Here is a 56293-nt window from a genome sequence, read left to right on the forward strand (position 1 = left end):
TTGGGGGCGCCCCCCGTTCCGGACAGGTGAAGCAAAGCTTCAGCCACGGCCGGACCAAGAGCGTCGTGGTCGAAACGAAACGCAAGCGCGTGGTGGTTCCCACCGCCGCTCCGAAGCCTGGCACGCCCGGCGCGGGCCAATCGGCTGCGCCAACGAACTACGGTGATCCGTCGAAGCGGCCTGCTGGCATCTCCGATGCGGAAATGGAACGGCGTCTCAGCGCCCTCCGCGCTGCCAAAGCGCGTGAGGCGGAAGATGCCGTCCGCCGCGCCGAAGAGGATCGGGTCCGCGAAGAAGACCGCGCCCTGCGCCGCGCCGAGATCGAGGCGAAAGAGCGTGAGGATCGTGAACGTACCGAAGCCCTTCGCCTGAAGGCCGAGGAAGAGGAGCGCGCTGCCAAGGCCGAAGCTGCCGCCAAGGTCGCTGCGGCCGAGGCTCGCAAGGCCGATGTTCTGGGCACCCGTGCCCGCTCGACGACGCCGCCTCCGGCTGCTGCGGCCAAACCGGCCGACCGTGCCGCCCCGGCTGCGCCCGCCTCGACCGAAGATCCGCGCGGCCCTGCCGGGGCCAAGCCGGGCCTTTCGCCGCGCAAGACCGACCGCGAAAAGGACGACCGTGGCGACCGTGGTGCCAAGCGTGGCACCGGCGACGAAGGCCGTCGCTCGGGCAAGCTGACGCTCAGCGACGCAATGGCGGGTGAAGGTGGCCGCCAGCGCAGTCTGGCCGCGATGAAGCGCAAGCAGGAAAAGGCCCGCGCCAAGGCGCTGGGTCTGGGGCAGAAGGCCGAAAAGCAGGTGCGCGACGTGCAGCTGCCGGAAACCATCGTGGTCTCGGAACTTGCCAACCGGATGGCCGAACGGGCCGCCGATGTGGTCAAGAGCCTGATGAAGATGGGCATGATGGTCACGATGAACCAGGCCATCGACGCCGACACCGCCGAACTGGTGATCGAGGAGTTTGGTCACAAGGCGGTCCGCGTTTCGGACGCCGACGTGGAACAGGTCATCGACACCGTGAAGGACTCTGACGAAAGCCTGCAGCCGCGTCCCGCGATCGTCACGATCATGGGCCACGTCGACCACGGCAAGACCTCGCTTCTGGACGCTATCCGCAAGGCCAACGTGGTCTCGGGCGAGGCCGGCGGGATCACCCAGCATATCGGCGCCTACCAGGTCAAGACGCCCAACGGGCAGCTCGTCACCTTCCTCGACACCCCCGGCCACGCGGCCTTCACCTCCATGCGCTCCCGCGGGGCTCAGGTGACGGACATCGTGGTGCTGGTGGTCGCAGCCGACGACGCCGTGATGCCGCAGACGATCGAGGCGATCAACCACGCCAAGGCCGCCAAGGTCCCGATGATCGTGGCGATCAACAAGATCGACAAGCACGAGGCGAACCCGCAAAAGGTCCGCACCGACCTTCTCCAGCACGAGATCGTGGTGGAAGCGATGTCGGGCGACGTGCAGGACGTCGAGGTTTCGGCCAAGACAGGTTTGGGCCTGGACGACCTTCTGGAAGCCATCGCGCTGCAGGCCGAACTTCTGGAACTGCGTGCCAACCCGAACCGGGCGGCCTCGGGTGCGGTGATTGAAGCCAAGCTTGACGTGGGCCGCGGTCCGGTCGCGACAGTGCTGGTTCAGAACGGCACCCTGCGCAAGGGCGACATCTTCGTCGTCGGCGAGCAGTGGGGTAAAGTCCGCGCGCTGATCAACGATCAGGGCGAGACGGTGGCGGAAGCCGGTCCGTCGGTTCCCGTCGAAGTGCTGGGCCTGTCGGGCACGCCCTCGGCAGGTGACACGCTGAACGTCGTCGAGACCGAGGCGCAAGCCCGTGAAATCGCCGACTACCGGATCAAGACCGCCAAGGACAAGCGCGCCGCGGCGGGTGCTGCGACCACGCTGGAACAGCTGATGGCGAAGGCCAAGGCCGACCAGTCCGTTGCCGAGCTGCCGATCCTGATCAAGGCCGACGTCCAAGGCTCGGCCGAGGCGATCGTGCAGGCGATGGAGAAGATCGGGAACGAGGAAGTCCGCGTCCGGGTTCTCCACTCGGGCGTCGGGGCGATCACCGACACCGACGTGGCCCTGGCCGAGGCGTCCAAGGCCCCGATCATCGGCTTCAACGTCCGTGCCAACGCGACGGCCCGTGCTTCCGCGACCCAGAAGGGGGTCGAGATCCGCTATTACTCGATCATCTACGATCTGGTCGACGACATCAAAGCCGCCGCGTCGGGTCTTCTCAAGGCCGAGGTCCGCGAGACCTTCATCGGCTACGCGAAGATCCTGGAGGTCTTCAAGGTGTCGAACGTTGGCAAGGTGGCCGGTTGTCTGGTTACCGAGGGTGTCGCTCGCCGGTCGGCTGGCGTCCGTTTGCTGCGCGATAACGTGGTGATCCACGAGGGCACGCTGAAGACGCTGAAGCGATTCAAGGACGAGGTGAAGGAAGTCATCTCTGGCCAGGAATGTGGCATGGCTTTCGAGAACTACGAGGACATCCGCGCGAGCGATGTCATCGAGATCTTCGAGCGGGAAGAGGTCCAGCGCACGCTGGAGTGACCTGCACTGTCCACCGTGGACAACCCCGGCCAAGCCAGACTTGCCAAAGGGTTAGCCGCGGGCGTTCAGGAAATCTTAAGAAAAGCGCCGGGCCATTGGTCCGGCGCTTTTCTTCCGCGGGACTGCTCGTCGTACGACTTCGTCGTCTCCTCGCTCACGCGCGTTGCCAGCAAAGAGGAGGCGAAGTCCAACGATGAGCGACGGATCAGAGCCAGTCGCGCAGGATCGGGATCAGCGGCAGGTCTGCAGGGGGCATCGGGTAGTCCCGAAGCTGGTTCGGCCTGACCCAGGCGAGCTGCTGCCCCTCCAGCGACCGGACCGTTCCTTGCCATTTGCGGCAGGCGAAAAGCGGCATCAGCAGGTGAAAGTCGTCATAGGCATGACTGGCGAAGGTCAGGGGCGCGAGGCAGGACGACCAGGTGTCGATGTCGAGCTCTTCCTTCAACTCACGGATCAGCGCGGTTTCGGGCGATTCTCCAGGTTCGACCTTGCCGCCGGGGAATTCCCAGAGGCCCGCAAGCGACTTGCCCTCGGGGCGTTGGGCCAAGAGGACGCGGCCGTCGGGGTCGATCAGGGCGACGGCGGAGACGAGGACGATCTTCATGGGTGGTCCTTTGTGGACGCCCCGGGGGCCAGCCCCCGGACCCCCGGGATATTTTCAGACAGATGAAATCAGGAGCGGTAGTCGGCGTTGATCTCGATGTAGCGGGAGGTCAGGTCGCAGGTCCAAACCGACCGCTTTGCGCGGCCAAGACCAAGGTCGACGGCGAAGACCAGTTCCTGGCCCTGCATGTAGGCGGCGCCGTCGTCTTCCTGGTAATCCGGGTTCCGCCAACCGTTCCGGGCGACGAGGATGTCACCGAAGCGGATCGTCAGCTTGTCGCGGTCGGCCTGCGCACCCGACTTGCCGACGGCAGCGACGATGCGGCCCCAGTTCGGGTCCTGACCCGCAACGGCGGTCTTGACCAGCGGCGAGTTGGCGATGGCGAAGGCGACCCTGGCCGCGTCTTCGTCCGAGGCGGCCCCGGTCACGCGGACCTCGACCAGCTTGGTGGCACCCTCGCCGTCGCGGACGACTTGCAGTGCAAGGTCGCGCATGACGCCGGTCAGGGCGGTCTCGAAGGCCTTGAGCGTCGGACCCTTCAGCTCGGCGGCCGGGGACTGTCCGGTCGCAGCGATCAGAAGGGTGTCCGAGGTGGAAGTGTCGCTGTCCACGGTGATCGAGTTGAAGGTGGCGTCCACATTGCGGGACACAAGCTTCTGCAATGCCGCCGCCGAAATCTTCGCGTCGGTAAAGATGTAGACCAGCATGGTTGCCATGTCGGGCGCGATCATCCCCGAACCCTTGGCTATCCCTGCGATATGAATAACCCCGCCCTCGCCCTGCACCGTCGCAGCGGCGCCCTTGGGAAAAGTGTCGGTGGTCATGATCGCCTGCGCTGCCATGTCCACGGCGTCTTCTTTCAGAGCGGCAACCAGATCCGGGACCTTGGCGGTGATCTTCTCATGCGGCAGCGGCTCGCCGATCACGCCGGTTGACGACGAGAAGACGCGCGAGGCCGGAACACCCAGCACCTCGGCCACGGCGCCGGTGACGGCAGTAACGGCCTCATCGCCCACGCGCCCGGTGAAGGCGTTGGAATTGCCGGAGTTGACGATGATCGCCGCCCCAGCGCCTTCGGGAACCTTCATCGCAAGCTTCGCCTGGCAGTCGCGCACGCAAGCAGACCGGGTGGAGGACCTGGTGAAGACCCCGGCCATCGTGGTGCCCGGGGCGAGGCGGACCAGCATCACGTCCTTGCGGTTCTGGTAGCGCACGCCCGCTTCCACGGCAGCGAATTCGGCGCCCTTGATCGCGGGCAGCACTGGAAAACTGGCCGGGGCCAGCGGCGAGACCGGCTTCATCGCCTTCTTCGCCGCTGCGACCACATCGCCGACGGCATCCTGCACCGCCTCGGCCACCGGACCGGCGGCGGCGGTGATGCTGTCCTTCAGCTTGCGAACCTTCTTCTTGAGCGCCTTTGCTTCGGCCTTCCAGTCAGTCTTTGCCATCACCGTCCCCCCGGTTAGCGCCGCTTCAGTCGATCAACGCCGAATTCTTCAGCAGCGCCGGGTCCAGACCTTCGCCATCCCGAGTCACCGTCGCGCCCTTGGTCAGCTCTTCGATCTTCGCATTGATCGCGGCGTTTTCAACCTCGGCGGCCAGTTCGTCGCGCAGCTGGTCCAGCGTCGGCTTTTCGGCCACGCGGGTTTCCCTGACCAGGATCAGGTGGAAGCCGAAATCGGTCTGGATCGGGCCAGAGACTTCGCCAACCTTGGCGGCAACGACGGCATCCTCGAAGGGCTTCACCATCATCCCCAGGCCGAACCAGCCCAGATCGCCGCCGTTGGCGCCCGACCCGGTATCGGTCGACTTGGCCTTGGCGATTTCCGCGAAGTCCGCGCCGCCGGCAAGTTCGGCCTTGATCGCGTCGGCCTCTTCCTGGGTGGCGACCAGGATATGCGAGGCGTTGTATTCGGTCTGCGGGGCGGCATCCTTGAAGCGGGCATCATAGGCGGCCTGGAGCGCCTCATCGGTGACGGCGGCGGCAACGATGTTCTCGATCGCGATGCCGGACACAAGGCCGCGCTTGTCGTTGTCCAGGGTGACGACCACGCGGGGGCCAAGCTCGCCCACCGACTGGGCCAGGACTTCCTGCTGGATCAGCTGGTTGTAGATGCCCTTGAACAGCACGTCGTCCGGCAGCTGCTGGTATTCTGGCGGCAGCGTCTCGCGCAGCGCGATCATGTGACCAAGCGTGATGTTCACCCCGTTCACGGTCGCGACCACGGTCTCGGCGGTCTCGCCCTCGGCCAGTGCAGGGCCCGACAGCGCCGCCGTCATCGCAAGAACCGACCAGAACTTTAAGCGTTTCTTCATATTCACCTACTCCTGATCGGGTCCGCCGGCCCGCTTAAGTTGACTATGCCGGTGCTTCCCCTTACATCGCGACAGTCGCGTGGAACGGGCCCATCCGGTCATGCTCTGGACCTTCTAGGGAAGGCCGTGGGGGCGGGCAAGCCCAACGGCCACACGATGATGTCAGAGAAGCCGCCCCACGGAGAAAACATGCTGGGACTTGGATCGATTGCGCGGAAGGTGTTCGGGACCCCGAACGACCGCAAGGTAAAGTCCGTCCGCCCGGTGGTGGCGCAGATCAACGCGCTGGAGCCAGAGTTCCAGGCGCTGACCGACGACGGCATCATCGCCAAGACGCGCGAGTTTCAGAAGCGGGTGCAAGAGGGCGGCGAAAGTCTGGAGTCGATCCTGCCCGAGGCGTTCGCCAACTGCCGCGAAGGCGCTCGGCGGGCCTTGGGCCTGCGGGCCTTTGACGTGCAGCTGAAGGGCGGGATGTTCCTGCACCAGGGCAACATTTCCGAGATGAAGACGGGCGAAGGCAAGACGCTGGTCGCCACCTTTGCGGCCTATCTGAACGCGCTGACGGGTAAGGGCGTGCATGTGGTCACGGTGAACGACTACCTGGCCAAGCGCGACGCGGAATGGATGGGCAAGGTCTATGCCGCGCTGGGGATGACCACGGGTGTCGTCTATTCGCAGCAGCCCGATGCCGAGAAGAAGGCCGCCTACCGCGCCGACATCACCTATGCCACGAACAACGAGCTGGGCTTCGATTACCTGCGTGACAACATGAAAGCCTCGCTGGAGGACATGGCGCAGCGCGGCCACAACTATGCGATCGTCGACGAAGTGGACTCGATCCTGATCGACGAAGCGCGGACGCCGCTGATCATCTCGGGTCCCAGCCAGGACCGCAGCCCGCTGTACACGGCGGTGGACAAGGTGATCCCGCATCTGACGCCGGAACACTATGCGGTGGATGAAAAGACCCGCGGCGTGACCCTGACGGAAGAGGGCAACGACGTCATCGAAGACCTTCTGCGCAAGGAGGGCATCCTGCCGGAAGGGCAGAACCTCTATGCGGCGGAAAGCACCACCATCGTCCACCACGTCAACCAGGCCCTGCGGGCGCACAAGCTGTTCTTCAAGGACCAGCAGTACATCGTCCGCGACGGCGAGGTGATGCTGATCGACGAATTCACCGGCCGGATGATGAAGGGTCGCCGGTTGTCGGAAGGCCTGCACCAGGCAATCGAGGCGAAGGAAGGGGTCAAGATCAACCCCGAGAACGTGACCTACGCCAGCGTGACCTTCCAGAACTACTTCCGCCTGTACGAAAAGTTGGGCGGCATGACCGGCACCGCGGTGACCGAAGCCGAGGAATTCCGCGAGATTTACGGTCTGGGCGTGGTCGAGGTCCCGACCAACCGCCCCGTCGCCCGGATCGACGAACATGACCAGGTCTTCCGCACCGCGCGCGAAAAGTATGACGGCATCCTGGTCGCCATCAAGGAAGCCCATGCGAAGGGCCAGCCGATCCTGGTCGGCACGACGTCCATCGAGAAATCCGAACAGCTGTCCGCGCTTCTGAAGGGCGCCGACATCCCGCACAGCGTCCTGAACGCCCGCCAGCACGAGATGGAAGCCAAGATCGTCGCCGATGCCGGCAAGCTGGGCTCGGTCACCATCGCGACGAACATGGCCGGCCGCGGCACCGACATCAAGCTGGGCGGCAACGTCGAGTTCAAGGTGATGGAGGCCATCGCGGCCGACCCCGAGGGGGATCACGTCGCCATCCGCGCCCGGATCGAGGCCGAGCACACCGGCGAGGAAGAGGCCGTCAAGCAGGCAGGGGGCCTGTTTGTCCTGGGCACCGAACGCCACGAAAGCCGCCGGATCGACAACCAGCTGCGCGGTCGGTCGGGCCGTCAGGGCGACCCCGGTCGTTCGGCCTTCTTCCTGTCGCTGGAAGACGACCTTATGCGTATCTTCGGCTCGGAACGGCTGGACAAGATCCTGTCGACGCTGGGCATGAAGGAAGGCGAATCCATCGTTCACCCCTGGGTCAACAAGAGCCTGGAAAAGGCGCAGGCCAAGGTCGAAGGCCGCAACTTCGACATCCGCAAGCAACTGCTCAAGTTCGATGACGTGATGAACGACCAGCGCAAGGCGATCTTCTCGCAGCGGATGGAGATCATGCAGGCTGACCACGTCGCCGACGTCGCCGCCGACATGCGCCACCAGGTGATCGAGGACCTCGTTGACCTGGCGATGCCGCCCAAGTCCTACCCGGACGCCTGGGACACCGATGCCCTGACCACTTCGGTCCGCGACATGTTGAACCTGGACCTGCCGATTGCCGATTGGGCCGCCGAAGAAGGCGTCGACCAGGCCGTGATCCAGGAGCGCATCATCGAGGCCTCGGACAAGATGATGGCCGAGAAGACCGAGAAGTTCGGTGACTCGACCATGCAAACCATCGAGAAGCAGGTTCTGCTGCAGGCCATCGACAGCAAATGGCGTGAGCATCTCTTGCGGCTGGAGCACCTGCGCTCGGTGGTGAACTTCCGCGGTTATGCGCAGCGCGACCCGCTGAACGAATACAAGACCGAGGCCTTCCAGCTGTTCGGCAACCTCCTCAACTCGCTGCGCGAGCAGACGACGCAGCAACTGTCGCGCATCCGTCCGGTGACCAAGGAAGAGCAGGACGAAATGGTGCGTCAGATGGCCGCCGCCCAGGCCGCTGCCCAAGCTCCGACCGTGGTCGAAGCCGCTGCGGCTGCGGCACCCGCCGCAGCGCTGGCGGCAGCCCCGGCCGCTGAAGCCGCAACCCGGCTGGCCGACTTCGACGAGGCCGATCCGACGACCTGGGGCAACCCTGGGCGCAACGACATGTGTCCCTGCGGTTCGGGCGAGAAGTTCAAGCACTGCCACGGTCGCCTTGCTTAAGGCGGCCCCCGGCCGGGGTGATTCCCGGCCGATCAGGGCAGCAATCCGTAACCCTTCCCAATTAATGCCATTTCTCCGCCCCTATTCGGCTCTAACCCGGAAACGGTAACGATTCTCACCGGGGCACTGCCATGCTTTGGGGCAAAAAGGTTCTTCAGGTTTCCGCCGTCCTGGCGGTTGCATTCGGGGCCGCCCACACAGCGGAGAAACTGAAGGCCCCTGCGGCCCAGCATTCGCTTTTGCTGACCGCAGCCGATGTAGTGCGCGCGCCACGCACGCCTAGCGTTCAGTCGGAAAATCCCGCCGTCCCGCAATCCGCCTCGCTGAGCAGCCCCACCGACACGGGACTGGGTCAGGTCACTGGCATAACCACCGTCGCGGCTGCAGCACCGGGCCTGGTCGGAGAGGGATGTCAGGCGCGGCTGTCGCTTCTTCCCCTTCCCGGCGCGATGATCGAAGCAAGGCTGACCGCGCCCTGCAACCGGGGTGAACGTTTCGTGGTCCGACATTCCGGCCTGTCCTTCTCGGCGCAGACCCAGGCCGACGGGCGGGCGACGGTGATCCTTCCGGCACTGCGGTCCGATGCGATGGTTGCAGTCTACCTGCAGGATTCGCGCCTGGTCCTGGGTCGGCTCACCGTCCCGGATGCCGCAACTTACGCCCGCTATGCCATCAGCTGGGACAGCCCGGTCGAAATGGAGCTGCGGGTCACCGAAGGCGACCGTGTGCTGATCGGCAGCGCGGCTCTGTCAGGGCTGGAACAGGGTGTGATCGCGCTGGGACAGACCAATCTTCCTTCGCCGGTTCTGGCCCGGGTCTATTCGGTCCCCGGCAAAGACCTGGGCAAGGCGGACATCACCGGCGAGCTGCGGATCACGCCTGCGACCTGCGGCCGGACCCTGCGGGTCGAGACGGCACATTCCAGCGGCGGCGTCGCCTTTACCGCCGAGCATAGCATTGCCGTGCCGATGTGCGGGACCGCAGGTGACATTCTGGTGTTGAAGAATCTTGCGCCTCCCCTGAAACTCGCCGCTCCTAAGTAAGGTTCGGAACGGTCGATGGGTGTGAAGGCAGGACTCGCGGCGCTTTGCGCTGCGCTGTGTTTTTCGGGCTCGGCCTTTGCCCAGGATGTCACCCTGGTTGCCCGTGAGGGTGGGATCGTGCTGACCGGCACCTTGCGGGGTTATGACGGCGAATTCTACCGCATCGACACGGCCTATGGGGCGCTGACCGTGGATGGTCAGGGGGTGATCTGCGAAGGCCCGGCCTGCCCGGACCTGATTGCACCCAAGGCGGTGATGCGGATCGTTGGCTCGCCAGACGCCGCGGGACTCTTGCCCGCACTGTTCCTGGCCTTCGCCCAGGCGCGGGGCCTGATCTACGAGACCGGGGAGGGCGAGGGTTACCAGGCTCGCATCCTGGACCCGGAAAGCCGCAAGGATCTGGCCGAGGTTTCGTTCACACCGATGGCGCCGGATCTTGCCACAGCTGCTGTACAGGACGGGGCGGCAGACCTGAAGCTTGCCTTCCGCGCCCAGCCGGACCTGGGCAGCCACTCTGTCGCAATGGACGCGCTGGTGGTGCTGGTGGCCCCGGACAATCCCACGCCCGAGATTTCCACGATCGAGTTGGCGAAGATCCTTGGAGGAGAGGTCGGCAACTGGGCGCAGATCGGCGGGCCGGACATGCCGGTGGTGCTGCACGCCCTTGCGGGTGAAACCGACCTGCAGCGCGCGCTGGGCGAAAGGCTTGGCACCCAGGCAACGGCCGCGGTGCTGCACAACGATCTTGCAACGCTGGCCACGGCGGTGGCGAAAGACCCCTGGGCTGTCGCGATTTCGGGCCGATCTGCGATTGCTCCGGCGCGGCGGATGCCGCTCACCGACAGCTGCGGCTTCCCGCTCTTGCCGACGCCGCTGGCGATCAAGGCCGAGGATTATCCCCTGGCGCTTCCGGTGCTGCTGCTGACGCCCAAGCGCCGCTTGCCGCTACTGACGCGTGAGTTTCTGGATTTCCTGCGTACGCCCGCAGCACAGGCGGCCGTCGCGGCGGCGGGCTTCGTCGATCGTTCGGCAAGCCGCCAGCCGATGACGGCGGACGGATTGCGGCTGCTCAACGCGATCAAGGGTGCAGGCGAGGACGTGACTTTGGCCGACCTCAAGCGGCTGGCCGAGATCATGGACGGGGCGGACCGGGTGTCGCTGACCTTCCGCTTCGAGGACGGCTCCTCGACGCTGGATGCGCAGTCGCAGGACAACCTGGCCGACCTTGCCCAGTTGATCGCGGCAGGGCAGTTCCGCAACCAGAAGCTGGTGCTGGCCGGGTTCTCGGATGGCTCCGGCGCGGCGGGGGCGAATCTTGCGCTGTCAGTGGAACGCGCGGCGAAGGTCGCACAAGAGCTGGCGGCGGTGGCCCCGGACCTGTCGCCCACGGACCTGCCGGTGGTCGAAGGCTTCGGCGAGGCGCTGCCGATGGCCTGCGACGAGACGGCAATCGGCCGCCAGCTGAACCGGAGGGTGGAGCTGTGGGTCGTGCCCGACTTCGCGCCCGCCGAGGCCCCCGCTCCTTAGGCGAGATACTCGGTCAGTGTCTGCGCCGTACCGACCGCCCAAAGCCGGTTCAGCTGCCGCTCGAAGGCCTGCGCAAACCGCGCATCCTGCCCCAGATCGCCGTAGACCGCCGCCATCTCCAGCCATGCCGCCGGACGCGCCTTCGCCGCCTTGGCCCGGACGACCAGCGCGTCCCAGTCCGGGTCGTTCGGCGGGATTACCGTCCCGCTGTCCGTTTCGCCAAAGCAATACCGGCACCACATCGCGCTGACCAAGGCCAGCCCCTCGACCGATCCGCCCGCCGCCAGCGCATCGCGGATCGAGGGGACGATGAATTTCGGCTGCCGGTTCGACCCGTCCAGGCAAAGCCGCCGCTCGGTATCCGCGACCTCGGGATTGCTGAAACGCTCGACGATCAGGCGGTAGTAGTCACCCAGGTTGGTGTCGGGGACGGGCGGGATATAGGGGATGATCTCATCCATCTCGACCTTGTCGAGCAGGCCCCGGATCAGCGGGTCCGCCATCGCTTCGTGGACATACTCGATGTCCATCAATCCGCCGGGATAGGCGATGGTCGCATGTCCGCCGTTCAGGATGCGGATCTTCATCATCTCGAAATTGTGGACGTGGGGCGTCAGCGTCACCCCCGCCTTTTCGAACGCCGGACGACCTGAGGGGAAGTTGTCCTCCAGCACCCACTGCCGGAACGGCTCACAGGTCACCGGCACCGGATCGTCGCCCAGACCGAACGCCGCCGCCATTGCCCGTTCCCGCGGGCCGGTGGCGGGCGTGATCCGGTCCACCATGCCGTTCGGGAAGGCGACGTTCGCCTTGATCCAGTCGGCCAGCGCAGGGTCCTTGATCGCGGCAAGGCCCGTCACCGCAGCCATCGTCACCTGCCCGTTGCCCGGTAGGTTGTCGCAGCTCATCACCGTGAATGGCGGCACCCCCGCCGCCTTCCGAGCCTTCAGTGCCGCGATGATCGCCCCGAAGGCGGTCCGGTGCGGGTCCGCAGCATCGGCCATGATTTCGGGGTGGTCGGGATCGAACTCTCCGGTCGCCGGGTTGATGAAATAACCGCCTTCGGTCACGGTCAAGCTTACGATGCGGATCTCTGGCCGCGCCATCGCCGCGATCAGGGCCGCATTGTCGGGTTCTACTGGCAGGAAGTCGATCATCGACCCCACCCGCCGCGCCGATTTGCCCTTGGGGTCCAGCTCGATCACCGTGGACAGGCAATCCTGTGCTCGCAAGGCGTCCCGCATCCGGGCATCGCCCTCGCGCACCCCTGCGCCCAGGATTGCCCAGTCGTGGTTCAGTCCCATGCCGAAAAGGTCGTCTAGGTAGACGGCCATATGCGCCCGGTGGAAATTCCCCAGCCCGATATGGACGATGCCGGGGGTCAGCTTGGAACGATCATAGGCGGGGAGATGGACAGTCATGGCTCAGCTCATCCAGTTTCCGCCGTCGACGTTGAACGTCTGGGCGACGATGTAATCGGATTCGGACGAGGCCAGGAACACCGCCGCGCCAGTCATGTCTTCAGGACGCCCCATGCGGCCATAGGGGACGGCCTCGCCGACCTCGCGCTTCTTCTGGCCCTTGGGCTTGCCCTCGTACTTGGCGAACAAGGCATCCACCGCGTCCCACATCGGGGTATCGACGACACCTGGCGCAATGCCGTTCACGTTGATCTTGTGCCTGATCAGGTCCAGCCCCGCCGATTGCGTCAGACTGATGACGGCGGCTTTGGAGGCGCAGTAGACCCCCACCAGCGCCTCACCCCGCCGTCCGGCCTGTGACGCCATGTTGATGATCTTGCCGCCCCGGCCCTGCGCGATCATCACCTTAGCCACTGCCTGCAACGGAAACAGCGTCCCCGCGACGTTGACGGCGAAAAGCTTGTCATAGCTGGCCCGGGTAATATCCACGATAGGCGCCAGATCGAAGATGGCGGCGTTGTTCAGAAGGATATCGATCCCCCCGCCCCAATCCGCCGCCGCCTTGACGCCGGCGTCGATCGAGGCCTGGTCGGTCACGTCCATCGTGATGCCGATAGTCCGGTCGCCCAGCTGCGCCGCCGCGTCTTCAGCCCCGCCGATATCGGCAATCGCCACCCGCGCGCCTTCGCGCAAATAGGCCTCCACAAAGGCCAGCCCGATGCCCCGCGCCCCACCCGTGATCAGCGCCGTTTTGCCTGCAAGTCTCATATCGCCAGTCCATTCGTGTCAAAGCGGTGAATTTTCCCGGCCGGAGCCAGCCGGATGCGGTCGCCGTGGCGGGCATGCACTTCACCCGGCGCGCGCACGGTCATCGTGCCCAGGCCCTCGACCGCGACCTTCAGGAAGCTGTCGGACCCAAGGTGTTCCGACAGGCCCACGACACCCTCCCACGGTCCATCGCCGACCGTGATATGCTCGGGCCGGATGCCGATGGTGTGGGCGTTGTGCTTCGCGGCCTCGGCGCCTTCGATCAGGTTCATCTTCGGGCTGCCGATAAAGCTTGCGACGAAGACATTGCGCGGGAAGTTGTACAGTTCCAGCGGCGCGCCGACCTGTTCGATGCGGCCCGCGTTCAGGACGACGATCTTGTCGGCCATGGTCATGGCTTCGACCTGGTCGTGCGTCACATAGATCATCGTGGTCTGAAGGCTTTGGTGCAGTTCCGAAATCTCCTGCCGCATCCCGACGCGCAAGGCGGCGTCAAGGTTCGAGAGCGGCTCATCGAAAAGGAACGCTGCCGGTTCCCGCACGATGGCGCGCCCGATGGCAACCCGCTGGCGCTGGCCGCCCGACAGCTGGCCCGGACGGCGGTCAAGGTAGTTCGACAGGTTCAGCACCTTGGCCGCGCGTTCGACGCGCTTTTCCTGTTCCGCCTGGTCCATCCCCGCCATCTTCAGCGGAAAGGCGATGTTCTTCCGAACCGTCATGTGGGGATACAAAGCGTAGCTTTGGAACACCATCGCCAGACCCCGCTTGGCGGGCGGCAGGTTGGTCGCATCCTTGCCGTCGATGTCGATCACGCCCGAGGTGGTATCCTCCAGCCCCGCGATCAGCCGCAGAAGCGTGGATTTCCCGCAGCCCGAGGGGCCGACGAAGACGACGAACTCGCCGTTTTCGATGGTCAGGTCGATGCCGGGGATGACGTCGACCTCGCCAAAGGACTTGCGGACTTGCGTCAGTTGGATCTTGCCCATGATTTCCTCACTTCACCGCGCCAAAGGTCAGGCCACGGACGAGTTGCTTCTGGCTGAACCAGCCAAGGATCAGGATCGGCAGGATCGCCATCGCCGATGCCGCCGAAAGTTTCGCGTAGAACAGGCCCTGCGGCGCCGAGAAGCTGGCGATGAAAGCCGACAGGGGGGCTGCCTTGGTCGTGGTCAGGACGATGGTCCAGAACGCCTCGTTCCAGGCGAGGATGATGTTCAACAGCATGGTCGAGGCGATGCCGGGCAGCGCCATCGGGGTCAGGACATAGACGATCTCGTTCCAGAGACCGGCCCCGTCCATCCGGGCGGCCTCCAGGATCTCGCCGGGGATTTCCTTGAAGTAGGTGTAAAGCATCCAGATGATGATCGGCAGGTTCATCAGCATCAGGACCAGGACAAGGCCCAGCTTGGTGTCGATCAGGCCAAGCCGCTGGAAGATCAGGTACAGCGGGATCATCACCGCGACGGCGGGCATCATCTTGGTGGACAGCATCCACATCAGCAGATCCTTGGTCTTCCGCCCCGGCACGAAGGCCATCGCCCAGGCCGAGGGGATCGCGATCACCAGACCCAGCAGGGTAGATCCGACGGCGATGACGACCGAGTTCAGGAAGAACCGGGGATAGTCCGACCGCGCCCAGACATCGGCGTAGTTCTCCAGCGTCCACGAGGCCGACAGGAACTGCGGCGGCATGGCGACGGCGCTGGCTTCGGTCTTGAAGCTGGTCAGGATCATCCAGAGGACGGGGAAGAAGATGATCAGCGCGACCGACCAGGCGGCCAGGGTGGTGATCAGCTTGCGGCGGGGGGAAAGGGCGCGGGCCATGGGAACCTCAGTTGTCCAGGTTGCGGCCAAGGCCGCGCATCAGGAAATAGGCGACGATATTCGCCAGGATCACCGCGATGATCCCGCCCGCCGCCGCGCGGCCGATGTCCTTGGCGGCGATGGCCTGCTTGAAGATCATGTAAGGCAGCGTGGTCGAGGCCGAGCCGGGGCCGCCTTGCGTGGTGGTGAAGATCTCGCCGAAGATGCCCAGAAGAAAGATCGTCTGGATCAGGATCACCACGGTGATCGCCCGGGTCATGTGTGGCAGGACGATATAGCGAAAGCGGGCAAAGGCGCTGGCCCCGTCCATCTCGGCGGCTTCGATCTGCTCGGACGACAGCGATTGCAGCGCAGTCAGCAGGATCAGCGTGGCGAAGGGCAGCCATTCCCAACTGACGATGCCGATGACCGACCACATCGGATACTGTTCCAGAAACAGGATCGGCTGTGCCCCGAACCCTTGTGCCACGGCGGCGAACAAGCCGTTCTGCGGGTGCATGAACAGGTTCTCCCAGATCGACGCGGCGACCGGCGGCATGACGAAGAAGGGCGCGATCACCAGGATGCGCAGGAAGCCCTGTCCCTTGACCGGCTGGTCGATCAGAAGCGCGATCAGGATGCCCAGCACCACGGTGATGATCAGCACTCCGCCCACCAGCGCCAGCGTGTTGAACAGCGCCAGCCAGAAGTCGGGCGAATTGAAGAACCAGACGTAGTTGGTGAACCCGGTCCAGCCCGTCCGGTCCGGCGACAGAAGCCGGTAGAACCGGAAGGAATAGTACAGCGTCATCGCCAGCGGCACGATCATCCAGATCAAGAGCAGGACGACCGAAGGCGCGACCATCATGCGGGCGGCAAGGCGGCTGGAATGAGTGGACATGGGGTGGTCTCCCGAAACTCGGTTGACGTTGGGGAAATCGTGCGGCCCAGGCGGGGGCCACGCAAGCGAAGAGGCAGGGCTTCGGCTTTGAAGGGCGGCTTGCGGTCCACCACGAGGTCCGCAAGCCAAGGTCGTCCCGGAGGTGTTGGGAGGTATCCCCCGGGACGTGTCTTGTCAGTTGTAGCCGGCGGCTTTCATTTCGTCTGCGACGAAGGCCTGTGCCTCCGACAGCGCCTGGTCAGCCGACTTCGATCCAGCCAGCGCGGCCGAGAAGATCTCGCCCACGGTGGTTGCCACGCCCGCAAACTCGGGGATCGCGACGAACTGGACGCCGACATAGGGCACCGGCTGCACGGACGGAGCGGTCGGGTCAGCCGAGTTGATGCTGTCGATGGTCATCTTGGCGAAGGGCACCTTGGCGTATTCCTCGTTGGAATACAGCGAAGTCCGCGTGCCCGGAGGAACGTTGGCCCAGCCTTCCTTCGACGCGACAAGCGCCAGGTAGTCCTTGTTGGTCGCCCAGTTGATGAAGGTCTTGGCCGCGTCCTTGGCATCCGACGATGCCGGAACTGCCAGCGACCACGCCCAAAGCCAGTTGCCGCGCTTGCCCAGACCATTGTCGGGGGCCAGTGCGAAACCGACCTTGTCGGCCACGGTCGAATCCTTGCCGGTCACGAAGGACGCCGCAACCGTGGCGTCGATCCACATGCCGCACTTGCCCTGGTTGAACAGCGTCAGGTTTTCGTTGAAGCCGTTGTTCGATGCGCCGGGCGGGCCATAGTTGTTCATCAGGCCAAGGTAGAAGTCGAGCGTCGCCTTCCACTCCGGGCTGTCGAACTGCGGCACCCAGTTTTCATCGAACCAGCGCGCGCCAAAGCTGTTGGACATGGCGGTCAGGAAGGCCATGTTCTCGCCCCAGCCGGCCTTGCCGCGCAGGCAGACGCCGTAGATGCCGGCGTCCTTGTTCGTCATCGCCGCCGCGGCCTTTTCGATGTCGGCCCAGGTCGGCGCCTCGGGCATCGCCATCCCGGCGGCTTCCATCAGGTCGGTGCGGTACATCACCATCGAGGATTCGCCGTAGAAGGGCGAGGCGTAAAGGTTGCCGTCCACGGTCAGGCCGCCGCGGATCGCGGGCAGAAGGTCATCGACATCATAGTCGGCGGGCAGGTCGTTCAGGCTTTCCAGCCAGCCCTGCTTGCCCCAGATCGGAACCTCGTAGGTGCCGATGGTGATCACGTCATACTGACCGCCGCCGGTGGCGATGTCGGTCGTCACGTTCTGGCGCAGGACGTTCTCTTCCAGCGTGACCCACTCGACCTTGATGTCGGGGTGCTTGGCGTTGAAGTCGTCCATCAGGCCCTGCATGCGGACCATGTCGCCGTTGTTCACGGTGGCGACGGTGATCGTCGTCTCGGCCATCGCCACGCCCGAAAGCGCGACAAGAGCCGTTGCACCCATAAGGGCGCGAAGCGTCTTGGTCATGGTATCCTCCCTGGATAAGCGTATGAGCAAATCATCGCATGGTGGGTAAATGCTCACAGTTGACCCAGAGTCGTCAAGCCCCCTCTTCCGCCGCACCTGCACGGTTCAGGGGCGGGCCAGCAGCGCCCTTGCGCTGGGCTCGTCGGTGACGAGACCGTTGATGATCCTGGATTTTATCGCCGCGTGGATCGCCGGAACCTTGGATGCACCCGCAGCAATCCCGATCGAAGGCCGGTCCAAATTCTGCGCAACCCGAACCCCGCCGGTCCTGCGATTGGTCCCAAGGTCCAGATAGCGCCCCTCCGAATCGAAGACCCAGCCCGCCACTTCACCCGAGGCTCCGGCGGCCTGCATCTCGTCCAACTCGTCGCGGCTGACGAAACCATCGGCCAGCAGGGGCGCGTCGTTCGACATCTGGCCGACGCCCACGAAGATCACATCCGCCGCCTGCGCCAGGCTCACGACCTTCTGCACCGGGCCAAGCCGATGGAAGGCTTCGTTCTCTTCGGGCGTCGGGCTGATCACCGGGACCGGCATCGGGTAATGCGGCGCGCGGACCTTGTCGGCGATCCGCATCACCACGTCGAAAAAGCTGGCCGAGCCGTCGGGGGCGATGTTGCCGATCAGGGACACCAGCCGATGCTGCGGCGCCTCCATCTCGACCATCGCGTCCACCATCCCGCGCATCGCCCGGCCGGTCCCCAGCGCGATGACCAAGGGTTCCGGCATCCGCAGGAAGCGCTCCAGTTCCGCCGCTGCGGCCGGGGCGATTGCGCGCACCGGATCGGCCCCGGCACCAAGGCCCGGCGCGACCCGCACCCGGTCCAGCCCGAAGCGGTCGCGCAAGGCGGCCTCCAGGTCCAGGCAAGCGCCGATTCGGTGGTTCAGGCGGACATGGATCAGCCCCTCGGCCATCGCCCGGCTGACCAGCCGCTGCGCCCGCTGCCGGCTGACACCCAGTTCCGCCGCGATCTGGTCCTGCGTCATCCCGGCGACGTAATACAGCCAGCCCGCCCGTGCGGCCTCGTCCTGAAGGGAGGGTTCGTTGCTCATGCCGGTTGCCTGGTCGATTTCAGGGTCGGCGCAATCTGGAAAAATTCCGCAAAGCTGACAAGCCTGCGGTGCGGTCGCGCATCCTCGGGCTCTGCCGGAGCGTCCGCGCCCAGGTGGCTGCCCCCGACAAAGCGCCAGACCGTCATCCCCGCCGCAAGCCCGGCGCGGATGCCGGTCAGGCTGTCCTCGATCACCAGAGTCCGGTCCGGTCGTGCGCCCATACGGTCGGCGGCATAAAGGAACAGGTCCGGCGCGGGCTTGCCGCGGGCGACCAGGGTCGACGTGAAGACCCTGTCGCCGACCAACTCGCTCAGGCCCACCAGCTTCAGCGACATCTCGACCCGGCGCGGACTGGACGAGGTGGCGACGCAATAGGGCACGCCGATGCTTTCCAGCACCTCATGCACATGCGGGACGACCTTCAGGTCCTGCTGGAAAGCGGCCAAAAGCGCCTCGCGATACTGCGCCTCGAAGTCGGGCGGCAGGTCCAGGCCAAACTCGCGCCGGATCGTCTCCATCACCACGGGGTAGCTCCGGCCAAGGAAATTGCGCTCCACGTAAGCCAGGTCGATGGTCAGGCCCAGCCGTGACAGCTCGGCCACCAGCATGCGTGCGCTGATGATCTCGCTGTCGATCAGCACGCCGTCGCAGTCGAAGATGACAAGGTCGAATCCGCTCATGCGCTATCGGTAGCGCAAAGGCTGAGCTAAAGGTAGCCCGTTGAGCGAAAGCTCAGCTCGCGGCTTTTGCCGATGATCAGGTGGTCGTGCAGCGTCAGGCCAAGCGCCTCGCAGGCGTCCTTGACCTGATGGGTCATGGAAAGGTCCGCGTCCGACGGCGTCGGGTCGCCCGAGGGGTGGTTGTGCACCAGGATAAGCGCTGAGGCGTTCAGCTCCAGCGCCCGCTTGACGATTTCGCGCGGATAGACCGGAACATGGTCGACGGTGCCCTTGGCCTGTTCTTCGTCGGCGATCAGGACGTTCTTGCGGTCCAGGAACAGCACCCGGAATTGCTCCGTCTCGCGGTGGGACATCGTGGTGTGGCAGTAGTCCAGAAGGGCGTCCCAGCTGGACAGGATAGGCTTCTGCATCACCCGCGCCCGCATCATCCGTTGCGCGGCGGCCTCGACCAGCTTCAGCTCCAGCACCACCGCGGGACCGGCACCCTTGACCATCTGCAGCCGGGCGGGGGAGGCGGTGATGACGCGGTTGAAGTCCCCGAACGTGTCCAGAAGAAGCCGGGCCAGCGGCTTGACGTCCTGTCGCGGGATCGCACGAAAGAGGACAAGTTCCAGAAGCTCGTAGTCCGGCAGGGCCGTGCCCCCGGCTTGAAGGAAGCGGTCGCGCAGGCGCTGGCGGTGGTCGGAAATGTAGGAGGGCAGTCGCCCGGTCAGCGCCTTCGGTTCGGCCTCATCGGCATCCCCAGCAGGCGCGACCAAGGGTAGAAAGGGTTCGCGGAACGATTGGACCATGCGGGCAAGCCTGCCGCGACATGGTTGAGAAACGGTTAATGGCGAAGCGCAAGAGTAGGGTGGGCAATACTGCCCACCCTACGCCCGCGTCAGCCTTTCATTCCGTCCCAGAAGCCCTTGACCTTGCTGAAAAAGCTGGAACTTTCGGGGTTGTTCTCCTCGCTCAGCTTCTCGAATTCCTTAAGCAACTCCCGCTGGCGGGAAGTCAGGTTGACCGGGGTTTCCACCGCCAGCTCGATGACCATGTCCCCGGTATTGCTGGACCGCAACGCCGGCATCCCCTTCATCCGCAGGCGCATCTGCTTGCCCGACTGCGCCCCGGCCGGGACCTTCACCCGCGCCTTGCCGCCGTCGATCGTCGGCACCTCGATCTCACCGCCCAGGGCCGCTGTCGGCATCGACACCGGCACCCTGCAGAACAGGTGCACCCCATCGCGCTGGAAGAGCGCGTGCTCTTTCACCTCGATGAAGATGTAAAGGTCGCCATTCGGCCCGCCGCGCAGGCCCGCCTCGCCCTCACCGGCCAGACGGATACGAGTGCCCGTCTCCACCCCCTGCGGGATGTTGACCGACAGCTGCTTTTCGCGCTGCATCCGGCCCTGGCCGCCACAGGTCTTGCACGGGTTCTTGATGATCTGGCCCATGCCGTTGCACTGGTGACAGGTCCGCTCGATGGTGAAGAAGCCCTGCTGCGCCCGGACCTTGCCCATGCCGTTGCAGGTCGGGCAGGTGACGGGCTCCGCCCCGCCTTCTGCACCCGATCCATGACAGGTGTCACAGGTGATCGAAGTCGGCACCTGAATCGTCTTCTGGATGCCGGCATAGGCTTCCTCAAGCGAGATCCGCATGTTGTAGCGGAGGTCTGACCCGCGCTGGGCGCGAGACCGGCCACCGCCGCCGCCGCCGCCCCGACCCATGAAGTCGCCGAAGAGGTCCTCGAACACGTCCGAGAACGCCGACGCGAAATCGCCCTGCTGTCCGCCGTAGCTGCCAGGACGCGGGCCGCCGCCCATGCCGTTTTCAAAGGCGGCATGGCCGAACCGGTCATAGGCCGCCTTCTTCTGTTCGTCCTTCAGGACCTCGTAGGCCTCGTTCACTTCCTTGAACTGGGCCTCGGCCTGCGGGTTGTCGGAGTTGCGGTCGGGGTGCAGCTCTTTCGCCTTCGCCCGATAGGCCTTCTTCAGCTCGTCGGCCGAAGCGCCCTTTTTCGCCCCAAGAACATCGTAATAGTCACGCTTTGCCACGGCAAAACCCCCATGTGGAACCGGAGGGGGGCGGTCCGTTGCCAGACCGCCCCCTTTCCCGTTTCCTGCGGCTTACTTCCGCTTGTTGTTGCCCAGGTCCTCGAAGTCGGCGTCGACGATATCGTCATCGTCCACCGGCCGCGGCTCATCTTCGGACGGACCACCCTCGGTCTGCGAAGCCTTGTAGATTGCCTCGCCCAGCTTCATCGCGGCTTCCGTCAGGTTCTGGATCGCACCCTTGATCTTGCCGGGGTCTTCACCCTTAAGCGCGTCTTCCAGCGGGCTCATCGCCAACTCGATCGCCTCGACGGTCGAGGGGTCGACCTTGTCGCCATGCTCGGCCAGGCTCTTCTTGGTCGAGTGCAGCAGGCTTTCGCCCTGGTTCTTGGTCTCGACCAGTTCCTTGCGGGCCTTGTCCGCTTCGGCGTTGGCCTCGGCGTCCCGAATCATCTGTTCGATGTCGGCATCCGACAGACCACCCGAGGCCTGGATGGTGATCGCCTGCTCCTTGTTCGTGCCCTTGTCCTTGGCTTTCACCGACACGATGCCGTTGGCGTCGATGTCGAAGGTCACCTCGATCTGCGGCACGCCACGCGGGGCGGGCGGGATCTGTTCCAGGTTGAACTGGCCCAGCATCTTGTTGTCGGCGGCCATTTCCCGTTCGCCCTGGAACACGCGGATCGTCACCGCGTTCTGGTTGTCCTCGGCGGTCGAGAAGACCTGGGACTTCTTGGTCGGGATCGTCGTGTTGCGGTCGATCAGGCGGGTGAAGACGCCACCCAGGGTCTCAATGCCCAGGGACAGCGGGGTCACGTCCAGAAGGACCACATCCTTGACGTCGCCCTGCAGAACGCCGGCCTGGATGGCCGCGCCCAGCGCCACGACTTCATCCGGGTTCACGCCCTTGTGGGGTTCCTTGCCGAAGTACTTGGTCACTTCCTCGATCACGCGCGGCATGCGGGTCATACCGCCGACCAGCACGACCTCGTCGATGTCGTCCTTGGAGACGCCAGCATCCTTCAGCGCGGCCATGCAGGGCTTGATCGACTTCTTGATCAGGTCCTCGACCAGGCTTTCCAGCTTGGACCGGGTCAGCTTGACCACCAGGTGCAAGGGCTGCCCGGTGTTCTTGTCCATGCTGATGAACGGCTGGTTGATCTCGGTCTGCTGGGACGACGACAGCTCGATCTTGGCCTTTTCACTGGCCTCCTTCAGACGCTGCAGCGCCATCTTGTCCAGGGTCAGGTCGACGCCATGCTCTTTCTTGAACTCATCGGCCAGGTACTGAACGATGCGCATGTCGAAGTCTTCGCCGCCCAGGAAGGTGTCGCCGTTGGTCGACTTCACCTCGAAAAGACCGTCGTCGATTTCCAGGATGGTGATGTCGAAGGTACCGCCGCCAAGGTCATAGACGGCGATCGTGCGCGATTCCTTCTTGTCCAGGCCATAGGCAAGTGCGGCGGCCGTCGGTTCGTTGATGATGCGCAGCACCTCAAGACCGGCGATCTTGCCAGCATCCTTGGTGGCCTGACGCTGGGCGTCGTTGAAGTAGGCGGGCACCGTGATCACGGCCTGAGTGACGGTTTCACCCAGATAGGATTCCGCCGTTTCCTTCATCTTCTGCAGGATGAAGGCGGAAACCTGGCTGGGCGAATACTTCTCGCCACGCACTTCGACCCAGGCGTCGCCGTTGCCACCGTCGACGATCTTGTAGGGGACCAGCTTCTTGTCCTTCTCCACCTCGGCGTCGCCAAGGCGGCGGCCGATCAGGCGCTTGACGGCGAAAACGGTGTTGGTGGGGTTGGTCACGGCCTGGCGCTTGGCGGGTTGGCCGACCAGGCGTTCGCTTTCCGTGAAACCGACGATAGACGGCGTCGTGCGCGCGCCTTCCGAGTTCTCGATGACCCGAGGCTGCGAACCATCCATGATGGCGACGCAGGAGTTCGTGGTTCCGAGGTCAATACCGATGACTTTGGCCATATGTGTATCCCTTTACTTCAGGCGATGTTCCGGCAAGGACCCTTGCAAGCAGGCATCCCCGCCCTGGATGGAGGTCAGATCTGGCGGCCTGACACCCGTGTGAGGCGTATATAGGCAGGCGGTTTCGGGCCTGCAACTCTTGCCACGCAGGCAGACCCGTGAATCTTCTGCGATGATGCGCAAAAACCGGGCACCTTGCCGCGGCCTTAGGGTCGGGCCAGCAGACAGCATCCCGACAACCGGCGCTCGTCTGCCGGTCCGGTGCGGAAGATATCGACGACGATGCCGTAGCTGCGGTCGGACATGCCATCGGAACACTCCGCCCCGGTCAGCACGGCAAGGCCATCCGGCAGTCCGATGGCCGCCGATCGCGCCCAGGGTTCGGCGGGCCAGACACCGGTCATCGATTCAGGGGCGGGCGCCTGATCTTCCGGCGTCAGGAAACGGGTCGCGCGACTCTGCGGATCGATCTCAAGCGACCAGAAGGGTTCCGTCCCCCGGCAGATCAGCGGGGCCTGCAATGCGTTCCATGCCGGTCCGGGTTCCCGCGTCAGAAAGCGCATCGAGGCGTAGCCCGACCCCTCGCCGCCGTTGACCAGCGCCCAGTTGCCCCGGGTTGCAATCACCTCGACCCCCGTCGCATCGGGCGCGAGGCTGCCGATGATGGGCGAACCGGCGTCCGGCCGGGCGCGAATGTTCAGCACATCGTCGTCTGCGACGCCGGTGACCGCGAACAGCGCCGGAAACTCTTCGGCCTGGAGGGGGTGCGACAAGAGAAGGAAAAGGATCAGAATCCGCATCATCGCCGTTTGTTCCAACTGGCCGAGGCATGCTGCCGGGTGAAGAATTCCGCCATGAGACCGATCATCATGCAGATCAGCGCATAATAGATCGCATAGTGATAGTCGGTATAGCGCGACGTGTAGTTCAGGAAGATGAATCCTCGCGCCTGGTCGATGGTGTGAAACAGCGGGTTCCAGTCGAACCAGTCACGCCTTTCGCGCGCCAGGTTGTTGGCCAGGACCATCTTGCCCGAGGCGATCACGTTTGCCCGCGTGTAAAGCGTGACGATGATCCCCACCGCTTCGGGCTGCCAGGGCTTTGCCGACAGGAACACCATCCCGATCCCGACGCCGGCGAACCAGGACAACAGGAACATGCCCAACATCCCGACAGGCTGGTCTATGGTTATCGGGTTCCAGATCGCATGGTAGACGAAAAGAATCACCGCCGCGGAAAGCGTCTGCTGGTAAAGTGACCCCAGTGCCGCCCCCATGATCGAGATGATCGGGTTCATCGGCGCGTGCATCATCATCTGCGAGGTCGGCCCGTCCGCGCCCGACACCGCGCCGATCGCCTTGATATGCGTCATGAACATGAAGACGCCCGACATCACATACAGCATGAAATCGCCGCGCACCGCGATTCGGCGCAGGCCGAACAACCTCATCATGAAGTACATGATCAGAAGCATCAGCAATGCCTGGACCATCGACATCAACAGGCCCAGAACCGCATTGTTGTGCGTCTTGCGCAGGTTCCGCACGCCGACATGATAGATCAGCTCCAGGGTTTCGAACCCCAGGCCGATCCATGAACGCTCTTGCGGCTTGTGTCGGAACATGCGGCCCAGACTCCTTCCGGCGGCATCCTGCATCAGGAAATCTTGCCGTTCCGTTGACGCCGAAGGATAAGGGCCGCGAAATCGATGATCAATCGCCGCAGGAGACGTGATGGATTTTACCCAGGCAGTGCCGCTTTTCCGCCGACTGGCGCTGGACGCGGGCGCACGTATCCTTGAGGTCTACCACGGCCCGGACTTCGAGGTCCGCGCCAAGGGCGACGCCTCGCCAGTGACCGAAGCCGACGAGGCGGCGGATGCGGTCATCTCGGCCGGTCTGCGGGCCGCCTTCCCCGATGTGCCCCTGATCACCGAGGAACAGGCCGCCAGCCACGCGCTGACCGCCACCACCTTCTTCATCGTCGACCCCCTGGACGGCACCAAGGAGTTCGTCCAGCGGCGCGGCGACTTCACCGTCAACATCGCTTACGTGCGCGACGGTATCCCCACCCTGGGTGTCGTCTACGCCCCCGCCAAGGGGCGGCTGTTCTACACCCTGCCCGACGGCACTTCGGTCGAGGAAACCGGCCCCTTCGGCCCCGAACCCGGCCCCCAGACGCCGCTTCGGGTTTCCACCCCCGACAACGCCGCGCTGATGGTCGTCGCCTCCAAGTCCCACCGCGACCAGGCGACCGACGACTACATCGCACGCTACGCGGTCAAGGACATGACCTCGGCCGGGTCCAGCCTCAAGTTCTGCCTGGTGGCGACGGGCGAGGCCGACCTTTACCCCCGCCTTGGCCGCACGATGGAATGGGACACCGCCGCCGGGGACGCCGTCCTGCGCGGGGCAGGGGGCCATGTCGTCCGCTTCGACGACCACACACCGCTCGGCTATGGCAAGCCTGGCTGGGACAACCCGTTCTTCATCGCCTACGCGCCGGGGGTGGTGCTGAAATGAGCACCCTGATCGCCATCCCCGCCCGCTATGCCAGCACGCGCTACCCCGGCAAGCCGCTGGTCACCCTGCGCGGCCCCGACGGCGACAAGACCCTGATCCGTCGCAGCTGGGAGGCAGCGATGGCCGTCCGAGGCGCGGACCGGGTCGTCGTCGCTACGGACGACGCCCGAATCGCCGACCATGCCTCCGCCTTCGGCGCCGAAGTGGTGATGACCTCGCAGGGCGCGCGCAACGGCACCGAACGCTGCGCCGAGGTGGCCGCGCAGCTTCCCGGCTTCGACATCATCGTGAACCTTCAAGGCGACGCGCCGCTGACACCCCCCTGGTTCGTCGAAGACCTGATCGCGGGCCTTGACGCCGACCCGCAGGCCCAGATCGCCACCCCGGTTCTGCGCTGCGACGGGCAGGCGCTTGCCAGCCTGCTGGCCGACCGCAAGGCGGGCCGCGTCGGCGGCACCACGGCGGTCTTCGACACACACCACCACGGGCTATATTTCTCCAAGGAAGTCATCCCCTTCACCTCTGCCCCCTACGCGCCCGAAGCCCCCACCCCGGTCTTCCACCACGTCGGCGTCTACGCCTACCGACCCGCCGCGCTGGCAGCCTACCCCACATGGCCGCTGGGCACGCTGGAGCAGCTTGAAGGCCTGGAGCAGCTTCGGTTCCTGGAAAACGGCCATCCCGTGCTTTGCGTTCAGGTCGAGGCCCGCGGCCGCCAGTTCTGGGAACTGAACAACCCCTCTGACGTTGCGATAATCGAAAGGATGCTTTCCGCCGCACCTGGCTGATGAATCCCTGACTTGACCTGCGGCCATAGGTCCGAACGGTCATCGGGACGACGTTTTTTGGTGCGAAACCTTGCCACATCGGGCAGGTTACCAATATTGCCGCGGCTCTGCCCGCATAAGGTCAGATTCGCCAGCCAATGCATTCGGACCAAAGCTATTGATCACGACCAGACGGGGTTAGGACGAGTCATGAAACCGAAGAAGATCACCAAGGCAGTGTTTCCGGTCGCCGGTCTGGGCACGCGATTTCTGCCGGCCACCAAGTCGATCCCGAAAGAGATCATGACATTGGTCGACCGGCCGCTGATCCAGTACGCCATCGACGAAGCCCGCGCCGCCGGGATCAAGGAATTCATCTTCGTCACCTCGCGCGGCAAGTCCGCGCTTGAGGACTATTTCGACCACGCGCCGGAACTGGAATCCGAACTCCGCCGCAAGAACAAGACCGACCTTCTGGAGATCCTCAAGGACACCAACATGGATTCGGGCGCCATCGCCTATGTCCGGCAGAACCGGCCGATGGGTCTGGGCCACGCCGTCTGGTGCGCCCGTCGCCTGATCGGGAACGAACCCTTCGCCGTCCTTCTGCCCGATGACGTGATCGCCGCCGAAAAGCCCTGCCTGCAACAGATGGTCGAGGCGCATGCCGAAACCGGCGGCTGCATGGTCGCAGCGATGGAGGTCGCGCCAAAGCGGACCTCCAGCTACGGCATCCTCGACATCGCCGAGGACGACGGCCAGATCGTCAAGGTCAAGGGCATGGTCGAAAAGCCCAAGGCCGGGGACGCGCCCTCGAACCTGGCCGTGATCGGCCGCTACATCCTGACGCCGCAGGTGCTGACCAACCTGAACAAGATAAAGCAGGGCGCGGGCGGGGAAATCCAGCTGACCGACGCCATCGCACAAGAGACAAAGAAAAAGGGCGGCGTCTTCGGCCTGCGCTTCCGCGGTCAGCGTTATGACTGCGGCTCGAAGATCGGGTTCCTGCAGGCGACCGTCGCCTTCGGCCTTTCGCGGCCCGAGTTTGGCGAAGAGTTCGCCAGCTTCCTGCACGAGATGGTGGCGATGCAGAAAGCTGCGCAATAGGTCGGGGAACGGTCACGCGCCTCGCCGATCTGCCCCATGCCTGCCCCATCGGCACGCTGGGCGCGCCGCCCGGCGGCATTGCGGGCGCGCTTCTGGCCCTGAAGCTTCGGACCCGCCGCCAGCGCCTGCTGCTGCGGGCGCTGGAGCGTCGTCGCCAGCTTTCCGTGGTGCAGGACCGGACGGCGCAAATTGGGGCGGGCGACATCCTCTGCTTTCTCTGCGTCCGCAACGAAGCCGACCGCCTGCCGCATTTCCTGCGCCACCATCGCGCGCTGGGGGTCCGGCACTTCCTGGTGGTGGACAACGCCAGCACCGACGGCTCGTCGGACCTACTGCGCGACCAGCCGGATCTGTCGCTCTGGCACACCCAGGCCAGCTACAAGGCCTCGCGCTTCGGGATGGACTGGCTGACCTGGCTGATGATGCGACACGGGTCGGGCCACTGGTGCTTGACGCTGGATGCAGATGAGCTGCTGATCTACCCCTATTGGCAGACCCGTCCTCTGCCTGCCCTCACCGGATGGCTGGGCACCCAGGGCCGCGACAGCTTTGGCGCGCTGACGGTGGACATGTATCCAAAGGGTCCGGTGTCCGAAGGCAAGGTGGGGCCAGAGGACGACCCGACCGACCACCTGGGCTGGTTCGACGCCGGGAACTACCAGGTTCAGGTCCAGCCGCGGATGCGCAACCTGTGGATTCAGGGCGGCGCGCGCGCGCGGGTGTTCTTCGCCGACGCCCCCCGCCGCGCGCCGACGCTGAACAAGACCCCGCTCGTCCGCTGGCATTGGCGATATGCCTATGTGAACTCGACCCACGCGCTGCTGCCACCACGGCTGAACCAGGTCTATGCAACCGATGGTGGAGAGTTGACGTCTGGTATCATCCTGCACACGAAATTTCTTCCGGGGATTACCGAACGTTCCGTCGAGGAGAAGGCCCGAGGCGAGCATTTCGGCAACGGTTCCCAGTACTCTGCCTACTACGACCACCTCACCGCCAACCCGGTGTTGCATACGAAGGCGTCGACCCGCTACACCGGCTGGCGACAGATGGAGGCTTTGGGCCTGATGTCGCGGGGCGGCTGGATATGACGGGAACAGACTCCAGCCCTGGAGGCAGGCAATGGGCCTGATGACGCTCGCCCGGCTGCGCAGCAAGCGCCAGTACCTGCTGGTGCGCGCTTTTCGCCGCGGTCGTCAGCTGACCCCCGTCGCAGACCGTACCGCCAGCCTGCCCGCCCAGCCGATCCTCTTGTTCTCGACCGTCCGCAACGAACGTGTGCGGCTGCCGTATTTCCTGACCTACTACCGCCGCCTTGGAGTCGATCACTTCCTGATCGTCGACAACGGCTCGACCGACGGCACTCGGGACTACCTGGCCGACCAGCCTGATGTGTCGGTCTGGTCCGCCACCGCCGGCTACAAGCAGTCCCGCTTCGGCATGGACTGGATGATGCACCTCTTGCGTCGCCACGGGCATGGCCGCTGGTGCCTGACCGTGGACGTCGACGAATTCCTGGTCTACCCGTTCTGCGAGACCCGCCCCCTGCGCGCCCTCACCGACTGGCTCGACAGCGCCGAGACCGCCAGCTTTGCCGCAATGATGCTGGACATGTATCCCAAGGGCGCGATGCACGAACAGCCCTACCGCGAGGGGCAGAACCCCTTCGAGATCGCCCAGTATTTCGACAGCGGCAACTACGTCATCAGCCGTAACCCGCTGTATCGCAACCTCTGGATTCAGGGCGGCCCCCGCGCGCGCCTCTTCTTCACCGACCGCCCCAAACGCGCCCCCGCAATGAACAAGACGCCCCTGGTCAGATGGGACCGCTCCTACGCCTATGTCTCCTCGACCCACATGCTGCTGCCGCGCCGCCTGAACCTTGTCTACGACGACCAGGGTGGCGAAAGACCGTCCGGCGTTCTTCTCCACGCCAAGTTCCTGGACACCTTCGCCGCCAAGGCCGCCGAAGAACTGGCCCGAGGCGAGCATTACGCCCAAAGCGACGAATACCGCGCCTACCGCGAAGGGATCAGCCGCGAACGCGATCTTTGGTGCAATTGGAGCGAGAAATATGTCAACTGGAGACAACTGGAAATCCTGGGCCTGATGTCGAAAGGAAACTGGGCGTGACCCTCCCTGGCGTCAAAATGGGCGTGGTCATGCTGTGCCACGCAGCACTGGACCGGGCCGCGCAACTGGCCCGGCACTGGGCTGATCATGGCTGCCCGGTGGTGATCCACGTCGACGCCCGCACGCCGCAACCGCAGTTCGACGGCCTCCGCGCCGCGTTGAAGGACCTGCCCGACATCCGCTTCACGCCGCGCCTGCCCTGCGAATGGGGCACCTTTGGCATCGTCCAGGCCACCAAGGACGCCGCGACCCGGTTGCTGGCCGACTTTCCCCAGGTCAGCCACATTCTCCTCGCCTCCGGCTCTTGCCTGCCGATCAAGCCGGTCCGCGCGTTGCAGGCCCACCTTGCCCAGCACCCTGACACCGATTTCATCGAAAGTGTCACCACGGCGGATGTCGGCTGGACCATCGGTGGGCTGAACGAGGAACGCTTCACCCTGCGTTTCCCCTTCAAATGGAAGACCCAGCGCCGCCTCTTTGACGGCTACGTCAGCCTGCAACGCATCCTGCGGTTCCGCCGCCGCCTGCCCAAAGGTCTTGTCCCGCACCTTGGCAGCCAGTGGTGGTGCCTGACCCGCCCCACGCTTCAGGCCATCCTCGAACACCCCGACCGCGCCAGGATCGACCGCTACTTCAAACGGGTCTGGATCCCCGATGAAAGCTATTTTCAAAGCTTGGCGCGCTAGGTATCGACTCGCATCGAAAGTCGCTCGCTGACCCTGTCAAAGTTCGACTACCAAGGTCGGCCCTATATCTTCTACGACGATCACCTTCACCTTCTGCGCCAGGCCGACTCCTTCATCGCCCGCAAGGCCTGGCCGCAGGCTCGGCTCTTGTACCAGACCTTCCTCACCCCTGACGGCGACCGCGCCCACGCGCCCGAACCCAGCCCCGGCAAGATCAACCGCCTCTTCGCCAAGGCCGTCGAACGCCGGGTCAACGGCCGCCCCGGCCTCTACATGCAAAGCCGCTTCCCGATCCGGGCCCGCGGCGGCACCCAGTCCGCCGCACCCTACGGCGTCTTCTCCGGCTTCGCGCCGCTGTTCCCCGAGTTTCAGCCCTGGCTTGCCCGCGCGCTGGAGGCGCGGGTCCACGGCCATCTCTTCGCATTCGACCGCGTCCAGTTCGCGGGCGGAGAATCCGTCTTCAAGGGCGGGCTCTCGGACAGCCCGACCCTGCGCGACTACAATCCGCGCAGCTTCCTTGCCAACCTGATCTGGAACACCCGGGGCGAAACCCAGTGCTTCCAGTTCGGCCCAGAGGATGAACAGGACATCGCCCCGACGATCGCTTCCGATCAAAACGCCTCGATCTTCGTGATCTCGGGCGCCTTCGCCGTCCCGCTCTGGCAATCGGGCCGCAGCGCCGCCGAAGTCCGCGCCGAGGCCGCGCGCCTGCAGAAGGTGGAAAGCGACTTCATCCACCTATTGAAGGGCCCGGAAACCAAGGCCCGCACCCGCATCTGGTCGCTGACCGAGTTCATCGAGAACCCGGCCGAGCCGCTGGAGCAGCTTGTCGATCTTCTGAACCCCCGCGGCGCCCATCGGATGACGGACCTGCCACAGCTTCTGGACCTGCACGGTTTCGGGGGCTTCCTGCAGGACCTGCGCAATCAGGGTATGGCCCCGGTCCTCATGGGGGACTTCCCCTCGGACGCCGAGCTTGCGCTGCCCGCGCCCCCCTTCGCCCGGCCTCGCGTCGTCAGATGAGCCGCTTCCACGCCTTTGTCGTCTTCGCCGAAATGCGCACCGGGTCGAACCTGCTTGAGGCGAACCTGAACGCTCTGCCCGGCGTCCACAGCCACGGCGAGGTTTTCAACCGCTACATTCTGGGCAAGAAGGACCGGACCGAACTTTTCGGCATCACGATGGAGGACCGTGACCGCGACCCGCGTCCCCTTCTTCGCAAGCTTCGTGAAAACACCGAGGGCCTGCCCGGTTTCCGCTTCTTCCACGACCACGACCTGCGCATCCTGGACGACGTGCTGCCCGACCCCGGCTGCGCCAAGGTCATCCTGACCCGCAACCCTTTGGAAAGCTACGTCAGCTGGAAGATTGCGCAGGCGACCGACCAGTGGAAGCTGACCAACCCCAAGCGGCTGAAGTCCGCCAAGGTCCGCTTCGACGTGCCCGAGTTCCTCACGCACCTGCAGGACATCCAGGCCTTCCAGCTTCTGATCCTGAACGCCCTGCAGACGACGGGCCAGACCGCCTTCTACCTCGACTATGACGACCTTGGCTCGGTCGAAGTGATGAACGGCCTGGCCGCCTTTCTGGGCGTCGAAGCGCGGGTCAAGCAACTGGACGACACGCTGAAGAAGCAGAACCCCGGCCCGCTGGAGGACAAGCTGGAAAACCCCGAGGCGCTGGCCGAAGCCATCGCCGCCGTCGATGTCTTCAACCTTGGCCGCACCCCCAGCTTCGAGCCGCGCCGCGCCGCAGGGGTGCCCACGGCACTGGCATCCGAAGCGGGCCTGCTGTTCTTCCCCATCCGTTCGGGGCCGCAGACCGCAATCCGCGACTGGTTCGCCAGCCTCGGCACCGTATCTGAAGGCTTCGAGCAGAAATCGCTTCGCCAATGGAAGCGCAAGCACCCGGGCCATTGCAGCTTCACCGTGCTGCGGCATCCCTTGCTGCGCGCCTACGTCGCCTTTCGCCGCAAGATCGTGATGGGCGACGCGCAGGACCTGCGCCGCATCCTCATCAACGGCTTCCTTGCCGAGTTGCAGCCCCCCGGCGAACCCTTTGCAAGCGTCGAGGCCGAACGCGCGGCCTTCCTGATCTTCCTAAACTACTGCCGGCTTGCCGTCGGCGGCCAGACCGGCGCCCGCGTGGACCCCAGTCTGGCCAGCCAGACCGCTCTGGTGCAGGGCGTCGCCAGCTTTCAGCCGCTTGATCATCTGCTGCGCGAGGATCGTTTGGCCGAGGGCCTCGCCCATCTGGCCGCCGGGGCGGGCGTCGCGCCGCCGGTTGTGTCGGCAGACCCCGCGACGGAAGCGTTGCTCTCCATCTGGGACGAACCGCTCGAAACCGCTGCGGCCGAGGCCTACCAGCGCGACTACATGGGCTTCGGCTTCGCCCGCTGGCGCAAATGACGGCTCCTCGTTCGCCTTCGGCTTCTCGTCGCAACGCAGCGAGGAGTGACGAAGTCATCGACGAGCGATCCCTGGGCGCGGGTTAAGAAACTCCTAACGCCCGAGGCCAAGTATCTGATTTCAATGATGGATCAGCGATTGTCCACCGTGGACAGGCTCACGCCGCCTGCGGAGCCCTCGCCTCGGTCAGGATCGCATACAGCTTCGCCGGGTCCGAGTTCGCCCGCAGCTTCGTCACCACCGACGGATCCCGCATCGTCCGGCTGACCAGGGCCAAAGCCTTCAGATGGTCCACCCCGGAATCCTTTGGCGCGAAAAGGCCGAAGACCAGGTCCACCGGCTGCCGGTCGACGCTGTCATAGTCCAGCGGCTTTTCCAGCCGCAGGAAGACGCCGATGATCCCTTTCAGGTCCTCAAGCCGTGCATGGGGCAGGGCGATGCCATGCCCCACGCCGGTCGGGCCCAGCGACTCGCGTTCCTGCAGCCCGTCGATCGCCGCTGCCCCGCTCAGCCCATAGGCCTGCGACGCGATCTCACCCAGCTCCTGAAACAGCCGCTTCTTGGAGGTGAATTGCCCGACAACCCGAACGGCGCCTGGCACAAGTAGCTTGGATAGTTCCATGAGGGGGCGTTGTTCCTGCGCTAGTCCGGGCGCGTTACTTTGCGTTTCGAGGGTCGATCCAACCGATGTTCCCGTCTTCCCGACGGTACACGACGTTCACGCCCCCATGTCCTTCGTTGCGGAACACCAGCATCTTCTGACCTGCCAGCTCCATCTGCATCACGGCCTCGCCGACGGTGATCGAAGGGATCTTCGTCTCCATCTCGGCGATGACCACGGGCTGCAGGCTGTCAGGCTCAGCTTCCTCGGCGTCCTCGGTTCCGGCGAGGATATACGAGGACGCCCCGCCGAATTCAACCGGTCCCGGACGGTTCGAATGATGGTTGCGGATCCGCCGCTTGTAGCGCCGCAGCTGCTTGTCCAGCTTTTCGCGGCAGGACTCGAATGCCGCATAGATCTCGGCGGCGTGGCCTTTCGCCTGGGCGGTCAGGCCGGTGGACAGGTGGATCACCGCCTCGCAGACAAACTCATGCGCAACCCGCGAGAAAACCACGATACATTCGGTCGGGCGCTGGGCGTACTTCTCGACCACCTCGCCCATTTCGGCCTTCACATGGGTCTGAAGAGCCTCACCGACGTCGATCTGTTTCCCACTGATCTGATAGCGCATGGCCTCTCCTTTCACATGCATTCCGGTACGATCCGGGTCAGCCCGACCGAACCGATCCCCTACACAAGAGATGGAAGGAACGTTGCGTCACGCAAGGACCGCCGACTGAAGACTTCGCGGCACGACGGATCAAACCGAGGGCAAATGACGCTCGCATTGAGGGTATTTGGCGCAGCCCTGCCCCCGGTTGTCAACCGAATCGATGACGCAACTTCAGACGATGCGGAAGTTCTCGCCCAGGTACACGCGACGCACTGTTTCGTCGCGCACGACCTCGTCCGTCGTCCCGCTCATCAGCACCTTGCCGTCGTGCAGGATATAGGCCCGATCCACGATCTCCAGCGTCTCGCGGACGTTGTGGTCGGTGATCAGAACCCCGATCCCCCGGCTTTTCAGGTCATGAACCAGGTGGCGGATTTCCCCCACCGCGATCGGGTCCACCCCCGCGAAGGGCTCGTCCAGCAACAGATACTTCGGGTCGGCCGCCAGACAACGCGCAATCTCGACCCGCCGCCGTTCGCCGCCCGACAGCGCCAAAGCAGGGGTCCGCCGCAGATGGGTGATCGAAAACTCGCTCAGCAGCTCCTCCAGCCGCTCACGCCGCTTGTGCCGGTCCGGCTGCACGATCTCCAGCACGGCCAGGATGTTGTCCTCAACCGACAGGCCCCGGAAGATGCTGACTTCCTGCGGCAGATAGCCGATTCCCAGCCGTGCCCGGCGGTACATCGGCAGCGCGGTCACGTCCTTGCCGTCGATCAGCACCTGCCCGCCCTCGGGCATCACCAGGCCAGCGATGGAATAGAAACACGTCGTCTTGCCCGAACCGTTCGGGCCCAGCAGGGCCACGACCTCGCCCCGGCGCAGCGTCATCGACACATCCCGGATCACGGGGCGCTTCTTGTAGCTTTTGCGCAAGGACCGGATCTGCAACCCGGCCTGGCCGTCGGTTACCTTCAATTCAGGAGGCATCAGTTGCCCCCCGGCTGGAAGGTTGTCGTCACCCGACCCTCCATCACGCCGGTCCCGTCCTTGAGGTTGATGGTCAGCTTCTGCCCCGCCATGGCCGATCCACCTTGCGTCAGCAGCACATCGCCGGACAGCACGATCACCCCCGAGTCGATGGTATAGACCGCCTCCCGCGCCTCGGCCGCGTCGCCAAGGTTCGTGACCGTGACTCCGCCCGAAGCGATCAGGCTGGCGATGTCGTTCTGCTCGGTGCCGTAGGTGACCTTCACCTCGCCTGCGGCCAGCTTCATTTCGCCCTGAGTGACAACCACGTTGCCGCTGAAGACCGCCGTCCCGTCGGCGTTGTTCACCATAAGCTGATCCGCAGCGACCTGCACCGGAAGCGTGGTGTCCTGATCCAGCTCGCCGAAGGCGATCTCCTGCTGTGCCTGGGCGACCTGTGCCGCCAGCGCCAGGGTCAGGACCAGAAAACCAAACCGGAATGTCATGCGTCGAACCTCTGCAGCGGGGTCAGCTGCCCGGTTGGTATACCAGCCGGACGCTACCCTTGAAAACCAGAACATACGCTCCCGGGGTGCGGTTGTCCTGACTAAGCACCATACCTTCGGCCGTGATAACGCCCGCAGGTCCCGTCGCCTTCACCGGCGCCCGACTTTCCAACCCCGTCCGGTCCAGCCTGGCGGCAACTTCCGCCGTCTCCAGCCGGTAGCCGGTCGAGGTCGTCAGGGTGACCCCGCCCGACAGAACCACCTGGCGCGAGGTGTCGTCCATCCGCGCCTCGGCCGCAACCAGTCCGGTCCTTCCGCCATCCGGGGTGGCAAGGTCCAGCCGAAGCCCCGCCGCCTGCGCGGGTTGACCCTCGGCCGCAGGTTGCGCCTCATCGGCGGACAGCGTCAGCGCCGAGCCGTCCTCGGTCGTCCCGGCATAGGTCGGAGCGGTCATCCGGGGCTCGCGCGCCAGGTCCTCGACGTCGACCTCGGCATAGGGCAGGGCGGCCTCGGGGTCGATCCGGCGGGCCACCAGGAACAAGGTCGACAGGATTGCCAGCGCGGCCAACGGCAGGACGACCTTCAGCCAGACCACCACCCGCGTATGCCGGTCGACCTGTGCCATTCTCAGACGACGCCTGCCCGCAGGCAGTCGTGGACATGGAGGATGCCGATCGGGCTGCGGCTCTCGGGGGCCGTCACCAGAAGGCAGGTGATCTTGCGGTCGTTCATCAGCGCCAAGGCCTCACCCGCCAGTGCGTCGGGACCAATGGTGCGCGGGTCTGGCGTCATGACTTCGCCCGCCACATGCAGCATCAACCCTTCCAGGTGGCGTCGCAGGTCGCCGTCGGTGATGATTCCGGCCAGGTCACCTTGCCGGTTGGTCACACCCACAACGCCGTAGCCGCGCTTGGTGATCTCCAGCAGGGTCTCGCCCATCGGCAGGTCGGCGGCGACCAGCGGCGGGTCCTTGTGCATCAGGTCGCCGACCTTCAGCAGCCTCGCCCCCAGCTTGCCCCCGGGATGGAACATGCGGAAATGCTCGGGCGTGAAGGCGCGGTGTTCCATCAGCGCGATTGCCAGGGCGTCACCCAGGGCCAGCGTCATGGTGGTCGAGGTGGTGGGCACGATGCCCTTCTCGCAGGCTTCGGGCACATCGGGCAGCAAGAGGCCGACCGTCGCCTGCCGCATCAGGGTCGATCCATCCCGACTGGTGATCCCGATCATCGGGATGCCGAAGCGTTTGGCATGGGCTAGGATGTCGGCCAGTTCCGGCGTCTCGCCAGAGTTCGACAGCACGATCAGCACGTCGCCCGCAGCCACCATACCCAGGTCACCGTGGCTGGCCTCTGCCGGATGGACGAAGTGCGCCGGCGTGCCGGTCGAGGCAAAGGTCGCCGCGATCTTGCGGGCGACATGCCCCGATTTCCCCATGCCCGACACGATGACGCGCCCCTTTGCGGCCATCAGAAGGCCCACGGCTTTCGCAAAGCTGTCGTCCAGGGCGTCGGCAAGCGTCTTCAGCGCCCCGGCCTCGCGGCGGATGACGCGTTGTCCGGTCGCGAGAAAGTCAGTGGAGGAAGATGTCATTGGTGTCTTCCCAACCCATCAGGTCCAGTTCGGCCCGCGTTGGCAGGAAATCGAACAGCCGCTGTGCCAGGCCCAGCCGGTCCTCGCGGATCAGCCGTGCCTCCAGTTCCGCCTTGAGTTGGTGCAGGTACAGGACGTCCGAGGCGGCGTAATCCTTCTGTGCGTCGGTCAGGATCTCGGCCCCCCAGTCGCTGGTCTGCTGCTGCTTAGAGACATCCACGCCGACGAGGTCAGCCAGCAGATATTTCAGACCATGCCGGTCGGTGAAGGTGCGGATCAGCTTCGAGGCGATCTTGGTGCACCAGACCGGCGCGGTGGTGACGCCGAATGCCTTCTTCATCACCGCAATGTCGAAGCGGCCGAAGTGGAAAAGCTTGAGCGTGGCAGGATCGGTCAGCAGGCGTTCCAGATTCGGGGCACGGGTCTGGCCCTTTGCGATCTGCACCAGATGGGCGTCCCCGCTACCGTCGGAAAGCTGCACGACGCAAAGCCGGTCGCGGCGCGGGTCAAGGCCCATCGTCTCGGTATCAATGGCAACCACGGGGCCAAGGATCAGGCCGTCGGGAAGGTCGGACTTGTGCAGGTGAATGGCCAAGGGGGTGCTCGTTGTTCCTGAGTGCAGGTTCCCGATTACGCCTGCGGCCCCAAAGGGTCAACTGCGGCCCTCCCGACACCGCACGCGACGAGCGGTTGAATCAAGTGGGTGATCCCAGGACACCTACGTCATCCATCCCGTCGGGCGAGACGTTCAGGACGGGAGGAAAGTCCGCAACCTGGTTAAGAGGATATGAACGTCCACAAGCAAACTACTGATTCCATTGGCCCTGCCCTCCTGTCCACGCAGGACGATCCGCGTCAGTTCACGACGAACTCAGCATGCAGCGCCCCGGCCGCATTGATGCTTTTCAGGATGTCGATCATATCGTGCGGCGCCACTCCAAGGGCGTTCAGCCCGGCCACCACCTCGGCCAGATCGGTTCCGCCCCGCACCTCGGCCAGCCCCGTCCCGTCCTTCGTGATCGAGGCGTTCGACCGCGGCACCACCACTGTCTCGCCCTCGGCAAAAGGGTTCGGCTGGGACACCAGGGGGCTTTCTTCGACCCGCAACGTCAGGTTGCCCTGTGCCACCGCAACCCGGCTGATCCGCACGTCTGCCCCCATCACGATCGTCCCCGACCGCTGGTCCACCACCACCCGCGCCCGTGTCTCGGGTTCCACCAGGATCCCCTCCAGCCGCGCCAGCACATGTGCCGGAGACCGCATCCCCGTCGCGCCGATGTTGATCGCCACGGTCCCTGCGTCGGTCATCTCGGCCACCCGGGTCCCGAATTCCGAGTTCACCGCCTGCTCGATTCGGGCGGCGGTGGTGAAGTCGGCCGACTTCAACGCAAGCCGCAAAGAAGGCAGACCCGCGAAGTCGAACTCCACCTCCCGCTCCACCCGCGCGCCCGAGGGGATCACCCCGGCCGTCGGCACGCCCTGGGTCACCCGCGCCGCATCGCCTTCGGCGGTGATCCCGCCCGCGATGATCGTCCCCTGTGCCACGGCATAGATCTGCCCGTCCGCCCCGTGCAGGGGCGTCATCACAAGCGTCCCGCCCAAAAGACTTTTCGCGTCCCCAATGGCCGAGACCGTCACGTCGATCCGCCCCCCGGCCCTTGCAAAGGGCGGGAGTTGCCCGGTGACGAAGACCGCTGCCACGTTCTTCGGCCGGAACTCCTCGCCCGTTACATTGGCCCCCAGCCGTTCCAGCAGGTTCGCCATGATCTCTTCGGTGAAAGGCGCGTTCCTCAGGCCGTCGCCGGTGCCGTTCAGTCCCACCACAAGACCGTAGCCTACCAGGTCGTTGCCGCGCACTCCGTCGAACTCGACGAGATCCTTGATTCGGATCGATTCGGCACCGGCAGCGCCGACGGTCAGGAACAGGGCCAGAAGGAAGCGGATCATCGCAGGTACTCCGTAAGGCTCAGCCGCGAGACGCGGGCGGTGACGAGATAAAGGGATTCAAGCTGCGCGCGGACAGTCTCCAGCCGGGTCGCCGCTTCGTAGGGGTCGGCCGAGCCGATGTCCGACCGCAGAATTCCAAGCGTCGTCTCCTCGGCGGCATTTCGGGTGCGGGCGGTTTCGATCTGCGCCTCGACAGTCCCGATCCGGGCCGCCAGCGTGATCCGCGCGTCTTCGGTCCGGTGCAGGGTCTGGCCTGCGATCTGTGCCAGCCGTGCCCGTTCCTCGGCATTTCCGGCCAGGACCCCGCGGTCCATCAGCGCTGCCATCGCGAAGCCCGCCAGCGTGTCGCGGATCGCTGGGTCCATTGCCGTGGTCGAAAGGTCTGCTGCCTCTCCGGGGGCGATCGGGGCCGCCGAGAGCGATGCGCCGCCCTGGTAGAATGTAGCGAAACCCAGGGGGTCGGCGAACCAGCCGTTGACTGCAGCTTCGACCTGACCCGCCGTCGTTGCACCGGCTGCCGCCGTCTCCAGAGCAGCCAGAAGGTCCTCGGAGCCACCCAGCGGGACGGTGTCGGTCGCGACGCCGGAAAAGACAGCGCGACCAGAGGCTTGTGTGTTGATCAGCCCAATGGCCGAGGAAAGCCGGCCCCGTGCGTCGGCTGCCGTGGCGTTCACCTGGGCTGCTGTCGGGAAATCCCGGGACCCCATCAACGTCATCGTGATGCCTGCGGCCAGTTGCGACAGGCCCGCGATGGCGGACTGCTGCGCCGCGGTCTGGAAGGCGGCATCCGTCGTATTGGTCCTGTAAGCCGCAAGGCGGGCGAGGCTGGCGTCGACGGCAAGCAGGGGCGCGACGTCGCCACGCATCACCTTGCCGATGTCCGCGTGTCGCCCTGTCGCCACCTCTTGCGCGGCTCGCTGAACCTGCCCACGCAGGTCGGCCCCCTGGCGCGCCAGAATGTTCGTCAGACTTGCATCGCCAACCGAGATCCGGGTCATCCGCCAAGCCTTATGAGGGTGTCGATCATGTCCGCCACCGCCTGGATCACCTTGGCATTGGCGGCGTAGTTCTTCTCAAGCACCAGCAGCTCTTGCATCTCCTGGTCGGTATCGATGCCGTTCTGCGCCTCAAGGTCGGTCAGCGCAGTCAGGCGGGCTGCCGAAAAGCTTTGCTCGGACTGCGCCGAAAGCCGCATGGACGAGGCGTCCGACAGAATGTCCGAGGTCAGGACGGCAAAACTGCGGTCGCCGGCGGTGAAGCCGGCAGAAGCCAGCGGACGGGGGCCGGTCAGGGCCGCATGCAGCGCGGTCAAGAGGGTGCCATTGCCCGGCGGACCTTCGGTCGCGGCCCCAAGCCCGTCGCGCAGACGGAAAAGCGCCCCGCCCTGGGCCGGGTCGGCGGCAGGGTTCAGCCGCAGCCGCCCCGCGAGGCCGACCTCGTTCAGCGGATCGAACGTACCACCAGCATCGGTGAAGAGGCCGGCTGCTCCCGGCGCAAGGGTGGGGTCAAGGCCTGCAAAGCGTTCCAACAGGTCGCGGGCAGCAGCGTCCAGCTTTCCCTGAGCGCCGACCGCCAGTTCGTCCCGAACCGAGAACAGCGCACCAAGCGTTCCGCCCAGGATCGGGCTGGACGAACCGGCCGTGTCGTAGGGCCTCCCGTTGATGGTGATCCCCGACAGCCCACCAAGCGCCTGGGTCATTTCCGGGGTGATCGTGTGGACCGGGGTGAAGCCGATGACCGCGGCCGAGCCTTCCAGCAGGGGGGCGCCCCCGACGGTGAAAAGGGCAATCTGGTTCAGGTCGCGCGGAACCTCGCGAACCGGGACGATGGCCGAGATCTGGTCGACCAGCCGCTGCCGTTCATCCAGAAGTGCCGAGACATCGCGCCCGGCCCCGGTGAAAGAGCGCAGGTTCACGTTCAGCTCGTGCAGCTGCTGAAGCGTGGAGTTCAACTTGCCGACGTCCTCTCCGATGCGGCGGTCGGCGCTGGCGCGGGCGTTCTGAATGTCGGTCGTGGCGGCGGCAAGGCCGGCCATCAGGGACTTGGCCGTGGTGGCGACGCTGTTCAGGCGCGCCTGCGATTCCGGTCGCCCGGCCGACTCGACCAGGGCCTGGTCAAAGGCGGCAAGGCGCGCCGCCAGGGATGAGGGATTGTCGGCGGTGCCCAGCGTCTGTTCGACCCGCTTCAGGAATGCGGCCCGGACATCGCGGTCGCCGCCCCCGGCCTGGGCGATCCGCCGTTCCCCCAGGAGATGCCGGTCGACGTCGCGCGTGACGCCAAGAATCTGCACACCTTGTCCGTGCCCCGCCAGAACCGCCGCGCCCAGGCCCACCTGCCGGCGGGCATAGCCCGGAGTCGTTGCATTGGCCACGTTCGACGACAGGATCTCGGCCTGCCGCGAGGTTGCCGAAAGTCCCGACAGGGCGCCGGCAAGGGCGGAGGTGATGCTCATCGCCTATCACCGCTTGATGTTCGTGGTTTCCTGCAACATCTCGTCCACCGTCTGAATGACCTTGGCGTTGGACGAATAGGCGCGCTGGGTCTGGATCAGGCTGGTGAGTTCCGCCGCGACGTCGGTCTTCGACCCTTCGCGCGAATAGCCCTGGATCGACCCCGTCGGTCCCGAACCCGCGTCCCAAAGGAAGAACGAGCCGGAATCCGGCGATACCTGGTAGGTCTGGTTCGAGAGTGACAGAAGACCGTTGGGGTTCGGCACGTCCACCAGAGGGATCTGGAACAGGCGCCGGGTAAAGCCCGTGTCGTAGGTGGCGTTGACATAGCCCTTTTCGTCAACCTCGACCGTGGTCAGGTTGCCCACCGGAGAGCCGTTCTTGGTGATCGAGACCGGCGCGAAGTTGTCGGAAAGCTGCGTCAGTCCGTTCGGATCTCCTGCGCGGCCGATGCCCACGGTCAGCGGGCCGCCCGCAACCATCAGCGCCAGCGTACCATCGGCCGGGTTGTAGGCCCCACCAGACACCACAGTGACCGAGGCCAGCGTGCCGCCAGCGCCCCGGCTGTCGTCGAAGGTGAGGCTGTATTCGCCGATCAGGTTGCCGCCGCCCGCGCTGTCACGGATCTGCATCGTCCACTGGTTTGACGAACCCGTGGCCGGCACGGTCGGGATAAAGGTGACTTCCAGCGATTCCGAGGTGCCGAGGTTGCCGAAATACTCCACCGACAGAGGCGGTGGCGTGGCGGTCGATCCGGCTTCGGTGTAGGTCGCGGGCAGGTTGACCCCAAGGTTCATTGCGGTCGTCGGATCGCCAGCCGTCTGGTTGGTGTTGATCACGATGGGCACCAGACCCGAGATCGTATCCCTCGGGTTCGACGGGATTGTCCCATCGGCGTTCGCGGGCCAGCCCAGCAGGACAAGGCCAGAGTCGGTCTTCAGGACGCCGTCCGCATCGGTGCGGAAGCTGCCCGTGCGCGTCATCAAGAGTGGCGTGTCGGACAGGGCGTTGCCCAGCGACACCTCGTTGATCACCGGCAGCATCCCGCGCCCGGCAATCGCCAGGTCCAGCGGATTGCCAGTGCCGACAAGATCACCGCGTTCGTCGATCAGCCGGATCGTCGAAGCCCGGACGCCGCCCGCGGAATAAGTGCCGGACCCGCGCGACCCGGTGATGACCATGCTGGTAAAGTCGGTCGAGGCGCGTTTGTAGCCAAAGGTGCTCGAATTCGCGATGTTGTCGGAAATCGAGGCCAACCGCGTAGCATTCGCGTTGAGCCCGGCCACACCCGCGCTGAGCGAGGAGGAAATAGTCATGGGTAAGCGCCTTTCTGCAGCTTCGACCTTCTGGTGGGTCGACCCTGCAGCACGGCGTCTTAACATCGCCCTAATGGCTAAAAGTCGACGGATTATCGGTCGCGTCGCAGAAGGATGATCTCGATCCTGTTGTTGCGTTCGGCCGCCGGGTCGGTAACGGCGGGTTTGCGGTCGGCATAACCCGTGATGCGCTGCATCCGCGCGGTGTCGAGTCCCGCCTCCTCCAGCACCTTGCGGGTTTGTTGCGCGCGATCGGCCGACAGCACCCAGACCGGGTTTTCGATCAGCGTCACCGGATGCGCCCGCAGGTGGCCCGATACCGCAATCTCGTTCGTGGTCAGGATCAGAACCTCGGCCAGCACGTCGGCGAGAGCCAGCATGACTTTGGTCGGCTCGGCTGTATCCGTGTCGAACAGCGGTGCTTCGGGCAAATCGAAGATCTCGATCACCAGGCCTTCGTCCGTCACCCTGGTGACGACGTGGCGCAAGAGCCGCTCCATCGTGTTGCTTTCGCCGCCGCGGGCCAGCAGCGCCTTTTCCACATTCTCCAGCTCGGACTGGGCCTTGCCTTCACCCGCAGCACCTTTGCCGGCGTCGTCGCCCGCGGCGTCCGCCGAACTGGCCGAGGTCTTGCGATCCATCGCGCCGGTGCCGGTATGGGCCATCGTCTCTTCGGCAAACACGCTGTTGCCGCCGAAGGCGCCGTCACCGCCGCCCGAGATGCGGTTCACCGGGATCGTCGGATTGAAGTAATCCGAGATTCCCTTCCGTTGCTTTTCTGTCGTCGCGTTCAGCAGCCACATCAAGAGAAAGAACGCCATCATGGCGGTCACGAAGTCAGCGTAGGCGACTTTCCATGCCCCGCCGTGGTGGCCCCCGCCACTGACTACTTTCTTCCGCTTGATGATGACCGGCGCCGCATTACCTTGCGCAGCCATCCCACATCACCCAAGTATTACACCCAAGTCACTGAATAGCAGCCGTAGGCTTTACAGGCGCTTAACCTATTGGGTTTTAGCGAGTTTTCATATTTCTGCCACGGTCGCGGCTGCCAAGCTAACGCAGCGCGGTCTTCCAGGCACCCAAGGTCGAGGTGGTCGCGTCGCCCTCGATGACCCCCAGTAGCATCGCTGGCCCAATGCGGGCACCGACGATGCTGTGGCCCTCGACCAGCATTGCGCCCAGGATCATGCAGATCGCATCGCCGGGCGCGGCAGACAGGAGGTCGAACTGCCGTTCGAGCGAGTCGCGTTCGTCGGCAAGGAAGCCCTGCAGATGTGAAACCATCTCGTCCGGGCCATCGGTCCGACCATTCTCTGCGCCGCCGTCGATAAGCCAGGCGATCAGCGCCGGGCCCATCGCCGCCGCAAAACCGGACAGCCCGGTTTCCCCGGCCGCGATCTCCTGGGGGGTGGGTGGGACCACCACCTCGGGCACTTCGACTGGATCGTCGTCGGGTTCAGTTACGTTCAGGTCAACCAGCAGCAGATCCGCCAGAAGCGCGACCGGCAGTCCGACGCTGACCTCCTCACCGCCACGACCAACAGGGCCCGAGACGACATGCAACTCGTGGCGCAGGACCGCGACACCCTGGAACAGCTTGATCAGGTCATCCTTGTGCTCATCCTCAAGCACTTCGGTCCCAAGACAGCTTTCGGCACCGATCAGGCCTTCTGCGTCGGTCACCCGCAGGATCCGACGTCCGGCGACGTCCAGTGTCAGGCTTGGCCCGGCAGAAGAGACGAAGCGCAGAGACCGGGCCAGCATCGTCTCGTTGACGACGCGCAGCAACTGGGCCACGGGGTTGCGGTCGGTGGCTTCGGAAATCACCCGGCCACCGCCCGGCACGAAGCGAGCGGCCGCCTGCAGGCTTTGCAGACGCGCAAGGATGGGAAGCATGCCCCTGTTCAACGGTTTGCCCGGCCCTCGTCACCCAGCATGAGTGATGCTTTCAAGCGTGCTACGGATTTTCGCTACAAACGCCGGAAGGTCAATGCTGTGGTCACAGATGCAACACAATGCGTCGGCCGGTTCGACGTCGGACCTAAGGAAGACGCGAACGGTGTCCGGTCCCATGACCACGGCGGCGTTGGGTTCACCAAATGCTTCGACCGAAAGTGAGAACAGCGGGTCGTCAAAGCTGGTGCGGGCCTGATCGCACAGCCGGTCCAGATATTCCTGCGTCGTCGACAGTGGCCCCATGCTGGACAGGATCATGCGGGACGACAGGTCCGCAAAGGCCACCAGACGGGCCTGCGGAAATGCCTTCACCACCGCGCCAAGGCTTTCGTTCACGCCCAAGGTCGCATCCTTTTCGGCTTAAATGCCCTTCAGTCGGCTCAGAGGCGGGGTCTCGGTCGCCCCCATGATCTGGTCCGAGAAGGAAACAAGGGTCGGACCGGACTCATCCGTCGGTCGTTCGGTGCGCAGCAGGCGCTCCCCAGAAGCGACGCGCCGCGGCAGGACTTTCAGCACCGGGGTATTGCGGACCGCCATGAGACGCTCGAACGTCTGGGCGATAAGGCTCTGACCCACCTCGGCCTCGTCCGCAGCGTCGGGACGGATCATCGGCTTGCCTTCGTCGCCCGGTTCGGGGTGACCTTCGTCGATGATGCGATGGATGATGTCGAACAGCGCTTTCGAGAAGGCATCGACGCCACTGTTCAGCCACGTCGCTTCATCGGCTCCAGCCCGCATCGCCTGCAACAGCGAAACGGGGAAGACCTCTGCGAACAAGCCCTCGGTTTCCTGCTTGACGCGCTTCAGCACCTTGGCGCGGTCGCTGTCGCCGACGATCTTGTCGAAGCGGGTGACCAGAAGCAGGCTGTTCTGCCGCATTTCCTGCGGGAAGGTCGACCACACGCCGGATTCGGACTGCCGCCATGCCTGGGTCGCATGGGTGCACCACAGAACCGCATCTGCGAGGTAGGCCATCCGCTCCCAGACTTCGGACGACATCGACGGGTCCGAGATCCCGGGCATGTCGACCAAGTCGCAATACCGCAGGATGTCGCTTTTCATGAAGATACGGATATGCTCCGTCGTCTCCAGGCTGACCTGCTCCAGTTCTGACAGGTCCAGGTCATAGGCGTGGCCGTCCAGGCCCATCGTATAGGCGTCGTCAGGGCCATAGGACAGCCAGACCGGCGGCAACTGCGTGGCCGTCACCTTCTCAAGCAGCGGCTTTGCCCCCATCAGCACATTGCAAAGCGTGCTCTTTCCCGAGCTGAATTCGCCCATGATGGCGATGCGGGGCTTGCGGGTCAGCGGCATTCCACAGGTCCTTTCGTACCCTCGACCTATCAGTCGGCGTAAATGGCAAGCTCATCCATGATCGAGGCCAGACATTCCTGCCGGTCCTCCCAGGCGTTCACGCCGAAAAGTTCCTTCATCTCTTCCATCGAAATCTCGGAAGATGCCAGAGCGCTCATCAGAAGTTCGCGCTGTTCCTGAAGGAAGTCCTTCAGCGTCGCCTGTGTCCGTTCCCGGAACAGGCCGATCTGGATGGTCTTCAGGTCGTTGATGATCGGGTCGGTTTCGGCGCGGATCAGCTTGTTGAAGTCCTGTGCAAAGGCCTTGTAGCCGCGGCGGCGCTGCCACCAGCCCTTCCACCAGCCGACCTGCAGGTCCAGTGCGATGGTCTGGCCCAGATTGATCGGCGGCGGGATGTAGCTGACGACCGGAGTCTCTATCTTGAAGCCTTCGACCGTGATCGAGAAGGTCTTGCCGTACAGGTCGGCAATCTTGACCGCGGTCTCGTTGTTCACCTCGGCCGCAATGGCGTGCATCTTCTTCAGCACGACCTGATAGCTGGACGAGAGCAGCATCCGTAGCCCCAATGGGCTGTAGTGCCAGGTCGCATCCTCGCCATTGGTCTGCAAATGCTCGATCAGGCTGTTCGTCGCGCGGTCCAGGAAACGTTCGTAGCTTTGGTCGATGCGGTGGGTAAAGTCCTTGCACACGTTGTTGGTCATGTGCGTCAGCTTCTCGACCGCAGCAAGCTCTATCTTGCGCAGCTCGCTGTCCAGCTGGTCGGTGGTCATGGTTCGGTTCAGCTGGCCGTCGGATTCCAGGATGCGGACCTGATCGACCACGTCCAGCGACTGCGCCAGGTTCAGCGCCTGGCGCGACGACTTCTGCAGCGCCTCACGGACCGGGCCTTCGTACATCCGCTGACCCAGCGCGTCCAACAGCGCCGGTACGCCCGAGGCATGCCAGACCAGCTGTTCAGCCGACCAGCTTTCCATCTTGTCGGCAAAGGCCGCACGGGTCCAGTTGATCGCCGATTCGGTCGAATCTTCGGTCATCTCGTCGATCTTGCCTTCCAAGACCGCGTTGGCCCAATGGGCCGAGCCGTAGATGATGTCGATATCCGGCGGCGCGTTGTTCTTTTCCAGCGTCTCCAGGATCGAGCGGTGGATTTCGGGGACCTGATTGGCCGGGTCCGGCAGTTCGTCGATCCGGTTGACGAAGATGATGATCTCGCGCGATTGGCGGTGGGCGATCAGGCGGATCAGCGCCATGTCCATCGTCGTCAGGGCCTGGTGCGCAGACAGCACGACGATACAGGACCGGCTGTCACGCACGGCGTTGATCGTGATCTGCTCGCGCATCATGAACGTGTCGTTCACGCCGGGCGTGTCGCGGACGCACAGCTGGACCGGGAAATCCTCACGCTCGATGTAAAGGTCGGCCGACTTGGTGATGTCGGTGAAGCGACCCTGCTCGGCTCCGCCGGTTTCCTCGTCGCCGACGCAGACATAGCGGCGCAGAAGGGCGTCATCGACGGTGCCATAGCGGTGCTCGGTGCCCAAGAGCATCTCGAACTTGCGGCCCAGTCGGGCCTGCGCCTTCTCGCGCATCTGCACAACTTGCAGGCGCAGTTTCTCAAGCTCGTCATCCGCCCCGGCGCGGGCCGCCAACTGGCCGATCCGCCCGCCGTTCGACACCAGCTTTTCCCACTCGGCGTTGTCGAAGAACTTGAACTTCGCCTTCACGTTCAGCTCGGGCGAGGGCGTGTTGATGTGCAGCGACGTCACCACCGATGTCCAGGGGTTCACGTCCGTCGGCAAGAGGTTCGGCGCACCGATCATCGCGTTCAGAAGCGAGGTCTTGCCGGCCTTGATCTGGCCGATCACGGTCACCGAAGGTTCGACCTCGCGAACCTGGCTCATGATCCGCGTCACCTTTTTGGAGGTGTCGGGGTCGGCCATGGTCACGAAATCGCGCAGCACGTCTTCGAACTGCGTGATGGCGTCGGCAATGCGAGTCAGACCCGGGAAATTGCGCTTCAGCGCAACGTCAGGTTCCTGCACAGCCACGCTGTCCAGCTCTTCCTCGTTCTCTGCTACCGCACCCAGTCCCATGATCACCTCATACCTGCGGGCTTGATCCGTCCGATTGGCAAGCACATCGACTCAAGTCCCCGCAATCATGTCATAAGTTTGGAAAGTGGTCCCAATTGGGCACATTCTTGACGATTCTACGCTCACAATGGCGTCACTGTACGCGTAATGTTTCCAATTCGCGTTTAAGTTGCAGAAGAAGGGTCAGCGCATCGTCTGCGGGAGCGTGCCCTTTCTCCAGTTGCATCAACATGATAAGGTCCATGACCTCCCCCACGTCACTGCTGATCCTGAGCATTTCGTCGGACCGCCCGCGCGACACCACGCTTTGCAATTGATCGCTGGTTTCGCGGGCATGTTCAAGAATCAAGTCGACCGGAACCTTGCCTTCGGGATCGACCACGCCGGAAAGTCCGGTCGACCGCACGACGATCAGTCCGACCGCCTCGTCCACCAGGGACTGCTCGGTCGAAGGCACTGACCCTGCGGCTGACGGTGCGGTCGCAACCGGCATGGCCCGCGGGGCGATGCGGGGCCGTTCCCGGCGGGGCGGGGGGGCGTCCGGCGTCCGCGTTTCCCGGCGCATGATTGCCGCAGGCGAGAACTGGTCTTCCGAAACGGTCGCAGGAGCGGGTGTTGGAGCCGGGACCGCAGCCCGAGGAGACCGAGTGATCGGAGTTGTCCGAAGCGGAGCGGCGGGTGGCTCGACCGAAGCCACGGGCCGCGCGCGGGGCTCTCGGTCGAAAAGACGCGGGCGCTCAACCGACCGCTCAGGCTGTTTGGCCGGGGCAGTCTGTTCCTCTGGCTCTGGCGCCGGTTCCGCATCCTTCGGCTCTGGCGGTTCAGCGGCAGGCTCTTCGGCCTCCGCAACATCCTCGACCTTGAAGGGGTTCTCCTCGATCGCCGATTCCATCTCTTCGGGCGTGGCGCGCAAGGACGACAGGTCGGTCATCGGCACGTCACGGTTCGTCGTGCCAGGCCGGCGACTGCCGAACAGCTGAGGCCGCGCCACCCGCGGGGCTTCTGCACCGGCTTCGGGCCGAGGTGTCACGGCCCGGGCAGTTCGGTCGCGCGCAATGGAACGCTCGCGCGGTGCGGGTTCCTCGGATGCAGGCGCTTCGGATGACAGTTCCATACCGGGCGCACCTTCGCCCAAGTCCGCCTCTTCGACAGCCGCAGTTGGCTCGGCAACCTCGGTGGCCGGTGCGACCTCTTCCGCCACCGGGGGCAGCGGCTCATCCGGGACCGGCGCCGCATTTGCCCGTGGGCGCCGAACAGCATCACGCGCGGGCTCGGAGTCCGGCTCGGGTGCAGGGGGCGGCGCTTCGGTTTCGGCCTTCGACTTCCAGGTCGTGCGCAAAGGCACGGCCGGAGCCGCCGCCGCATCTCCGTCTGTCGCCACGCGCTTGATCCGGTCGGCAAAGCGCCGTCGCGTTCCCGGTTGTTCCGACTCCGGCGTTGCTGGAACGGGGTCGTGGGAAGGCGCCGTCTCGACCGCAGCGGCTTTCTGGGCGGTAGCCTCCGGCTCGGTCACGGGCTTGGGGGAAAGGTCCGGTTCGGGTTCGACTTCCGTGACCGGGACCGAGGCCTCTGGCGGCGGCTCTGCGACGGGCGCGGAGCCCGCGGGTTCGGGCACAGCCTCCGGCTCGGGCGCCGGTTCGACCGCAGGCTCTGGCGGTGGGGTCCAGGCCTTCGCGGGCTTTTCCTCGGCGTCGGCAAAGCGCTTGGCTACCAGCTCGCTGGCCTCGACATGCCGCGCCAGCAGCAGTTCAGCCGTGTCCATGTCTGCCCGGCGACCCGATTGCACCCGGGTCTTGATTGCGGTGATCACCGCCGAGGCGCCACTGTCGCGGAACAGCTCGCGATTCACCTGACCGCCAGGAGGCATCGCCGCACGGGCCTGCTTGGCCGAGATTGACAGGATCTGGCGGAATTCTTCACTGGCGCGCAGCTCGACGCGGTCATGCATCGCCTGCGCCGCGTCACGGCTGCCAAGTAGGTCGACCTTGGTCAGGAACATGAAGCTGTTGTCCTTGACCGCGTCCGGCAGGCTTTCCCAGACCGACTGCTCCTTTGGCAGGTACGAGGTCGTGCACCAGATCACGATGTCGGCGCGCTTGCTGGCCCAGGTCGCGGCCCGCTTCTGTTCGGCCTCCATAGGGCCGGCGGACACTTCCAGCAGGCTGATGATCCGCAGGGCTGGCAGGTCCATCTCCAGTGTCACCAAGGCGGGGGCCAGCGGCAGCACCTCGGCCAGGTCGGCACCGGGAACGGTCTTCGAGGTCCCGTCGGTCAGCGTGCACAGCATCCGGGACACGTCGCCGTGCTGGACGATGATGGTCGGCAAGCGCAGCGTTTCAGGGACGACCACCGACCCGACCAGCAGGTTCAGGATCGACGACTTGCCCGAGCCGGGCAGCCCCAGCAGCGCGATCCGTGCCGGACGCTCCAGCCGTTCGATCAGCCGTTCCGCAGCCTCCGCCGGACCGCCGGCAGGCAGAAGCCCGCGATCAAGCGCACGGCCCAGCCGCTGGGCGACTGTCAGTTCTCCGTCCGTATCTGCCATGACCTACTTTATGACGGTGACTCTACGTGGCCGCAACCGTACAGGGGACAAATCCTCCACCGACTGGTCTTGGTTGCTTTCTTGCACCTCCTCGATGACCGGGCGCGGCGCGCGCGCGACCTTGGCTTCCGGTAGCGGAGCCGCCGTTGTCACGGGGGGTGCGACCGCGGCCGACATTGGCGTCGGACCCGCCTTCGGACTTGGCATGCGCACATGTTCGGGCGCAACCGTTGTCAGCCGACGCGGCCGGGCCACCGCCGTCGACGGACCCTTGGGCCGGTCCTGCGTCGCGCGAACGGATGCGTCGTTCACCTTGATCACGGTGAAGCTGATATTGTCCTGGTCGGGATCGTCCAGCCGGGTGATTTCTTCCAGAAGCCGCTCGGCGATTTCCGTGGACCGGGTCTTGCGGGCCTTGTTCAGCACCTTCTCGATCTGCGCATTGGTCAGGAATTGCAGCCCGTCCGAGGCGCAGACGACGATGTCGCCCGCCTTCAGCTCGAACGGCTTCGTGGGGCAGTCGATCTTCGGAATCCGCGACCCCATCAGGACCGAGATCAGGCAGTTTCGGTCGGGATGGTTGGCGCCGACCTGCGGATCCATCAGCCCGGACTTCACCATGAAATCGATCTGCGGCGCCATCGAATGATCTTCGTTCAGCTGCGTCAGTCGCCCGTTGCGGAACAGGAACAGCGGCGAGTCCCCGATCGAGATCCACCAGAGCCGGTTCTCCACCAGGGCCGGCACCACCAGTGTCGCGCCCATCCCATCCGTCTCCGGGTGGCTGCGCGTGTGCTGCCGCAAGGTCTCGTTCGCCAGGTCAGCGACGCTGCGCAGAATCTCCGGCGCTCGCGCTTCGAAGGCCTCGACATCGGCGAAATGGAACTTCAGCTCGCTGAAGACTTCCGTCAGGATGATCTTTGATGCGACGTCGCCCGCCGCGTGCCCGCCCATTCCATCTGCCAGCACCACGAAGCCTGCCTCGGCGCCGACGGGGAAATCCGCGGTGATCGCGTCTTCCTGATAGTCGCGCGCGCCCTGGCTGATGCCCGACGCCACATCATACCGTGGCTCACGCGATCGCCATATCATTACCGTCTCCCTCGGACTCAACCGCCGACCAGTTGAAGTCGGGCGTACACAATACTTTCAACATAAGGGTCGTTTCACCGATCTGGATCACGTCCCGATCCCCCACCATCGACGTGGTCAGCAGGGGCTTGCCGTTCAGGCGCACCAGGTTCGACTTGCCGCCGTGCCCCAGGTGGAACTGGTGCGTCGTCGGGTCATAGGCGATGGCCGCGTGGTTCTGGCGCGAGATCGCCATGTCACCGAAATCAAGCGAGATGGTCTGGTCCGCGCCCCGCCCGATCTGCGAGATGCCCCGCATCACCGGAAACGCGGCACCCCGGCCCGGCCCAGAAACGATAACCAGCCAGCCGGTCGGATACATCACGACGCCCGCCTTGTCGCCAGGCTCGATCGAGTCGTCCATACGGCCTTCGTCGAACAGCGGAACCACGGCTGCGGGTTGTGGCTCGAATCCCAGAACTCGGGTCTTCGTCCGCGTCGCCCGCCGCCGCGCGCCGGCATCGGCGGCAATCTCGCGCGCCGGGGTCGGGACCGGAGCCGCCGGAACCGGCTCTTCCTCCATTTCCCAGATGTTGACGGTCGGAGTTGGGCCTTCCTTGGCCACCACCGCGCTGTTCGGGGTCTGGGTAAGGACCTCGGGGGCGCCGTCGGCAAGCTTCGGGAAACGTCCGGCGGCGGGCCCGTTGCCCTGCGCGACCGACTGGATTGCGGCTTTCGTAGCCTCGATCTGCTCAGCCTCGCTGCCGTCGAAGCGCGCTGCACGCTTCGATTTCGACCGTCCAAAGAGCCAGCTGAAGATATTCATCGTCCGTACCCCGCACCCCGGACATCGCCCGGAGTTTCATCAATGTTGCCCGGGTCAGGTTACCAGGGCCTGAACGGACCAAGGTTGCCTTTGCCATACTGCCCTATCCAGAAACAAACCGCACCATCCGCCAACCTTGACCGCCCCCGCAGTCCTGGGACGGAATGACTGACAGGCCACCCCGACTTAACACCGATTAGTCAAGAACTTTGTCCAAAAAATGATCCTAATTCGGTCATTTCACGGATCAAGCCCTTCCGGTCGGTCAGGCCACGCGGCTGACCACAAAATCCGCAAGCTGTGAAAGAATGTCACGCAACTCATGCTCGGGCAGGATGTCAAGCGCCGCCTTGGCCTTCGCCGCCCAGGCCAGCGCATCGGTCCGGCAGGCCGATATTGCGTCGTGCCGCTGAAGAATCACCAAAGCCTGTGCCAGGTCACCCTCGCGCTGGTCGCCCTTCTCGATCACCCGGGTCCAGAAGGCCCGGTCGTCCAGGCTGGCCCTGGCCACGGCCTTGATCAGGGGAAGGGTCAACTTCCTTTCCCGGAAGTCGTCGCCGGTATTCTTGCCGATCACGGCAGTCGAGCCGCCATAATCCAGAATGTCGTCAACAATCTGGAATGCAATTCCCAGTGCATCCCCGTAATTCCGCAGCGCCGTGATTTGAGCTTCGCTTGCGCCTGCGATCACGCCGCCCACTTCGGTCGCCGCCGCAAACAGCGCCGCCGTCTTGCCCCGGATCACCTGCAGATAGATCCGCTCGTCCGTGGCCAGGTCCTGCGCCGCGGTCAGTTGCAGCACCTCTCCCTCGGCGATGGTGGCCGAGGCGTCGGCCAGGATGTCAAGAACGCGCAGGCTGCCGGTCTCGACCATCAGCTGGAAGCTGCGGGCAAAAAGGTAGTCCCCGACCAGAACCGAGGACTTGTTGTCCCAAAGAAGGTTCGCTGTCGGACGCCCGCGCCGCCGGTGGCTTTCGTCGACCACGTCGTCGTGCAGCAGCGTTGCGGTATGGATGAACTCCACCGTGGCGGCCAGCTTCACATGGTCCTGCCCTGCGTAGCCCAGCATCCGCGCCGCAGCCAAGGTCAGCAGCGGACGCAACCGCTTGCCCCCGGCCTCGACCAGATGCGCCGTGACCTCGGGGATGCGGGGCGCGTGCTCGCTGGCCATCCGCGCGCGGATCAGCACATTCACCGAGGCCATGTCATCGACCAAAACGGCGCTCAGCCGGTCCTGCGGCGCCATTGCCTTGTCCACCGCCGTCTCGCCCGCACCGTCCATGCTGCCTGCCGCCCTTGCCCCGCGCGAAGGGCGGGATTAACTGAAATCCATGAAGGAACTTCTGCGCACCAACGACCCCACCATGATCGCCTTCGCCACCGTCCTTCTTGAGGGCGAGGGTATAGCGGCCTTTCCGCTGGACGTCCACATGAGCATCCTGGACGGCAGCCTTGGCATACTGCCACGCCGATTGATGGTGGCCGACCGCGACCACTTCCGCGCCGCCGCGATCCTGCGTGACAACGACATCCCGGTAGACCCCTGATGTTCGCCGAGGATCAGCTTTCGGACGACAAGTTTCTCTGCGGCCGCCTGCGCTTGCTGCAACCGGTCAAGGGTTACCGCGCCGCGACCGATCCCGTCTTGCTGGCAGCCGCCTGTCCGGCCGAAGCCGGACAGTCCGTCCTCGACCTTGGCTGCGGGGCAGGGGCTGCGGCGCTGTGTCTCGGCCAGCGCGTACCGGGCGTCGTGCTCGCAGGGCTGGAGCTGCAACCGGCCTACGCCGATCTTGCCCGCCGCAACGCCGCCCGGAACGGCATCCCGATGGAGGTCCACGAAGGCGACCTTGGGCGCGTCCCCGCAGCCCTGCGCCGCGACTTCGACCACGTGATCGCCAATCCGCCCTACTATCACGCGGGGGGTAGCCCTTCGCCTGTCGCGGCCCGCGCCACCGCGATGCAGGTGGACACCCCGCTTTCTGGCTGGGTCTCAGCCGCAACGCGCCGCCTGCGTCCCGGTGGCTGGCTTACCCTGATCTGCGGCGCAGACGGACTGCCCGAAGTCCTCGCGGCGCTGTCGCCCAAGCTCGGCTCTGCCGCTGTCCTGCCGCTGGCCGCGCGTGAAGGCCGTGCCGCCCTGCGCGTCATCGTCCAGGCGCGGAAAGGCGGCCGCGCGCCCTTCCGCCTGCTTGCGCCCTTGGTCATCCATCAGGGCCCAGCCCATGACGGCGACCGCGAAAGTTATACGGCCGCCGCCAATGCCGTGTTGCGGGATGGCGCCGACCTCCTCGCGTCATTCCGCTGAATTGGACGCATCATTCTGTCACAGGGCTGTAACAAGGGATGACACGACTCGGGTTTCGTGGTGCACTTGGCAGGCAACAACCAAGGAGGACGACCATGACGATCCAATCCCATCTGGTGGAACTGCGCAGAAAGCACGAGTCCCTCGCCGAAATGGTCGAAAAGGCCCAGCGCAGCCCCGGAGTGGATGATCTGAAGATCGCCGAACTGAAGAAGCAGAAGCTGAAGCTGAAGGAGGAGATCACCCGGCTCAGCGCTCACTGATCCTTTTTGGCGCTGGCTTTCGCGGCCAGCGCCGCACCGCCCGCGATCAACACCGCCGCCAGGGCGATCGCCCAGGTTGGATTGGTGATCCCGGCGACGACCAGTGCCAAGGTCGACAATAGCGGGGCCGCGTAGCTTGCGACGCCCAGCAACTGGATATCGCCGCGTTTCATGCCGATGTCCCAGGTGAAGAAGGCCGCGCCGACCGGCCCAATTCCCAGCGCCAGAACCGCCGCCCAGCCCAGCGGACTTTCAGGCCAGACCGTATCTTCCAACGCCAGATGCGCGGCCACCGACAGAGCCGCCGTCGCCAGGCAGAACACGGTCACACTTTCTGTCGGGACTTCGCCCAGCCGGCGCGATATCACCGAGTAGCCCGCCCAGGTCAGGGCACAGACGAAGGCCAGCGCCAGCCCGAGGGCCGAGCCGGTCCCATCTTCCGCCCGCCCAAGGACGATCACTGCCGCCCCGGCGAAGGCGATCACCGCCCCGATCACATGCGGCGCCCGCAGCCGCTCACCCGGCAGCAGACCAGACAGAAGCACGATGAACAGCGGCCAGAGATAGGCGATCAGCCCCGTCTCCGCCGTGGGCGACAGACGGAAGGCGGTGAAATACAGGAAGTGATAGCCGAACAGCCCGATCGTGCCGAACGCGTAGACCTTCCAGCTGACGCCGCGCAGCACCCCGAACCCTTGCCGAGCCGTCCAGACCAGCCCGATCAGCCCGCCAATCCCGAAGCAGATCGCGTTCAGCAGCAGCGGAGGGACCGGCGTACTGCCAATTGTGAACAACGCCAGCAGCGACCACATCAGCACTGCGGTAAAGCCGATCAGCGTTGCCTTGCCCTTGGTCACTTGCCGCTCTCCCCTGTGTCCGGCTTGCATAACCGCCGACACAGCAAAGGAAAAGGGCCGCCCCGAAGGACGGCCCGCCATGCTCCTCGATGACTTCGTCTCTCGTCGCGACGCTTGCTGACCAGAAGACGAAGTCGCACGAGAAGACGTCAGACGAAGAACTGCCCGCCGTTCGCGCTGATCGTGGACCCGGTGATGAAGCCCGCATCCTCGCTGGCCAGGAACACCACGATCCGCGCGATTTCCTCCGGCTCGCCCAGGCGGCCAACCGGAATCTGCGGGATGATACGCTCGTTCAGCACCTTCTCGTCAATGGCCCGCACCATTTCCGTGCCGATATAGCCCGGGCAGA

General features: G+C 64.9%; 51 protein-coding genes and 1 pseudogene (2 of these 52 only partly in view). 14 read left to right on the plus strand and 38 right to left on the minus strand.

What is annotated here, in order from left to right; genetic code table 11:
* Window positions 1–2555 carry the 3' portion of a translation initiation factor IF-2 gene (gene infB, locus Q8M85_RS19705; RefSeq protein ID WP_305547767.1) on the plus strand. 34 nt of this gene lie to the left of the window's left edge, so only the last 2555 of its 2589 coding nucleotides appear in the window; the start codon falls outside the window, past its left edge; it ends in the stop codon at window positions 2553–2555.
* Between the two features lie 205 nt (window positions 2556–2760).
* On the opposite strand, the gene Q8M85_RS19710 is transcribed toward infB, so the two are convergent.
* The 3 genes from Q8M85_RS19710 to Q8M85_RS19720 form a co-directional block, all read right to left on the minus strand.
* The gene (locus Q8M85_RS19710; RefSeq protein ID WP_305547769.1) at window positions 2761–3159 is read right to left on the minus strand and encodes a (deoxy)nucleoside triphosphate pyrophosphohydrolase; all 399 of its coding nucleotides are present in this window, start codon (window positions 3157–3159) and stop codon (window positions 2761–2763) included.
* Window positions 3160–3227: 68 nt separating this feature from the next.
* Window positions 3228–4460 carry a bifunctional glutamate N-acetyltransferase/amino-acid acetyltransferase ArgJ gene (argJ, locus tag Q8M85_RS19715; protein WP_371135315.1) on the minus strand — a complete coding sequence of 411 codons (1233 nt, stop codon included), beginning with the start codon at window positions 4458–4460 and terminating at the stop codon, window positions 3228–3230.
* A gap of 172 nt (window positions 4461–4632) precedes the next feature.
* Window positions 4633–5475 carry a peptidylprolyl isomerase gene (locus Q8M85_RS19720; protein ID WP_305547773.1) on the minus strand — a complete coding sequence of 281 codons (843 nt, stop codon included), beginning with the start codon at window positions 5473–5475 and terminating at the stop codon, window positions 4633–4635.
* Between the two features lie 189 nt (window positions 5476–5664).
* Between Q8M85_RS19720 and secA the strand changes: the two genes are divergently transcribed.
* From secA to Q8M85_RS19735, 3 genes are all read left to right on the plus strand, one after another.
* On the plus strand, window positions 5665–8403 hold the full coding sequence (gene secA, locus Q8M85_RS19725; RefSeq protein WP_305547775.1) for a preprotein translocase subunit SecA: 2739 nt from the start codon (window positions 5665–5667) through the stop codon (window positions 8401–8403).
* 131 nt (window positions 8404–8534) lie between these two features.
* Window positions 8535–9446 carry a hypothetical protein gene (locus Q8M85_RS19730; RefSeq protein ID WP_305547777.1) on the plus strand — a complete coding sequence of 304 codons (912 nt, stop codon included), beginning with the start codon at window positions 8535–8537 and terminating at the stop codon, window positions 9444–9446.
* Window positions 9447–9461: 15 nt separating this feature from the next.
* Window positions 9462–10973: a phosphate ABC transporter substrate-binding/OmpA family protein gene (locus tag Q8M85_RS19735; protein WP_305547779.1), complete on the plus strand. Its 1512-nt coding sequence runs from the start codon at window positions 9462–9464 to the stop codon at window positions 10971–10973.
* Here Q8M85_RS19735 and Q8M85_RS19740 read toward each other — a convergent pair.
* The 13 genes from Q8M85_RS19740 to Q8M85_RS19800 form a co-directional block, all read right to left on the minus strand.
* On the minus strand, window positions 10970–12394 hold the full coding sequence (locus Q8M85_RS19740) for a mannitol dehydrogenase family protein (protein WP_305547781.1): 1425 nt from the start codon (window positions 12392–12394) through the stop codon (window positions 10970–10972). The two genes, Q8M85_RS19735 and Q8M85_RS19740, sit on opposite strands and share 4 nt — an antisense overlap.
* A gap of 3 nt (window positions 12395–12397) precedes the next feature.
* Window positions 12398–13162, minus strand: a complete 765-nt coding sequence (locus tag Q8M85_RS19745) for an L-iditol 2-dehydrogenase (RefSeq protein ID WP_305547784.1) — start codon at window positions 13160–13162, stop codon at window positions 12398–12400.
* Window positions 13159–14148: an ABC transporter ATP-binding protein gene (locus tag Q8M85_RS19750; RefSeq protein ID WP_305547785.1), complete on the minus strand. Its 990-nt coding sequence runs from the start codon at window positions 14146–14148 to the stop codon at window positions 13159–13161. Before Q8M85_RS19750 ends, Q8M85_RS19745 begins: the two co-directional genes overlap by 4 nt.
* A gap of 7 nt (window positions 14149–14155) precedes the next feature.
* Window positions 14156–14986, minus strand: coding sequence for a carbohydrate ABC transporter permease (locus Q8M85_RS19755; RefSeq protein ID WP_305547786.1), 831 nt, complete (start codon window positions 14984–14986; stop codon window positions 14156–14158).
* Between the two features lie 7 nt (window positions 14987–14993).
* Window positions 14994–15866 carry a carbohydrate ABC transporter permease gene (locus Q8M85_RS19760; RefSeq protein WP_305547787.1) on the minus strand — a complete coding sequence of 291 codons (873 nt, stop codon included), beginning with the start codon at window positions 15864–15866 and terminating at the stop codon, window positions 14994–14996.
* Between the two features lie 174 nt (window positions 15867–16040).
* Window positions 16041–17348, minus strand: a complete 1308-nt coding sequence (locus tag Q8M85_RS19765) for a sugar ABC transporter substrate-binding protein (RefSeq protein WP_305547788.1) — start codon at window positions 17346–17348, stop codon at window positions 16041–16043.
* A 105-nt stretch (window positions 17349–17453) separates the two neighbouring features.
* A complete protein-coding gene (locus Q8M85_RS19770; protein WP_305547789.1) occupies window positions 17454–18401 on the minus strand; it encodes a sugar-binding transcriptional regulator in 948 nt (315 codons plus the stop codon).
* The gene (locus Q8M85_RS19775; protein WP_305547790.1) at window positions 18398–19081 is read right to left on the minus strand and encodes an HAD family hydrolase; all 684 of its coding nucleotides are present in this window, start codon (window positions 19079–19081) and stop codon (window positions 18398–18400) included. Before Q8M85_RS19775 ends, Q8M85_RS19770 begins: the two co-directional genes overlap by 4 nt.
* Window positions 19082–19107: 26 nt before the next feature.
* Entirely contained in the window at window positions 19108–19872 is a 765-nt protein-coding gene (gene radC, locus Q8M85_RS19780; protein WP_305547792.1) for a DNA repair protein RadC, read from the minus strand.
* Window positions 19873–19961: 89 nt separating this feature from the next.
* Window positions 19962–21116, minus strand: coding sequence for a molecular chaperone DnaJ (dnaJ, locus tag Q8M85_RS19785; protein WP_305547794.1), 1155 nt, complete (start codon window positions 21114–21116; stop codon window positions 19962–19964).
* A 72-nt stretch (window positions 21117–21188) separates the two neighbouring features.
* Window positions 21189–23096, minus strand: a complete 1908-nt coding sequence (dnaK, locus tag Q8M85_RS19790; RefSeq protein WP_305547797.1) for a molecular chaperone DnaK — start codon at window positions 23094–23096, stop codon at window positions 21189–21191.
* Window positions 23097–23302: 206 nt separating this feature from the next.
* Window positions 23303–23899 (minus strand): COG3650 family protein, encoded by a 597-nt coding sequence (locus Q8M85_RS19795; protein WP_305547799.1) that lies wholly within the window; start codon window positions 23897–23899, stop codon window positions 23303–23305.
* The gene (locus Q8M85_RS19800; RefSeq protein WP_305547801.1) at window positions 23896–24720 is read right to left on the minus strand and encodes an ABC transporter permease; all 825 of its coding nucleotides are present in this window, start codon (window positions 24718–24720) and stop codon (window positions 23896–23898) included. Before Q8M85_RS19800 ends, Q8M85_RS19795 begins: the two co-directional genes overlap by 4 nt.
* A gap of 109 nt (window positions 24721–24829) precedes the next feature.
* Between Q8M85_RS19800 and cysQ the strand changes: the two genes are divergently transcribed.
* From cysQ to Q8M85_RS19835, 7 genes and pseudogenes are all read left to right on the plus strand, one after another.
* Window positions 24830–25618, plus strand: coding sequence for a 3'(2'),5'-bisphosphate nucleotidase CysQ (gene cysQ / locus Q8M85_RS19805; RefSeq protein ID WP_305547803.1), 789 nt, complete (start codon window positions 24830–24832; stop codon window positions 25616–25618).
* On the plus strand, window positions 25615–26406 hold the full coding sequence (locus Q8M85_RS19810) for a manno-octulosonate cytidylyltransferase (protein ID WP_305547805.1): 792 nt from the start codon (window positions 25615–25617) through the stop codon (window positions 26404–26406). The genes cysQ and Q8M85_RS19810 overlap by 4 nt, the downstream gene beginning before the upstream one ends.
* A 189-nt stretch (window positions 26407–26595) precedes the next feature.
* Window positions 26596–27492, plus strand: coding sequence for a UTP--glucose-1-phosphate uridylyltransferase GalU (galU, locus tag Q8M85_RS19815; protein ID WP_305547808.1), 897 nt, complete (start codon window positions 26596–26598; stop codon window positions 27490–27492).
* Between the two features lie 167 nt (window positions 27493–27659).
* A complete protein-coding gene (locus Q8M85_RS19820) occupies window positions 27660–28583 on the plus strand; it encodes a glycosyltransferase family 2 protein (protein WP_371135312.1) in 924 nt (307 codons plus the stop codon).
* 31 nt (window positions 28584–28614) lie between these two features.
* Window positions 28615–29625, plus strand: a complete 1011-nt coding sequence (locus tag Q8M85_RS19825) for a glycosyltransferase family 2 protein (RefSeq protein ID WP_305547811.1) — start codon at window positions 28615–28617, stop codon at window positions 29623–29625.
* 29 nt (window positions 29626–29654) lie between these two features.
* Window positions 29655–31334 (plus strand): annotated as a pseudogene (locus Q8M85_RS19830) (beta-1,6-N-acetylglucosaminyltransferase).
* Window positions 31331–32719, plus strand: coding sequence for a nodulation protein NodH (locus tag Q8M85_RS19835; RefSeq protein WP_305547814.1), 1389 nt, complete (start codon window positions 31331–31333; stop codon window positions 32717–32719). Before Q8M85_RS19830 ends, Q8M85_RS19835 begins: the two are co-directional and overlap by 4 nt.
* A gap of 157 nt (window positions 32720–32876) precedes the next feature.
* On the opposite strand, the gene Q8M85_RS19840 is transcribed toward Q8M85_RS19835, so the two are convergent.
* The 20 genes from Q8M85_RS19840 to Q8M85_RS19935 form a co-directional block, all read right to left on the minus strand.
* Entirely contained in the window at window positions 32877–33341 is a 465-nt protein-coding gene (locus Q8M85_RS19840; protein ID WP_305547817.1) for a PTS sugar transporter subunit IIA, read from the minus strand.
* Between the two features lie 34 nt (window positions 33342–33375).
* Window positions 33376–33951, minus strand: coding sequence for a ribosome hibernation-promoting factor, HPF/YfiA family (gene hpf, locus Q8M85_RS19845; protein ID WP_305547820.1), 576 nt, complete (start codon window positions 33949–33951; stop codon window positions 33376–33378).
* A 213-nt stretch (window positions 33952–34164) separates the two neighbouring features.
* Complete coding sequence (gene lptB / locus Q8M85_RS19850; RefSeq protein WP_305547823.1) at window positions 34165–34920, minus strand: LPS export ABC transporter ATP-binding protein; 756 nt, start codon at window positions 34918–34920, stop codon at window positions 34165–34167.
* Window positions 34920–35405: an LptA/OstA family protein gene (locus tag Q8M85_RS19855; RefSeq protein WP_305547824.1), complete on the minus strand. Its 486-nt coding sequence runs from the start codon at window positions 35403–35405 to the stop codon at window positions 34920–34922. Before Q8M85_RS19855 ends, lptB begins: the two co-directional genes overlap by 1 nt.
* 22 nt (window positions 35406–35427) lie before the next feature.
* Window positions 35428–36030 (minus strand): LPS export ABC transporter periplasmic protein LptC, encoded by a 603-nt coding sequence (gene lptC, locus Q8M85_RS19860; protein WP_305547826.1) that lies wholly within the window; start codon window positions 36028–36030, stop codon window positions 35428–35430.
* Between the two features lie 2 nt (window positions 36031–36032).
* Window positions 36033–36995, minus strand: a complete 963-nt coding sequence (locus tag Q8M85_RS19865) for an SIS domain-containing protein (RefSeq protein WP_305547828.1) — start codon at window positions 36993–36995, stop codon at window positions 36033–36035.
* Entirely contained in the window at window positions 36976–37590 is a 615-nt protein-coding gene (locus Q8M85_RS19870) for a ribonuclease D (RefSeq protein ID WP_305547830.1), read from the minus strand. The genes Q8M85_RS19865 and Q8M85_RS19870 overlap by 20 nt, the downstream gene beginning before the upstream one ends.
* Before the next feature lie 260 nt (window positions 37591–37850).
* The gene (locus Q8M85_RS19875; RefSeq protein ID WP_305547832.1) at window positions 37851–38942 is read right to left on the minus strand and encodes a flagellar basal body P-ring protein FlgI; all 1092 of its coding nucleotides are present in this window, start codon (window positions 38940–38942) and stop codon (window positions 37851–37853) included.
* Complete coding sequence (locus tag Q8M85_RS19880; protein WP_305547834.1) at window positions 38939–39940, minus strand: flagellin; 1002 nt, start codon at window positions 39938–39940, stop codon at window positions 38939–38941. The genes Q8M85_RS19875 and Q8M85_RS19880 overlap by 4 nt, the downstream gene beginning before the upstream one ends.
* Window positions 39937–41394, minus strand: a complete 1458-nt coding sequence (gene flgK, locus Q8M85_RS19885) for a flagellar hook-associated protein FlgK (protein WP_305547836.1) — start codon at window positions 41392–41394, stop codon at window positions 39937–39939. Before flgK ends, Q8M85_RS19880 begins: the two co-directional genes overlap by 4 nt.
* 6 nt (window positions 41395–41400) lie before the next feature.
* A complete protein-coding gene (locus tag Q8M85_RS19890; RefSeq protein ID WP_305547838.1) occupies window positions 41401–42708 on the minus strand; it encodes a flagellar hook protein FlgE in 1308 nt (435 codons plus the stop codon).
* Window positions 42709–42800: 92 nt separating this feature from the next.
* Complete coding sequence (locus Q8M85_RS19895; protein WP_305547840.1) at window positions 42801–43646, minus strand: flagellar motor protein MotB; 846 nt, start codon at window positions 43644–43646, stop codon at window positions 42801–42803.
* A gap of 118 nt (window positions 43647–43764) precedes the next feature.
* Entirely contained in the window at window positions 43765–44607 is an 843-nt protein-coding gene (locus Q8M85_RS19900; RefSeq protein WP_305547842.1) for a hypothetical protein, read from the minus strand.
* 30 nt (window positions 44608–44637) lie between these two features.
* A complete protein-coding gene (locus tag Q8M85_RS19905) occupies window positions 44638–45009 on the minus strand; it encodes a hypothetical protein (protein WP_305547844.1) in 372 nt (123 codons plus the stop codon).
* Between the two features lie 18 nt (window positions 45010–45027).
* On the minus strand, window positions 45028–45981 hold the full coding sequence (locus Q8M85_RS19910; RefSeq protein WP_305547846.1) for a dynamin family protein: 954 nt from the start codon (window positions 45979–45981) through the stop codon (window positions 45028–45030).
* Between the two features lie 29 nt (window positions 45982–46010).
* On the minus strand, window positions 46011–48074 hold the full coding sequence (locus Q8M85_RS19915) for a dynamin family protein (protein WP_305547848.1): 2064 nt from the start codon (window positions 48072–48074) through the stop codon (window positions 46011–46013).
* A gap of 133 nt (window positions 48075–48207) precedes the next feature.
* The gene (locus Q8M85_RS19920) at window positions 48208–50619 is read right to left on the minus strand and encodes a hypothetical protein (protein ID WP_305547854.1); all 2412 of its coding nucleotides are present in this window, start codon (window positions 50617–50619) and stop codon (window positions 48208–48210) included.
* A 3-nt stretch (window positions 50620–50622) separates the two neighbouring features.
* Window positions 50623–51711 (minus strand): protein phosphatase 2C domain-containing protein, encoded by a 1089-nt coding sequence (locus tag Q8M85_RS19925; RefSeq protein WP_305547855.1) that lies wholly within the window; start codon window positions 51709–51711, stop codon window positions 50623–50625.
* Entirely contained in the window at window positions 51692–52516 is an 825-nt protein-coding gene (locus tag Q8M85_RS19930; protein WP_305547857.1) for an FHA domain-containing protein, read from the minus strand. Before Q8M85_RS19930 ends, Q8M85_RS19925 begins: the two co-directional genes overlap by 20 nt.
* A 265-nt stretch (window positions 52517–52781) precedes the next feature.
* Window positions 52782–53798 carry a polyprenyl synthetase family protein gene (locus tag Q8M85_RS19935; RefSeq protein WP_305547859.1) on the minus strand — a complete coding sequence of 339 codons (1017 nt, stop codon included), beginning with the start codon at window positions 53796–53798 and terminating at the stop codon, window positions 52782–52784.
* 49 nt (window positions 53799–53847) lie between these two features.
* On the opposite strand from Q8M85_RS19935, the gene Q8M85_RS19940 reads away from it, so the two are divergent.
* The 3 genes from Q8M85_RS19940 to Q8M85_RS19950 all read left to right on the plus strand — a co-directional run bounded on the left by Q8M85_RS19940 (window position 53848) and on the right by Q8M85_RS19950 (window position 55084).
* A complete protein-coding gene (locus tag Q8M85_RS19940) occupies window positions 53848–54063 on the plus strand; it encodes a DUF2007 domain-containing protein (protein ID WP_305547861.1) in 216 nt (71 codons plus the stop codon).
* On the plus strand, window positions 54063–54821 hold the full coding sequence (locus tag Q8M85_RS19945) for a tRNA1(Val) (adenine(37)-N6)-methyltransferase (protein WP_305547864.1): 759 nt from the start codon (window positions 54063–54065) through the stop codon (window positions 54819–54821). Before Q8M85_RS19940 ends, Q8M85_RS19945 begins: the two co-directional genes overlap by 1 nt.
* A 95-nt stretch (window positions 54822–54916) precedes the next feature.
* Window positions 54917–55084, plus strand: a complete 168-nt coding sequence (locus tag Q8M85_RS19950) for a YdcH family protein (protein ID WP_305547866.1) — start codon at window positions 54917–54919, stop codon at window positions 55082–55084.
* Here Q8M85_RS19950 and Q8M85_RS19955 read toward each other — a convergent pair.
* Both Q8M85_RS19955 and Q8M85_RS19960 read right to left on the minus strand, forming a co-directional pair.
* The gene (locus Q8M85_RS19955) at window positions 55078–55941 is read right to left on the minus strand and encodes a DMT family transporter (RefSeq protein ID WP_305547868.1); all 864 of its coding nucleotides are present in this window, start codon (window positions 55939–55941) and stop codon (window positions 55078–55080) included. The genes Q8M85_RS19950 and Q8M85_RS19955 overlap by 7 nt on opposite strands.
* 149 nt (window positions 55942–56090) lie before the next feature.
* Window positions 56091–56293, minus strand: the final stretch of a protein-coding gene (locus Q8M85_RS19960) for a beta-ketoacyl-ACP reductase (RefSeq protein ID WP_305547870.1). The gene runs 523 nt beyond the window's last position; only the last 203 of its 726 coding nucleotides appear in the window; its start codon lies off the right edge, out of view — the gene reads right to left on this strand; its stop codon occupies window positions 56091–56093.

It is taken from the genome of Tabrizicola sp. (assembly GCF_030694085.1).
GTDB lineage: Bacteria > Pseudomonadota > Alphaproteobacteria > Rhodobacterales > Rhodobacteraceae > Tabrizicola.

Excerpts from the sequence above, each read along its gene's own strand:
- Q8M85_RS19710 (WP_305547769.1), bottom strand. The coding sequence starts at position 3,159 with ATGAAGATCGTCCTCGTCTCCGCCGTCGCCCTGATCGACCCCGACGGC.
- argJ (WP_371135315.1), bottom strand. The coding sequence starts at position 4,460 with ATGAAGCCGGTCTCGCCGCTGGCCCCGGCCAGTTTTCCAGTGCTGCCC.
- Q8M85_RS19720 (WP_305547773.1), bottom strand. The coding sequence starts at position 5,475 with ATGAAGAAACGCTTAAAGTTCTGGTCGGTTCTTGCGATGACGGCGGCG.
- secA (WP_305547775.1), top strand. The coding sequence starts at position 5,665 with ATGCTGGGACTTGGATCGATTGCGCGGAAGGTGTTCGGGACCCCGAAC.
- Q8M85_RS19730 (WP_305547777.1), top strand. The coding sequence starts at position 8,535 with ATGCTTTGGGGCAAAAAGGTTCTTCAGGTTTCCGCCGTCCTGGCGGTT.
- Q8M85_RS19735 (WP_305547779.1), top strand. The coding sequence starts at position 9,462 with ATGGGTGTGAAGGCAGGACTCGCGGCGCTTTGCGCTGCGCTGTGTTTT.
- Q8M85_RS19740 (WP_305547781.1), bottom strand. The coding sequence starts at position 12,394 with ATGACTGTCCATCTCCCCGCCTATGATCGTTCCAAGCTGACCCCCGGC.
- Q8M85_RS19745 (WP_305547784.1), bottom strand. The coding sequence starts at position 13,162 with ATGAGACTTGCAGGCAAAACGGCGCTGATCACGGGTGGGGCGCGGGGC.
- Q8M85_RS19750 (WP_305547785.1), bottom strand. The coding sequence starts at position 14,148 with ATGGGCAAGATCCAACTGACGCAAGTCCGCAAGTCCTTTGGCGAGGTC.
- Q8M85_RS19755 (WP_305547786.1), bottom strand. The coding sequence starts at position 14,986 with ATGGCCCGCGCCCTTTCCCCCCGCCGCAAGCTGATCACCACCCTGGCC.
- Q8M85_RS19760 (WP_305547787.1), bottom strand. The coding sequence starts at position 15,866 with ATGTCCACTCATTCCAGCCGCCTTGCCGCCCGCATGATGGTCGCGCCT.
- Q8M85_RS19765 (WP_305547788.1), bottom strand. The coding sequence starts at position 17,348 with ATGACCAAGACGCTTCGCGCCCTTATGGGTGCAACGGCTCTTGTCGCG.
- Q8M85_RS19770 (WP_305547789.1), bottom strand. The coding sequence starts at position 18,401 with ATGAGCAACGAACCCTCCCTTCAGGACGAGGCCGCACGGGCGGGCTGG.
- Q8M85_RS19775 (WP_305547790.1), bottom strand. The coding sequence starts at position 19,081 with ATGAGCGGATTCGACCTTGTCATCTTCGACTGCGACGGCGTGCTGATC.
- radC (WP_305547792.1), bottom strand. The coding sequence starts at position 19,872 with ATGGTCCAATCGTTCCGCGAACCCTTTCTACCCTTGGTCGCGCCTGCT.
- dnaK (WP_305547797.1), bottom strand. The coding sequence starts at position 23,096 with ATGGCCAAAGTCATCGGTATTGACCTCGGAACCACGAACTCCTGCGTC.
- Q8M85_RS19795 (WP_305547799.1), bottom strand. The coding sequence starts at position 23,899 with ATGATGCGGATTCTGATCCTTTTCCTTCTCTTGTCGCACCCCCTCCAG.
- Q8M85_RS19800 (WP_305547801.1), bottom strand. The coding sequence starts at position 24,720 with ATGTTCCGACACAAGCCGCAAGAGCGTTCATGGATCGGCCTGGGGTTC.
- cysQ (WP_305547803.1), top strand. The coding sequence starts at position 24,830 with ATGGATTTTACCCAGGCAGTGCCGCTTTTCCGCCGACTGGCGCTGGAC.
- Q8M85_RS19810 (WP_305547805.1), top strand. The coding sequence starts at position 25,615 with ATGAGCACCCTGATCGCCATCCCCGCCCGCTATGCCAGCACGCGCTAC.
- galU (WP_305547808.1), top strand. The coding sequence starts at position 26,596 with ATGAAACCGAAGAAGATCACCAAGGCAGTGTTTCCGGTCGCCGGTCTG.
- Q8M85_RS19825 (WP_305547811.1), top strand. The coding sequence starts at position 28,615 with ATGGGCCTGATGACGCTCGCCCGGCTGCGCAGCAAGCGCCAGTACCTG.
- Q8M85_RS19835 (WP_305547814.1), top strand. The coding sequence starts at position 31,331 with ATGAGCCGCTTCCACGCCTTTGTCGTCTTCGCCGAAATGCGCACCGGG.
- Q8M85_RS19840 (WP_305547817.1), bottom strand. The coding sequence starts at position 33,341 with ATGGAACTATCCAAGCTACTTGTGCCAGGCGCCGTTCGGGTTGTCGGG.
- hpf (WP_305547820.1), bottom strand. The coding sequence starts at position 33,951 with ATGCGCTATCAGATCAGTGGGAAACAGATCGACGTCGGTGAGGCTCTT.
- lptB (WP_305547823.1), bottom strand. The coding sequence starts at position 34,920 with ATGCCTCCTGAATTGAAGGTAACCGACGGCCAGGCCGGGTTGCAGATC.
- Q8M85_RS19855 (WP_305547824.1), bottom strand. The coding sequence starts at position 35,405 with ATGACATTCCGGTTTGGTTTTCTGGTCCTGACCCTGGCGCTGGCGGCA.
- lptC (WP_305547826.1), bottom strand. The coding sequence starts at position 36,030 with ATGGCACAGGTCGACCGGCATACGCGGGTGGTGGTCTGGCTGAAGGTC.
- Q8M85_RS19865 (WP_305547828.1), bottom strand. The coding sequence starts at position 36,995 with ATGACATCTTCCTCCACTGACTTTCTCGCGACCGGACAACGCGTCATC.
- Q8M85_RS19875 (WP_305547832.1), bottom strand. The coding sequence starts at position 38,942 with ATGATCCGCTTCCTTCTGGCCCTGTTCCTGACCGTCGGCGCTGCCGGT.
- Q8M85_RS19880 (WP_305547834.1), bottom strand. The coding sequence starts at position 39,940 with ATGACCCGGATCTCGGTTGGCGATGCAAGTCTGACGAACATTCTGGCG.
- flgK (WP_305547836.1), bottom strand. The coding sequence starts at position 41,394 with ATGAGCATCACCTCCGCCCTTGCCGGCGCCCTGTCGGGACTTTCGGCA.
- Q8M85_RS19890 (WP_305547838.1), bottom strand. The coding sequence starts at position 42,708 with ATGACTATTTCCTCCTCGCTCAGCGCGGGTGTGGCCGGGCTCAACGCG.
- Q8M85_RS19895 (WP_305547840.1), bottom strand. The coding sequence starts at position 43,646 with ATGGCTGCGCAAGGTAATGCGGCGCCGGTCATCATCAAGCGGAAGAAA.
- Q8M85_RS19900 (WP_305547842.1), bottom strand. The coding sequence starts at position 44,607 with ATGCTTCCCATCCTTGCGCGTCTGCAAAGCCTGCAGGCGGCCGCTCGC.
- Q8M85_RS19910 (WP_305547846.1), bottom strand. The coding sequence starts at position 45,981 with ATGCCGCTGACCCGCAAGCCCCGCATCGCCATCATGGGCGAATTCAGC.
- Q8M85_RS19915 (WP_305547848.1), bottom strand. The coding sequence starts at position 48,074 with ATGGGACTGGGTGCGGTAGCAGAGAACGAGGAAGAGCTGGACAGCGTG.
- Q8M85_RS19920 (WP_305547854.1), bottom strand. The coding sequence starts at position 50,619 with ATGGCAGATACGGACGGAGAACTGACAGTCGCCCAGCGGCTGGGCCGT.
- Q8M85_RS19925 (WP_305547855.1), bottom strand. The coding sequence starts at position 51,711 with ATGATATGGCGATCGCGTGAGCCACGGTATGATGTGGCGTCGGGCATC.
- Q8M85_RS19930 (WP_305547857.1), bottom strand. The coding sequence starts at position 52,516 with ATGAATATCTTCAGCTGGCTCTTTGGACGGTCGAAATCGAAGCGTGCA.
- Q8M85_RS19935 (WP_305547859.1), bottom strand. The coding sequence starts at position 53,798 with ATGGACGGTGCGGGCGAGACGGCGGTGGACAAGGCAATGGCGCCGCAG.
- Q8M85_RS19940 (WP_305547861.1), top strand. The coding sequence starts at position 53,848 with ATGAAGGAACTTCTGCGCACCAACGACCCCACCATGATCGCCTTCGCC.
- Q8M85_RS19945 (WP_305547864.1), top strand. The coding sequence starts at position 54,063 with ATGTTCGCCGAGGATCAGCTTTCGGACGACAAGTTTCTCTGCGGCCGC.
- Q8M85_RS19950 (WP_305547866.1), top strand. The coding sequence starts at position 54,917 with ATGACGATCCAATCCCATCTGGTGGAACTGCGCAGAAAGCACGAGTCC.